38 protein-coding genes and 1 pseudogene (1 of these 39 only partly in view) are annotated in these 41,584 nt (G+C 71.5%); 18 read left to right on the forward strand and 21 right to left on the reverse strand.

Annotation, left to right across the window (positions count from 1 at the left end; genetic code table 11):
• A protein-coding gene (locus AB0I52_RS13435; protein ID WP_363071975.1) for a fused MFS/spermidine synthase crosses the window boundary here: on the forward strand, positions 1-765 show its 3' portion. The gene continues 81 nt to the left of window position 1, outside the view; the window shows 765 of its 846 coding nt (coding positions 82-846); its start codon lies off the left edge, out of view; its stop codon occupies positions 763-765.
• On the opposite strand, the gene AB0I52_RS13440 is transcribed toward AB0I52_RS13435, so the two are convergent.
• Both AB0I52_RS13440 and AB0I52_RS13445 read right to left on the reverse strand, forming a co-directional pair.
• Positions 727-2,031, reverse strand: a complete 1,305-nt coding sequence (locus tag AB0I52_RS13440; RefSeq protein WP_363071977.1) for an MFS transporter — start codon at positions 2,029-2,031, stop codon at positions 727-729. The genes AB0I52_RS13435 and AB0I52_RS13440 overlap by 39 nt on opposite strands.
• 54 nt (positions 2,032-2,085) lie before the next feature.
• Complete coding sequence (locus AB0I52_RS13445; protein WP_363071979.1) at positions 2,086-3,183, reverse strand: hypothetical protein; 1,098 nt, start codon at positions 3,181-3,183, stop codon at positions 2,086-2,088.
• Positions 3,184-3,337: 154 nt separating this feature from the next.
• Here AB0I52_RS13445 and AB0I52_RS13450 point away from each other — a divergent pair, with 154 nt between their 5' ends.
• Both AB0I52_RS13450 and AB0I52_RS13455 read left to right on the forward strand, forming a co-directional pair.
• Positions 3,338-3,775 carry a DUF4442 domain-containing protein gene (locus AB0I52_RS13450; RefSeq protein WP_363072049.1) on the forward strand — a complete coding sequence of 146 codons (438 nt, stop codon included), beginning with the start codon at positions 3,338-3,340 and terminating at the stop codon, positions 3,773-3,775.
• 151 nt (positions 3,776-3,926) lie between these two features.
• A complete protein-coding gene (locus tag AB0I52_RS13455; protein ID WP_363071981.1) occupies positions 3,927-4,586 on the forward strand; it encodes a DedA family protein in 660 nt (219 codons plus the stop codon).
• 53 nt (positions 4,587-4,639) lie between these two features.
• Here the strand turns inward: AB0I52_RS13455 and AB0I52_RS13460 are convergent, their stop codons facing one another.
• Positions 4,640-5,170, reverse strand: a complete 531-nt coding sequence (locus AB0I52_RS13460) for a gamma carbonic anhydrase family protein (protein ID WP_363071983.1) — start codon at positions 5,168-5,170, stop codon at positions 4,640-4,642.
• A gap of 166 nt (positions 5,171-5,336) precedes the next feature.
• Here AB0I52_RS13460 and AB0I52_RS13465 point away from each other — a divergent pair, with 166 nt between their 5' ends.
• Positions 5,337-6,074, forward strand: a complete 738-nt coding sequence (locus AB0I52_RS13465; RefSeq protein ID WP_363071985.1) for an acyltransferase — start codon at positions 5,337-5,339, stop codon at positions 6,072-6,074.
• Between the two features lie 28 nt (positions 6,075-6,102).
• Here AB0I52_RS13465 and AB0I52_RS13470 read toward each other — a convergent pair whose 3' ends face one another.
• On the reverse strand, positions 6,103-6,969 hold the full coding sequence (locus AB0I52_RS13470) for a DMT family transporter (RefSeq protein WP_363071987.1): 867 nt from the start codon (positions 6,967-6,969) through the stop codon (positions 6,103-6,105).
• A gap of 94 nt (positions 6,970-7,063) precedes the next feature.
• Between AB0I52_RS13470 and AB0I52_RS13475 the strand changes: the two genes are divergently transcribed.
• Both AB0I52_RS13475 and AB0I52_RS13480 read left to right on the forward strand, forming a co-directional pair.
• Positions 7,064-7,636: an XRE family transcriptional regulator gene (locus AB0I52_RS13475; RefSeq protein WP_363071989.1), complete on the forward strand. Its 573-nt coding sequence runs from the start codon at positions 7,064-7,066 to the stop codon at positions 7,634-7,636.
• A gap of 44 nt (positions 7,637-7,680) precedes the next feature.
• Complete coding sequence (locus AB0I52_RS13480) at positions 7,681-8,241, forward strand: YbaK/EbsC family protein (RefSeq protein ID WP_363071991.1); 561 nt, start codon at positions 7,681-7,683, stop codon at positions 8,239-8,241.
• Here AB0I52_RS13480 and AB0I52_RS13485 read toward each other — a convergent pair.
• Together AB0I52_RS13485 and AB0I52_RS13490 are read right to left on the reverse strand one after the other, a co-directional pair.
• Positions 8,231-9,058: an AAC(3) family N-acetyltransferase gene (locus AB0I52_RS13485; RefSeq protein ID WP_363072051.1), complete on the reverse strand. Its 828-nt coding sequence runs from the start codon at positions 9,056-9,058 to the stop codon at positions 8,231-8,233. The two genes, AB0I52_RS13480 and AB0I52_RS13485, sit on opposite strands and share 11 nt — an antisense overlap.
• Before the next feature lie 101 nt (positions 9,059-9,159).
• Complete coding sequence (locus AB0I52_RS13490; RefSeq protein WP_363071993.1) at positions 9,160-9,570, reverse strand: CoA-binding protein; 411 nt, start codon at positions 9,568-9,570, stop codon at positions 9,160-9,162.
• A 59-nt stretch (positions 9,571-9,629) separates the two neighbouring features.
• On the opposite strand from AB0I52_RS13490, the gene AB0I52_RS13495 reads away from it, so the two are divergent.
• The 3 genes from AB0I52_RS13495 to AB0I52_RS13505 all read left to right on the forward strand — a co-directional run bounded on the left by AB0I52_RS13495 (position 9,630) and on the right by AB0I52_RS13505 (position 14,614).
• Positions 9,630-10,256: a YigZ family protein gene (locus tag AB0I52_RS13495; RefSeq protein WP_363071995.1), complete on the forward strand. Its 627-nt coding sequence runs from the start codon at positions 9,630-9,632 to the stop codon at positions 10,254-10,256.
• Between the two features lie 138 nt (positions 10,257-10,394).
• Positions 10,395-11,561: an exonuclease SbcCD subunit D gene (locus tag AB0I52_RS13500; protein ID WP_363071997.1), complete on the forward strand. Its 1,167-nt coding sequence runs from the start codon at positions 10,395-10,397 to the stop codon at positions 11,559-11,561.
• Positions 11,558-14,614 (forward strand): SMC family ATPase, encoded by a 3,057-nt coding sequence (locus AB0I52_RS13505; protein ID WP_363071999.1) that lies wholly within the window; start codon positions 11,558-11,560, stop codon positions 14,612-14,614. Before AB0I52_RS13500 ends, AB0I52_RS13505 begins: the two co-directional genes overlap by 4 nt.
• 46 nt (positions 14,615-14,660) lie before the next feature.
• On the opposite strand, the gene AB0I52_RS13510 is transcribed toward AB0I52_RS13505, so the two are convergent.
• Positions 14,661-15,284, reverse strand: coding sequence for an NAD(P)-binding domain-containing protein (locus tag AB0I52_RS13510; protein ID WP_363072001.1), 624 nt, complete (start codon positions 15,282-15,284; stop codon positions 14,661-14,663).
• Between the two features lie 103 nt (positions 15,285-15,387).
• Positions 15,388-16,122, reverse strand: a complete 735-nt coding sequence (locus tag AB0I52_RS13515) for an SDR family oxidoreductase (RefSeq protein ID WP_363072003.1) — start codon at positions 16,120-16,122, stop codon at positions 15,388-15,390.
• Between the two features lie 105 nt (positions 16,123-16,227).
• Between AB0I52_RS13515 and AB0I52_RS13520 the strand changes: the two genes are divergently transcribed.
• Entirely contained in the window at positions 16,228-16,854 is a 627-nt protein-coding gene (locus AB0I52_RS13520) for a TetR/AcrR family transcriptional regulator (protein ID WP_363072005.1), read from the forward strand.
• 326 nt (positions 16,855-17,180) lie between these two features.
• Positions 17,181-17,369 (forward strand): annotated as a pseudogene (locus tag AB0I52_RS13525) (rhodanese-like domain-containing protein); the annotation flags it as partial.
• A 56-nt stretch (positions 17,370-17,425) separates the two neighbouring features.
• On the opposite strand, the gene AB0I52_RS13530 reads toward AB0I52_RS13525, so the two are convergent.
• A complete protein-coding gene (locus AB0I52_RS13530) occupies positions 17,426-19,111 on the reverse strand; it encodes a DUF885 domain-containing protein (protein WP_363072007.1) in 1,686 nt (561 codons plus the stop codon).
• A gap of 38 nt (positions 19,112-19,149) precedes the next feature.
• Entirely contained in the window at positions 19,150-19,668 is a 519-nt protein-coding gene (locus AB0I52_RS13535) for an Lrp/AsnC family transcriptional regulator (protein ID WP_363072009.1), read from the reverse strand.
• Positions 19,669-19,727: 59 nt separating this feature from the next.
• Between AB0I52_RS13535 and AB0I52_RS13540 the strand changes: the two genes are divergently transcribed.
• Positions 19,728-20,981: a PLP-dependent transferase gene (locus AB0I52_RS13540; protein ID WP_363072011.1), complete on the forward strand. Its 1,254-nt coding sequence runs from the start codon at positions 19,728-19,730 to the stop codon at positions 20,979-20,981.
• Here AB0I52_RS13540 and AB0I52_RS13545 read toward each other — a convergent pair.
• The 4 genes from AB0I52_RS13545 to AB0I52_RS13560 form a co-directional block, all read right to left on the reverse strand.
• The gene (locus tag AB0I52_RS13545; protein WP_363072053.1) at positions 20,905-22,317 is read right to left on the reverse strand and encodes a GNAT family N-acetyltransferase; all 1,413 of its coding nucleotides are present in this window, start codon (positions 22,315-22,317) and stop codon (positions 20,905-20,907) included. The two genes, AB0I52_RS13540 and AB0I52_RS13545, sit on opposite strands and share 77 nt — an antisense overlap.
• A 141-nt stretch (positions 22,318-22,458) precedes the next feature.
• Positions 22,459-25,122, reverse strand: a complete 2,664-nt coding sequence (locus tag AB0I52_RS13550) for a DUF6493 family protein (RefSeq protein WP_363072013.1) — start codon at positions 25,120-25,122, stop codon at positions 22,459-22,461.
• Entirely contained in the window at positions 25,119-26,492 is a 1,374-nt protein-coding gene (locus AB0I52_RS13555; RefSeq protein ID WP_363072015.1) for an SWIM zinc finger family protein, read from the reverse strand. The genes AB0I52_RS13550 and AB0I52_RS13555 overlap by 4 nt, the downstream gene beginning before the upstream one ends.
• Before the next feature lie 352 nt (positions 26,493-26,844).
• Positions 26,845-28,302, reverse strand: a complete 1,458-nt coding sequence (locus tag AB0I52_RS13560) for a PLP-dependent aminotransferase family protein (protein ID WP_363072017.1) — start codon at positions 28,300-28,302, stop codon at positions 26,845-26,847.
• Between the two features lie 47 nt (positions 28,303-28,349).
• Between AB0I52_RS13560 and AB0I52_RS13565 the strand changes: the two genes are divergently transcribed.
• From AB0I52_RS13565 to AB0I52_RS13575, 3 genes are all read left to right on the forward strand, one after another.
• Positions 28,350-29,555: a DMT family transporter gene (locus AB0I52_RS13565; RefSeq protein ID WP_363072019.1), complete on the forward strand. Its 1,206-nt coding sequence runs from the start codon at positions 28,350-28,352 to the stop codon at positions 29,553-29,555.
• A 239-nt stretch (positions 29,556-29,794) separates the two neighbouring features.
• Positions 29,795-30,679 (forward strand): RNA polymerase sigma-70 factor, encoded by an 885-nt coding sequence (locus tag AB0I52_RS13570; RefSeq protein WP_363072021.1) that lies wholly within the window; start codon positions 29,795-29,797, stop codon positions 30,677-30,679.
• Positions 30,680-30,983: 304 nt separating this feature from the next.
• Positions 30,984-31,751, forward strand: coding sequence for a GntR family transcriptional regulator (locus tag AB0I52_RS13575; protein WP_363072023.1), 768 nt, complete (start codon positions 30,984-30,986; stop codon positions 31,749-31,751).
• 52 nt (positions 31,752-31,803) lie between these two features.
• On the opposite strand, the gene AB0I52_RS13580 is transcribed toward AB0I52_RS13575, so the two are convergent.
• The 3 genes from AB0I52_RS13580 to AB0I52_RS13590 all read right to left on the reverse strand — a co-directional run bounded on the left by AB0I52_RS13580 (position 31,804) and on the right by AB0I52_RS13590 (position 34,899).
• Positions 31,804-32,961 carry an ROK family transcriptional regulator gene (locus tag AB0I52_RS13580; RefSeq protein WP_363072025.1) on the reverse strand — a complete coding sequence of 386 codons (1,158 nt, stop codon included), beginning with the start codon at positions 32,959-32,961 and terminating at the stop codon, positions 31,804-31,806.
• A gap of 110 nt (positions 32,962-33,071) precedes the next feature.
• Entirely contained in the window at positions 33,072-33,722 is a 651-nt protein-coding gene (locus AB0I52_RS13585) for a response regulator transcription factor (protein ID WP_363072027.1), read from the reverse strand.
• A gap of 4 nt (positions 33,723-33,726) precedes the next feature.
• On the reverse strand, positions 33,727-34,899 hold the full coding sequence (locus AB0I52_RS13590; RefSeq protein WP_363072055.1) for a histidine kinase: 1,173 nt from the start codon (positions 34,897-34,899) through the stop codon (positions 33,727-33,729).
• 108 nt (positions 34,900-35,007) lie between these two features.
• Here AB0I52_RS13590 and AB0I52_RS13595 point away from each other — a divergent pair, with 108 nt between their 5' ends.
• The 3 genes from AB0I52_RS13595 to AB0I52_RS13605 all read left to right on the forward strand — a co-directional run bounded on the left by AB0I52_RS13595 (position 35,008) and on the right by AB0I52_RS13605 (position 37,272).
• Positions 35,008-35,946, forward strand: a complete 939-nt coding sequence (locus AB0I52_RS13595; RefSeq protein WP_363072029.1) for an ATP-binding cassette domain-containing protein — start codon at positions 35,008-35,010, stop codon at positions 35,944-35,946.
• Between the two features lie 2 nt (positions 35,947-35,948).
• Positions 35,949-36,686: an ABC transporter permease gene (locus AB0I52_RS13600; RefSeq protein ID WP_363072031.1), complete on the forward strand. Its 738-nt coding sequence runs from the start codon at positions 35,949-35,951 to the stop codon at positions 36,684-36,686.
• 148 nt (positions 36,687-36,834) lie between these two features.
• Positions 36,835-37,272 carry a hypothetical protein gene (locus AB0I52_RS13605; RefSeq protein WP_363072033.1) on the forward strand — a complete coding sequence of 146 codons (438 nt, stop codon included), beginning with the start codon at positions 36,835-36,837 and terminating at the stop codon, positions 37,270-37,272.
• Positions 37,273-37,325: 53 nt separating this feature from the next.
• Here the strand turns inward: AB0I52_RS13605 and mug are convergent, their stop codons facing one another.
• The 4 genes from mug to AB0I52_RS13625 form a co-directional block, all read right to left on the reverse strand.
• Positions 37,326-37,889, reverse strand: a complete 564-nt coding sequence (gene mug, locus AB0I52_RS13610; RefSeq protein ID WP_363072035.1) for a G/U mismatch-specific DNA glycosylase — start codon at positions 37,887-37,889, stop codon at positions 37,326-37,328.
• A 19-nt stretch (positions 37,890-37,908) separates the two neighbouring features.
• Complete coding sequence (gene purB / locus AB0I52_RS13615; protein WP_363072037.1) at positions 37,909-39,351, reverse strand: adenylosuccinate lyase; 1,443 nt, start codon at positions 39,349-39,351, stop codon at positions 37,909-37,911.
• A gap of 327 nt (positions 39,352-39,678) precedes the next feature.
• Positions 39,679-40,479, reverse strand: coding sequence for an SAM-dependent methyltransferase (locus AB0I52_RS13620; RefSeq protein WP_363072039.1), 801 nt, complete (start codon positions 40,477-40,479; stop codon positions 39,679-39,681).
• 171 nt (positions 40,480-40,650) lie between these two features.
• On the reverse strand, positions 40,651-41,493 hold the full coding sequence (locus AB0I52_RS13625) for an SGNH/GDSL hydrolase family protein (protein WP_363072041.1): 843 nt from the start codon (positions 41,491-41,493) through the stop codon (positions 40,651-40,653).
• Positions 41,494-41,584 lie beyond the last annotated feature (91 nt).

A 41,584-nucleotide genomic window follows, 5' to 3' on the forward strand; every position in this document is an offset into this window, starting at 1 on the left:
TGGCTGCTGACCGTCGACGGGGCACCCCAGTCGTACGTCGACCTGGACGCGCCGGAACACCTTGAGTTCGAGTACGCGAGACGGCTCGGCCACGTCGTGGACTGCGCCGCCGGACCGGGCGCCCCGCTCGACGTGCTGCACCTCGGCGGCGGGGCCCTCACTCTGCCCCGCTACGTCGCGGCCACCCGCCCCGGATCCCGGCAGGACGTCGCCGAGGCCGACCGGAGGCTGCTCGGCCTCGTCGCCGAGCACCTTCCGCTTCCGGACGGCAGCGGGATCACCGTGCACGGCGCGGACGCCCGCGAGCATCTGGAGGCGACCGCACCCGGTTCCGTGGACGTCCTGATCGCGGATGTCTTCGGCGGCTCGCGGGTGCCCGCCCACCTGACCTCCGTCCCCTACGCGCAGGCCGCGGCACGGGCGCTGCGGGACGGCGGGATCTACGCCGCCAACCTCGCGGACGGGGCGCCCTTCGACTTCCTGCGCCCGCAAATGGCCACCTTCGGGTCCGTCTTCGCGGAGCTCGCGGTGATCGCCGAACCTGCGGTACTGCGCGGCCGTCGCTTCGGCAACGTCGTCCTCGTCGCGTCCCACGCCCCCGTCGACACGGCCACGCTGATCCGCCGTTGCGCCGCCGACGCGTTCGCGGCCCGCGTCGAGTACGGCGCCGCCGTGGCCGGGCTCGTCAAGGGCGCCAGGCCGGTCGGTGACGAGGAGGCGGTCGACTCACCCGAGCCGCCCGACGGCTCCTTCGGCATCGGCTGACGCGGGCGTACCCTGGGCCACCACCTCGGCCGGGGCGGTCCGGCGCGTGAGATTGCGAACGTCCGGCACGAACAGCACCGCCCCGGTGACCAGCACGACCAGCGCGGCGCAGCCCCACAGTGCCTGGCTGCGCCCGACCAGCGACTCCACCGGACCGGCGAGCGCGGTGGCGAGCGGCACCATGGCCACCGAGCCGAACCAGTCGTACGCCGAGACCCGCGACAGCTTCTCCTCCGGGATCTCCTGATGCAGGGCCGTCATCCAGGACACGCCGAACACCTCGATGGCGGCCCCGCTGACGAACATCACCGCGCAGAGCCCGGTCACCGGCAGCGGCACGGCGAGCCCCGCCGACGGCAGCGCCAGCGGGAAGACGCAGAGCGTCCCGGCGAGCAGCAGCCGCCGCGGCTTCCACCGCATCATCAGCACCGCCCCGCCCAACGTGCCGACGCCGAACGCGGCCAGCGCGAGGCCCCAGGGGCGGGCGCCGCCGAGCTGGTCCCGGGCGACCAGCGGCCCGTAGACCGCCTCGGCGGCCCCGACCGCGGCGACCACCACGGAGAACTGCGCCACGACGGCCCAGAGCCAGGTGCGGCCGACGAACTCCTGCCAGCCGTCCCGGAGATCGGCGAGCAGACCACCGCCGGGGGCGCGCGAGGGGATGTGGCTGACGTCGAGGAAGGAGCGCAGTCCTCCGGCCACCGCGAAGGCGGCCGCGTCGATCGCCAGCACCCAGCCCGGGTCCATCGCCGCGATCATGGCGCCGCCGAGCGCCGCTCCGCCGATGGCGGCGCCCTGCATGGACATCCGGAAGAGGGCGAAGGCGCGGCTCGCCTGTTCGCCGCTGACGGTGGACATCAGCATGCCCTCGGCCGCCGGGTTGAAGAAGGCCTGACCGGTACCGCAGAGCGCGGTGAGCACCATCATCTGCCACAGCCGGGGCTCACCGGCCAGGACCAGCCAGGCGAAGGCGGACTGCGAGAGGCAGTTGAGGGTGTTCGCCGCGACCATCACCCGGTGGCGCGGCAGCCGGTCCGCGACCGCCCCGCCGATCAGCAGGAAGAGCACCAGCGGCGCGGTCCTGGCGGCGGCGACCAGCCCGACGTCGCCCGCGTCGCCGCCCGACTCCAGAACCGCGAACGCCGCCGCGATCAGCGCGCCGTTGGTGCCCAGGCCCGTGATGATCGCGGCGGCGGTCAGCAGCCGGTAATTGCGGCCCGCCCGGGAGGGGCGGGCCGATGGGGGTGCGAGGTCGGCGGCGGTCACCAAGGGACTATCGCTGGCGTGACCCCGTGGTGCCAAATGCTTTGCGGCGGAGCGTCAGGACTCGGTGATCTTCACCAGGCGCACCGTGCTCAGAATCTTCTGGATCGTCGCGTCAGGCAGCTCGTCGGGGACACCGGCGGCGCCGTACAGCACCCAGGAGGAGAAGGCGCCGCTGCTGTTCTTGAAGGTGAAGGCGATGGTCTTGCCGTCGGTGTCGCACTTCTTCTTCTTGGTGACATTGGCTGCCGTGGCGGTGACCAGGCTGCCGGTCAGACCCGACTTGGTCGTGTACTGCTTCGCCTTGCTCATCTTGATGGTGCTCTTCGGCATGTGCTGCGCATAGGCCGCCCATGCCCAGGTGCCCGCCTCGTTCCTGGCGTTCTCGTCGGCGTCCGTGGCGCCTTCGGCGCCTCGGGTGCCGGTGCCGGCCAGACTGGTGTTCTCCTTGGTGCCGTCGTGGTCGGCGTCGTCGACGCACCACTTGCCCTTGAGGTCGGCGGGCGCGGAGAAGCCGATGAGCGGCGAGCCGTCACCCTTCTTGTCGTCCTCGAAGAACGAGGAGACGCCAGGGGGTGAGACCTCCCAGTCGCCGGGCACGTCGAACTGCGTGCCCCACTTCGGATTGGTCACCACTTTCCAGCCCGCGATGAGCGGCTTGGCGTCCCCGTCGGTACCGCGCGGGTTCTCCTCCTCCGGCGACGACGCGGACTCGGAGGGCTTGGCGGGCGCGGACGACTTCTTGTCGTCGGCGACGTTCTTGCCGTCCTTGTCGTTGTCCTTGTTCATCACGACGACACCCGTGACCACGGCGGCGGCGACGACCGCGACCGCCGCGACGATCGCGATGACGGTCGTCCGCTTCTTGTTGTCGTTGCCGGGCCGAGGCCCGCCGGGCGGACCGGTCACCGCGTACTGCGGAACGGTCGGCTGCTGGTACGGGTTGGGCTGCGGGTAGCCCGGCTGACCCTGCGGCTGCCCCGGCTGACCCTGCTGCGGGTAGCCGTAACCGGGCTGCTGCTCGGGTGTGCCCGGCTGTTGGTATCCCGGCTGCTGGTAGGGATTCGGCTGCTGGTACCCCGGCTGCTGGTACGGGTTCTGGTTCGGGTCCTGCGGGTTTTGCTCGCCCCCGGGCGGCTGCTGTCCTGGCCACATGGCGAGTAACGATAGAGGTGCCCTGCCCGGCAGGCTACGGCCGCCCCCGTGAGCGGTCGGTGAAGGACGGGATCAGGCGCGGGCCGGGTGATCGCGGAGGCATGGCCAAACCCATCTACCCGTGAGTAACATCAAGTTCATGAGCGCTGAACAGATGACCGCGGGCGAGATGCTCGCCGCGACGGTTCCGATGGTCCGGACCCTCAACCTCGAATTCCTGGAGTCCACCGCGGAACGCGCGGTGGTCCGTCTGCCGGACCAGGCGGACTTCCACAACCATGTCGGCGGACCGCACGCCGGCGCGATGTTCACGCTGGCGGAATCGGCGAGCGGCGCCATCGTCATCGCCGCGTTCGGGGACCAGCTGACGCGTGCCGTCCCACTCGCCGTGAAGGCCGAGATCGGCTACACGAAGCTGGCCATGGGCGATGTCACCGCGACCGCCACCCTCGGCCGGCCGGTGGCCGACGTCGTCGCCGAACTCGATGAGGGCAAGCGCCCCGAGTTCCCCGTGGCCATCCGGATCCAGCGCGCGGACGGCGCCGTGACCGGCGAGATGACGGTGGTCTGGACGCTGCGCCCGAACGGCTGAGCCCGGCCCGCACCGCAGCCGCCGCCCGCCCGGCAGGGGTGCGGGGCGGCCCTTCGTGCTGTCCGGGCCGACGGCACGCCGGGTAGGCTTCCCGCTGTGCGCCGAGGAGTTGTCCGGCGGGCGACAGGACATCACTACGGAGGAACCGGCGTTGCACATCCAGGAATGGCTGGAGACCGTCCCCGCGATCAGCGTCTACCTGCTGGTGGGCGTCGTCATCGGTCTGGAGAGCCTCGGCATCCCGCTGCCGGGTGAGATCGTCCTGATCAGCGCGGCGCTGCTGGCCGCGGGACACGACGGCATCAACCCGTGGATCCTGGGTGCCTGCGCAACGGCCGGGGCGGTGATCGGTGACTCGATCGGCTATGCCATCGGCCGCAGGGGCGGACGTCCGCTGCTCGCCTGGCTCGGCGGGAAATTCCCCCGGCACTTCGGCGCGGGCCAGATCGCCATGGCGGAGCGCTCGTTCCAGAAGTGGGGCATGTGGGCGGTCTTCTTCGGCCGCTTCGTCGCACTGCTGCGCATCTTCGCGGGACCGCTCGCCGGTGTCCTGCACATGCCGTACTGGAAGTTCCTGACCGCCAACGTGCTCGGCGGGATCGCCTGGGCCGGCGGGACCACGGCCGTCATCTACTCGGTGGGGGTCGTCGCCGAGGCGTGGCTCAAGCGGTTCTCGTACCTGGGGCTGGCGCTCGCGGTCCTGATCGGACTCGCCTCGATGCTGGTCCTCAAGAACCGGGCCAAGAAGGCGGCCGCGCGGTCCACGGCGGACTCCACGCCCGAGCCGGGGACCGTACCGGCGGCCGACTGACCCGTACGGATCCCGGCCGGGCGGCCGGGATCCTCCGAGTCCGGCCTCCGCGCTCAGTCCTCGAACGCCTGGCGGTGCGCCTTGGCCAGCTCCACGTAGCCGACCGCGTTGAACTTCACGCCGTCGAGCTCCTCCTGGGTCAGCTGCCGCTTGACCTTGGCGGGCACGCCCGCGACCAGTGAGCCCGGGGGCACCCGCATCCCCTGCGGGACCAGGGCCTGTGCGGCGATCAGGGAACCGGTGCCGATGTGCGCACCGTTCAGGACGGTGGCCCCCATGCCGATCAGGACGTCGTCCTCGACGGTGCAGCCGTGGAGCACCGCGTTGTGGCCGACCGAGACGCGCTCGCCGACCGTGACGGGGAAACCGGGATCGACGTGGACGCTGCAGTTGTCCTGGATGTTGGAACCGGCGCCGATGACGATGGGACCGCAGTCCGCGCGCAGTACGGCGTGATACCAGACGCTGGACCCGGCCGCCATGGTGACCTCACCGATCACGACCGACGTCGGTGCGGTGAACGCGGACGCATCGATTTCCGGTTCCTTGCCGGCCATTGCCGTGATCAACGCCTGTTCTGACATCGCGCGTTCCTCCGTGCTCCGGTGCTGTGGGCCGGCCGTCCGGCTGCGGCTGTCCGGTCCCGCCGGGAAACGGTATGCGACGGGCACGCGGGTCCGGGTCCCGGTGGGGTGAAGATCACAGGCCGGCGCGGATACCGGCCCCGGGCGTGCCGACTACCGTGTGCGAGTGCCGAAGAACAGAGACACGGTCTCCTCCCTGACCGCCTGGCGGCGGCGCGTCCTGTCGGAGGCCGTCCACCGCTGCTGGCGCTGGGTGCGGGAGACGGGTGCGGTCACCCCGGCGCACCCCGGCGGGCTGCGGTTCGGCCGGATCGGCGAGGGCACCCGGCTCGCCTTCCCGCAGGGCACGGTCTTCGGGGAGCGGTGGATCGAGCTCGGCAACCACTGCATCATCGGCGAACAGGTCACCCTCACGGCAGGCCTCATGCCCGATCTGGACCTGGGCGCCGAACCGATCCTGATCCTGGGCGACGGGGTGGTGCTCGGCCGCGGCAGCCATGTCGTCGCCGACACCACGGTGACGATCGGCTCGGACACCTACTGCGGGCCGTACGTCTACATCACCTCGACCAACCACAGCTATGACGACCCGCAGCAGCCGGTCGGCCGGCAGTGGCCGCGGATGGAGCCGGTCGCCATCGGCCCCGGCTGCTGGATCGGCACCGGAGCGGTGATCCTCCCGGGCGCCCGGCTCGGGCGCAACGTGGTGGTGGCGGCGGGTGCGGTGGTACGCGGAGAGGTGCCCGACCACGCGGTGGTGGCCGGCGCCCCGGCCCGCGTCGTACGCAGCTGGGACCCGGAGAAGGGCTGGCAGCCGCCCCTGCGCACACCGGCCCCGGTGCCGATCCCGGAGGGTGTGACCCCCGAACAGCTGCTGGCCGTCGCGGAACTCGACGAGAGCTGACCGCAGGAGCAGGGGCCGCCGGCTCCCGTCACCCGGTCGCGAGCAGCACCGTGCCCACCAGCGCGAGCCCCGCGCCAGCCGCCTGCACGCCGCGCAGCCGTTCCCCCAGGAAGCCGCGCGCGGCCAGGGCCGTGACCACCGGGTAGAGCGAGGCCAGTACGGCGGCGACGGTGACCGGTCCGTGCTGGGCGGCGATCGAGTACGTCCCGTTGGCCGCGACGTCCGCGAGACCTACGAACGCCAGGGCAGGCAGCGCGGCTCGCACCACGGCGGCCCCGCCCTCCTCGGGAAGCGCGCGGGCCCCACGGCGCACCGAGACGTACAGTGCCGTGCCGCCCACCGCGATGTTGGTGACGCGCTGCACGAAGAGGGCCAGGAAGAGGCCGGTGACCGTGGTGGACGCCTGCGCGATCAGGGACATCACGGCCCCGAAGCCGAACGCCGCCACCAGGGTCAGCAGCACCGCCCGGCGCTGCACGGGGGCGCCCCGCAGCTGCGGGCCGCCCGCCAGCACGATGCCCACCACCGCGACGGCGACCCCGGCGAACTGCAGCAGCCCCGGACGCTCGCCCGCGATCAGCCCGACGCTCACCGGCACCGCGACCCCCAGCGAACCGAGCGGGGAGACCACACCCATCGGGCCGAGCGCCAGGGCCTTGTAGAAGCTCAGCATCGCGACCGGGCCCACCACGCCGGCCGCGACGGCGAACCAGAGCTGCCCGCCCGCCTCGCCCCAGGCGCCCGTGACGGTCACGATCACCGCGAGCACGGCCGCCGCGCAGGTCTGTGAGACGACCACGACGGTGAGCGCGGGCATGCGCCGGGTCAGCAGCCCGCCGCCGAAGTCGGCCAGCCCCCACAGCAGACTGGTGGCGAGGGCGAACAGTGCGGTCATGCGGGGGCCTCGCAGTACAGTGCGGTGAACGGTTGGGTACACCACACCGTAGTGCAGTATTTTTGACCCTGTCATCCAGAATATTGGACGGAATGTGACTGATCTCGACCAGCTGACCCAGTCCCTCGCGCGCAACCTCAAGCGCTGGCGCGGGGAGCGGGGCTTCACCCTGGACGCTCTCGCCACCCGTGCCGGGGTCAGTCGCGGCATGATCATCCAGATCGAGCAGGCACGCACCAACCCGAGCGTGGGCACCACGGTCAAGCTCGCGGACGCGCTGGGTGTCAGCATCACCACGCTGCTCGACTACGAACAGGGCTCCCCGGTCCGCCTGGTGCCCGCCAGCCAGGCGGTACGCATGTGGTCCACGGAGGCGGGAAGCTCCACCACCCTGTTGGTCGGCACCGAGGCGCGGGGCCCGCTGGAACTCTGGTCCTGGCGGCTGGCGCCCGGCGACGGCAGCGCCTCCGACCCGCACCCCGAGGGCACCGTCGAACTGCTCCACGTCACCGCGGGCGATCTCACCCTGGTCGTCGACGGAACCTCGTACACCGTTCCCGCCGGCGCCTCCGCCACTTTCGAGGCGCACCATCCCCACACCTACCGGAACGAGGGCTCCGAGCCCGTCGAACTCACCATGGCCGTGTCCATCCCGCCCGTCAGATGAGACGTCCGGCCGGGCCGGTGCGCGGGGCTGTTAGCGTGACGCGCATGCGCGCACCCATCGGCTCCTTCGAGGATGCCCGTCCCGCTTCCGAACGCCTCGAACTGCTCACCGCGCCGGTGGCGGCAGCGGTCCGGGAGGGCTGGGGCGGTTTCCCCGCCGAGCAGATCATCCACGTCGACACGGACCCGGAGATCGCCGACACGGCCGCCTTCGTCGAGCATCACGGGGCCGATCTGCTGAGCCGGTCGGCCAACTGCGTCGTCGTGGCCGGAAAGCGTGGTGGTGACGTCACCCTGGCGGCCTGCCTGGTGCTGTCCCACTCCCGCGTCGATGTGAACGGGGCCGTCCGCAAGCACCTCGGCGTCCGCAAGGTGCGGTTCGCCCCGATGGAGACGGCGGTCGGTGACACGGGTATGGAGTACGGCGGCATCACCCCCGTCGGACTCCCGGACAGCTGGCCCCTGTTGATCGACCCCGCCGTCGTGGACCAGGAATGGGTCCTGATCGGAAGCGGCAGCCGCCGGGGCAAACTGATCATGCCGGGCAAGGCGCTCGCGGCGCTGCCGGGCGCGGTCGTGGTCGAAGGTCTCGGTATCACGGGCTGAAGCCGTCGCCCGCGCCGCCTTGACGGTGCGCGGGCAGCCACCGGGTGGCGAAGCCGACCGCCTCCGGGAAGCGGAACAGGCGGCTCGGGGCCGAGCCGACCGAGCCGACGGCGACGGCCGGAGGCCGGACCGACCGCTCGAAGTCCGCGCCCAGGGCCGCGAAATCACTGTCGTCCAGGGCCACGTCCTCGTACTCCCACCACCGCCGCCCGCCGCCGTCGCCCACCACACAGCGGTAGGTGCGCCGGGGCGGGGACGGGACGCGGTACTCGGCGAGATGGAACGCGGTGCAGGAGCCGAAGCCGGTTCCCAGCAGCAGGACCTGCGCCCGCAGCTCGTACAGCCGGGCCAGCGGGGAGTCCTCACCGAGATGGCAGTCGGGGCGGTGGCCGGCCACCACATGACCGGCCAGCGGGCCCGCGGCCGCGAACGACGTCTGCGGATGCGCGCTGCGTACGGAGCCCGGTGACCGGCGCACCGTTTCGGCCAGGCGGCCCATCGACGGGGCGGCCGTGGTCGGCGGGTCGAACGCGGGCATGGCCGCCCGCACGGCCTCGCGGTCCCGGTCGCCGAGACCGCGGACCCGGGCGCGGTAGTGCGGGGAGGTGTCGGAGTTCTCGGGAGTGAAGGCCGGGACGACCAGGGTGCCTCGCGGTCCCAGCACATCCCGCAGGGCGCGGGCCACGGCGCGGACCCCGCCGTCCACCGCTCCCACGGTGCGCAGCGAGGCATGCACCATCAGGACGCCGCCCCGCTCCACGCCGAGCCGGGCCAGCTGTCCGGCCAGCCGGGCACGGGTGTGGGAAGCGCTCAGCACACCGAAGGCAGGGGTAGTACTCACAGCGGGTCATTGTTCCAGCCCGGAGCGGAGTGTGACACCCCGCACATTCGGCCGACCGGCGGACCCGAAGCCGTCCCTCAGCGCCCCAGCGCGGGGATCTCGATGGCGGGGCACCGGTCCATGACCATGTCGAGCCCGGCCGCCCGGGTGCGTTCGTACGCCTTCTCGTCGATCACCCCGAGCTGGAACCAGACCGCGGAGGCGCCGATCGAGACGGCCTCGTCGGCCACCCCGCCGGCCAGCTCGCTGTTGACGAAGACGTCCACCACGTCGACCGGGAACGGGATGTCGGCCAGCGAGGCGTAACCGTCCTCGCCGTGCACCCGCTCCGCCCCGGGGTGCACCGGGACCACCCGCTTCCCGAAGCGCTGAAGGACCTCGGCCACGCCGTAGGCCGCGCGGGAGCGGTTGTTGGAGAGCCCCACCACCGCCCAGGTATCGCCCGTCCCGGTCAGGATTCTGCGGATCGTCTCCGTGTCTGCGTACATGATCCGCACAACGGACGGCCGCCCCGGACCATTCCCGTAGCTGCGCATAGGCTGGCCGGATGCAGGAGCAGTACCGGACAGTCGCCCGAGCGGGCGTGCACGAGACGGAGATCAACCGATCGCGTTTCATCTGCGCGCTCGCACCCGCCGCCACCGAACAGGAGGCGCAGGAGTTCGTCGCCCGCGTCCGCAGGGAACACCCGACCGCCTCCCACAACTGCTTCGCGTACGTGATCGGCGCCGACGCCTCCGTACAGAAGGCCGGTGACGACGGCGAGCCGGGAGGCACCGCCGGCGTACCCATGCTCCAGATGCTGACCCGCCGCGAGATGCGGTACGTCGTCGCGGTCGTCACCCGCTACTTCGGCGGGGTGAAACTCGGCGCGGGCGGGCTGATCCGCGCCTACGGCGGAGCGGTCGGCGAGGCCCTCGACGCGGTCGGCACGCTCACCCGGCAGCGGTTCCGGCTCGCCACCGTCACCGTGGACCACCAGCGGGCGGGCAGGCTGGAGAACGAACTGCGGGCCACCGGACGGACCGTGCGCGAGGTGCGCTACGCCGAGGCGGTGACCATTGAGATCGGGCTGCCGGACGCCGACGTCGCGGAATTCCGCCGCTGGCTGGCCGACGCGACGGCGGGCGAGGCGGAACTGGAACTGGGCGGCGAGTCCTACGGGGACGCCTGAGTACTGTGGTGCGCGGGGGCCGGGAGCAGGGCCGAGCGGGTGTGACGATCACCGGACGCCGGGTCCGGGCCGCTCCGGAGCACAAGGGGTGCGGCCCCACGGGTGGAGGAAGCGGAACATGCAGGTCGGAGCCGGGTCTTGAGGATTTTGCACACATCGGACTGGCACCTGGGGCGGTCGTTCCACCGGGTCTCGCTGCTCGATGCCCAGGCCGCCTACCTCGACCACCTGGTGGCGACGGTCAGTGACCACGAGGTCGATGTCGTGCTGGTGGCGGGTGATGTGTACGACAGGGCGGTGCCGCCGCTCTCCGCCGTCCAGCTCTTCGACGACGCGCTGCACCGGCTCGCCGCGGCCGGTGTGCCCACCGTGATGATCTCCGGGAACCACGACTCGGCCCGCCGGCTCGGCGTCGGCGCCGGACTCATCGGGCGGGCCGGCATCCACCTGCGTACCGATCCCGCGCACTGCGCCACCCCGGTCGTGCTCGGGGACGCGCACGGCGACGTGGCGTTCTACGGACTCCCGTATCTGGAACCCGCCCTCGTCAAGGACGTGTTCAAGGCCGAGCGGGCCGGGCACGAGGCCGTGCTGACCGCCGCCATGGACCTGGTCCGCGCCGACCTCGGAACGCGGGCGGACACCACCCGCTCCGTCGTCCTCGCCCATGCCTTCGTCGCGGGCGGCGAGCCGAGCGACAGCGAACGCGACATCACCGTCGGCGGAGTGGCCTCGGTCCCCGCCGGGGTCTTCGACGGCGTCGACTACGTGGCGCTTGGACATCTGCACGGCTGCCAGACCGTCACCGAGCGCGTCCGGTACTCCGGGTCCCCGCTCGCCTACTCCTTCTCCGAGGCCGACCACCGCAAGACGATGTGGCTGATCGACCTGGAGGCCACGGGCGCGATCGCCGCGCGAAGGATCGAGTGCCCCGTGCCCCGCCCGCTCGCCAGGCTCCGCGGCCGTCTCGACACCCTCCTCGACGACCCGGCCCTCGACCGGCACGAGCTCTCCTGGGTGGAGGCCACCCTCACCGACCCGGTCCGCCCGGCCGAGCCGATGGCCCGCCTCGCCGAGCGGTTCCCGCACACGCTCAGCCTCGCCTTCGAACCGGAACGGGCCCCCGAGGACCCGCAGACCTCCTACGCCGAGCGGCTGCGCGGACGCGACGACCAGAGCATCGCGGAGGACTTCGTGGCCCATGTCCGCGGCGGGTACGGCACCGACGAGCCGGAGCGGACGGTGCTGCGCGGCGCCTTCGACCACGTACGGGTCGACGGCAGCGTGCGCGAGGTGAACCGGTGAGGCTCCACAGGCTCGGCATCACCGCCTTCGGACCGTTCGGCGCCACTGAGGAGATCGACTTCGACGCGCTCTCCGCGGCCGGGATCTTCCTGCTGCACGGACCGACCGGCGCCGGCAAGACCTCCGTCCTGGACGCCGTCTGCTACGGGCTGTACGGCGCCGTGCCCGGCGCCCGGCAGAGCCCAGGAACCTCGTTGCGCAGCGACCACGCCCCGGCGGACCTGCTGACCGAGATCCGGCTCGAACTCACCGTCGGCGGGCGCCGCCTGGAGATCACCCGGAGCCCCGCCCAGACCCGACCCAAGAAGAAGGGCGACGGCTACACCACGGAGAAGGCGCAGAGCCGGCTCCGCGAGTACGTCCCCGACGAGGGGTGGCGGGCGCTGAGCCGCTCGAACCAGGAGATCGGCGAGGAGATCACCCAGCTCATCGGGATGAGCCGGGACCAGTTCTGCCAGGTGGTCCTCCTGCCGCAGGGCGATTTCGCCCGCTTCCTGCGCGCCGACGCCGAGGCGCGCGGCAGACTGCTCGGCCGGCTCTTCGACACCCGTCGCTTCGCCGCGGTCGAGGAGCACCTCGCCGAGCTGCGCCGGGCCGCCGGGACACAGGTGAGGGCCGGGGACGAAAGGATCCTCGCCGTCGCCCAGCGGATCGCCCAGGCGGCGGGGCCCGCCGCGAGCGAGCGCCCGTTGCCCGGCATCCAGCCGGGCGAACCGGGGCTCGTGGACGCCGTACTGGAATGGGCTGCGACGGCGCGCAGCAGCGCCCGCGAACGCCTCGACATCGCCGCGTCGGTGCTGACCGCGGCCGAGAGCCGGCAGAGGGCCGCCCGGCTGGCCCTGGACGCCGAACGCGAACTGGCCGGGCTCCAGCAGCGGTACGAGGAGACCCGGCGGCGCGCCACCGAGGTGGAAGCCGGCCGTGCCGAGCACGATCAGGCACAGGAGCAGCTGAAGAGGGCCCGCAAGGCGGATCTGGTCGCCCCCGCGCTGGAGCTTCGCGAGGAGGCCGAGTGGGCGCACCGGCGGGCGGGCGCGGCCCGCGACCGCTCCCGGGCCGGACTGCCCGGCGACCTGGCCGGCGCGGGCGCCGACCAGCTGACGGCGCTGGAACGCAGGCTCCGCGAGGAACTCGGCGGTCTGGACGCCGCACGCCGTGCCGAGCGGCGCGGCGCCGAGATCGACAGCGAACGGACCGTGCTGGAACGGCAGGCCCGCGCGGACGACGAGCTGATCCGGGACGCCGAGAGCTGGCTGGCCGGCTGGGAGGCCACCCGGAACGCTCTGCACACCCGCATCGAGGCGGCCCAGGAAGCGGCGACCCGCGCCGAACTGCTGGCAGGCCGGCTCGACCCGGCCCGCCGGCGGCTGGACGCGGCCCGGCGCCGGGACTCACTGGCCGATCAGGTGTCGGACGCAGAGGAGCGCCTCGGCACGGCCCGGGAGCGCGCCCTCGCCACCGGCGAGGCCTGGCTCGGCCTGCGCGAACGGCGGCTGCGCGACATCGCGGCGGAACTTGCCCGGGAACTGGCCGACGGCGAGGCCTGCGCGGTCTGCGGCTCGCCCGACCACCCGCGGCCCGCCCGTGCCGGCGACGGACACGTCGACCAGGCCACGGAGGACGCCGCCGAGGCCGCCCACCGGCGCGCCGAACAGGCGCGCACCGAGGCGGAGCACGCGCTCGCAGCCGTACGTGAGCGGCACGCGGCGGCTCGTGCGGAGGCCGCGGAGAACGGGAACGGGCAGGACCCGGCCGGCGGCCGGGACCGGGCGGCCGAGCCGACGGCCGCAGCGCTCGCCGGTCTCGTGGACACCCTGACCCGGGAGCACGCCGAGGCCTACCGGACCGCCACCGGGACGCACGCGGCGCGCGAAGCCCTCGCGGCCGCCGAACGCGAGCAGGAACAGCGGGCCGGGGACCGGCAGCGGGCCGAACGCCGGGCCGCGGCCCGTACCTCGAGGCGCGAAGGCCTCGACGCCGAACAGGCAGCCCTGGAAGAGGTGCTGGCACAGGCCCGCGGCGGGTCGGGCAGCGTCACCGAGCACGCCGCCCTCCTTCAGCACCGGGTCGTCCTGCTCGTAGAGGCGGCCGCGACGCTGCGCGAGGAGGAGAGCGCGGCCGCGCGGCTGAAGGAGGCCGACGACCGGCTCGCCGACGCGGCGTTCCGGGCCGGCTTCGACACCCCGCAGGACGCCGCCGGGACGATGCTCCCCGACTCCCGGCAACGAGAGCTCCAGCACCGGATCGACACCTGGCAGGCCGAGGCCGCGGCGGTCGCCGACCGGCTCGCCGAGACGGATGCCCGCGCCGCCGCCGGCCGGCCCCCGGCCGCCCCGGACGCCGCGCAGCCGGTGTCCGACACGGCCGAGCGGCTCCTGCGGGACGCGGCGGGCGCCCACGCCGCGGCGCGGGAGCGCTGCACCGAACTCGGCCGGCTGTCCCGGCGCGCGGCGGACGAGGTACGTGGACTGGGACCGGTGCGCGAGGAGTACGAGCGGATCGCACGGCTCGCCGGGCTCACCGCCGGCACCTCGGCGGACAACGAACGCAAGATGCGGCTGGAGTCCTACGTCCTGGCGGCCCGCCTCGAACAGGTGGCGGCCGCCGCCACCGCCCGGCTGCGACGGATGTCGTCCGGCCGTTACACCCTGGTCCACTCCGACGCCCGCACCGGTGGCCGCAGGGCCGGGCTCGGCCTGCATGTCATCGACGCCTGGACCGGCCGTGAACGCGACACGGCCACGCTCTCCGGCGGCGAGACGTTCTTCGCCTCGCTCGCCCTGGCACTCGGCCTCGCCGATGTGGTCACCGACGAGGCGGGCGGCGTACGGCTGGACACCCTCTTCATCGACGAGGGTTTCGGCAGCCTGGACGACCAGACCCTCGACGAGGTTCTCGACGTGCTGGACTCGCTGCGGGAGCGGGACCGCAGCGTCGGCATCGTCAGCCACGTCGCGGATCTGCGCCGGCGCATCCCGGCCCAGCTCGAAGTGGTGAAGGAACGCCACGGATCCGCGGTACGCCACCGGGCCGCGGACGGAGTCAGCGGCTGACCGCCCGCCGTGGCAGCGGCATCGCGAGTGTCTCCTCCGGTGCGGCTCAGGCGGGAAGTTCCGTGACGCCGAGGGCGAAGTCCCAGCCCCCCACCCCGTGGCGGGCGAGGCCCATCGTGAGCACACCCGCCCCTTCCAGCCAGTGCGCCATTTCCAGGCCACCGGCGTCCATCGGGCGCATCCCGAGGCTCTTGATGAACACCTCCACGTCCGCCTTGGCCTGCACGTTGTCGCCGGCGATGAAGACGTCGGGCCGGCCGTTCTCCAGGACATGACGGAACACGGTGTTGAATCCCTTCACCACGCCGGCACTGGCCGGGGCCACCTTGGCGACTTCCTGCGCGATTGAGGTGACCTCGCGGTGAGCCAGACCGTCGGACGTGGAATTGAAGGGGTTGCTGATGTCGACGATGACCTTGCCCGCGAGGGCGCTTCCGTACGCGGCGACGGTCGGCACGACACTGTCGAACAACAGGGCCACGATGACGATGTCCCCGGCCGGGACGGCGCCCCACTCTCCCGTCGTGGCGCCGCCGCCGAGAGCCTTGGCCAGGTCAGCGGCCTTGGAGTGATCGCGGCCCAGGACCTCGACGGTGTTGCCGCCCGCTACCGCCAGCGCGCCGATGGTACGGGCCATGTTCCCAGTGCCGATGATGCTGATGCTGCTCATGAGGTGTGCCCTCTTCCTTGTTCTCGAACTTTCGCTTTGTTTCGTCTGTGTTGTTTCGTCTGTGCCGAGCTGTGTGCGGGTGCCCGCACACACCGGTGTGTGTTCAGATCACCGTGGTGCCGCCGTCGGTGGTCAGTTCCAGCCCGTTCACATAGCTTGAGTCGTCCGAGGCGAGGAACAGCGCGACCGTCGCGATCTCCTCGGGGCGGCCCATCCTGCCCCGCGGGATCAGGGACTCGAACTGCCGCTTCGTCTCCTCGTCGAACAACTCCTCCTGCTTGGCGGTGGCGACCTGGCCGGGGGTCAGCACGTTCACCCGGATCCGCCTGTCCCTCAGCTCGTTCAGCCACACACGGGCCCAGGCCTGCTGCACGGCCTTGCTCCCCGCATACACACTCCACCCGGGGAAGCCCCTGAGCGAAGCGTTCGATCCGGTCATGAGGATCGAGGCACCGTCGTTGAGCAGCGGCAGCGCCTTTTGCACCGTGAACAGCGTGCCGCGCGCGTTCAGCCAGAACGCGCGATGGAACTGCTCCTCGGTGATCTCGCCGAGCTTGCCCTGCTCACCCGTCCCGGCACTCGCCCACAGCACGTCGATCGAGCCCTTTTCCCGCTTGACCGTCTCGTACAGACGGTCCAGGTCGTCCAGGTCGGCCGCGTCACCCTGCACGGCGGTCACGTTCCGGCCGATCACCTTGACGGCGTCATCCAGCGCTTCCTGCCGTCGGCCCGTGATGAAGACATGAGCCCCTTCCTCGACGAAGAGCTTCGCGCCGGCCAGCGCCATGCCGGTCGACCCGCCCGTGATCACCGCTACCTTGCCGTCGAGCTTTCCCACGATCACTCCTTTGTACACCGAGCTGTGTACTTAAACGTATCCAGCGACCGGCGGGAACGCAAGCTATGTATACCGAGCGGTACCGCACTGGGATACGATGGAGTCATGACGAAGCTGGAGAAGGGGCCCCAAGGCCGGCGCCGCGGCAGGGGTGCGCGCGAGCGCATCCTCGGCGCATCACAGCAACTGTTCCGCGCTCAGGGCATCAACCGCACCGGTATGGACCAGCTCTGCGCAGTGGCCCAGGTCTCGAAGCGCACGGCCTACCAGCACTTCACCAGCAAGGACGAACTCGTCGCCGAATACCTGCGCCGATTCGATCCGGACGTCATGGCCGGAGTGTTCGACCGCACCGACCTCACGCCCCGCGAACGACTCCTCGCCGCCTTCGAGGTCCCCGCATCCGGCCCGGAGGGACTCACACCCCTGTGCCCCTACATCGCGGCGACCGTCGAAATCCACGATCCCCAACACCCCGCGTCCCAATACGCACGCGACTACAAGCTCGCCATCGCCGCGCGGCTCGCTGAAACGGCCCGCGAAGCCGGCGCCGCCAACCCCGAACAGCTCGGCGAACAACTGGCGCTGCTCCTCGATGGCGCCTCGGCCCGCACCCGAGTCCTCAACGCCGAATCCTTCCCCACTGCCGCCGCCATCGCCGCCGTCCTCATCGACAACGCCCTCCCCGCGGCAGACCGGGACCGGGGAAGCGCAAACGCAACGGTCGGGTAGCCCGGGGGTGCGACTCCCTCGGGCTGCCCGATCGGCGTAAGGAATGTTCGGCCGCGGTTCGGTCCAGATGATCGCGGGCTTGTCGGTGGGGCTTTTAGGGCGTTTGTTCGGCCGGTAGCCGGGGCCGTTCATGATGACCTGGTAGAGGTCGTCAGCCTGTGCGGCGGTCATCCGGCGCATGGTGAAGTCGTCGAGGATCAGGACGTCGGGTCGGTTGACCGCCTGGGGCGATCCCGGCCGCCTCGGCCGGCGCCATCGCGGGGATGGGGAATTACGTGACGCTGAACCCACACGGAGTGGGGAATTGCGTGATCGCTGACAGGGACCCCGGCTGCAACGGAGCCACCCGGCCCGCGCTGGCCCTCGCCGAACTCGGCTACCGGGTCAAGGAGATGCTCGGCGGCTTCGAGTGCTGGGTGCGCGAGGGCTTCGGGTCCGAGACCCGGCAGGGGCCCGGCCGGCGTGGTGCCGACCCGCTCACCGCGCAGGGCGGCTCCGAGGAGTGCGGTCGCTGACAGCGGCGGGCCGGGCCCGGGGTGGGTCCGCCCCCGGGACCGGCCCGCCGGCCAGGTCAGAGCTTCGACAGCTCGTCGACCAGATCGTCCAGACCCAGCGGCCCCTGCGAAAGGGCGGCCATGTGCCAGGACTTGAGGTCGAAGGAGTCCCCGTGCGCCGCGCGGGCGTTCTCCCGGCCGAGCAGCCAGGCGCGTTCACCCAGCTTGTAGCCGATGGCCTGTCCCGGCATCGAGAGGTAGCGGGTCAGCTCGCTCTCCACGAAGTCGGCGGGCCGGCCGCTGTGGTTGCCGAAGAACTCCTGAGCCAGCTCGGGCGTCCACCGCTCACCGGGGTGGAACGGGGAGTCGGCCGGGATCTCCAGCTCCAGGTGCATGCCGATGTCCACGATCACCCGGCAGGCGCGCATCATCTGCGCGTCCAGGTACCCCAGGCGGCGCTCGGCGTCGGGAAGGAAGCCCAGTTCGTCCATCAGCCGCTCCGCGTACAGCGCCCAGCCCTCGGCGTTGGCGCTGACGATGCCGATGGACGCCTGGTAGCGCGAGAGGCTCTCGGCGACATGGGCCCACTGGGCAAGCTGGAGGTGATGGCCGGGGACGCCCTCGTGGTACCAGGTGGAGACCAGGTCGTACACCGGGAACCGGGTCTCGCCCATGGTCGGCAGCCAGGTGCGGCCGGGGCGGGAGAAGTCCTCGGACGGACCCGTGTAGTACGGTGCCGCGGCGCCGCCGGGCGGGGCGATCCGGGACTCCACCTTGCGGACCCGCTCGGCGAGTTCGAAGTGCGTACCGTCCAGGGCCTCGATCGCCTCGTCCATCAGCCCCTGCAGCCACGCCTGGACCTCGTCGACCCCCTCGATGTGCTTGCCGTGTACATCGAGATGGGCCAGGGCCTCCCAGGGGCCCGCGCCGGGCAGCACCTTCGCGGCCTCGGTCCGCATCTCGGCGAGCAGCCGGTGGTACTCGGACCAGCCGTACGCGTACGCCTCGTCGAGATCGAGGTCGGTGCCGTTGAAGTAGCGCGACCAGCGGGCGTACCGCTCACGGCCCACCACCTCGGGTGCGCCCTCGATGGCGGGGGCGTACACCTCGCGCATCCACTGCCGCAACTCCTCCAGCGCCTGCGCGGCCTGCCGGGCGCCGTCGTCGAGACCGGTGCGCAGGGCGGCCGGGCCCGCGGCGGCGAAGTCCTGGAAGAAACCCGTCGTACCGTCGCCGATCCAGTCGTCGAGCTGGTCGATGAAGGTGGCCGTGGCGCGCGGACTGCCGTGGAGCTTGCGCTCCAGGCCGAGTGCGAGCGACTCGCGGTAGCCGGCGAGCGCGGCGGGAACCGCACGGAGCCGGTCGACGACCGCCGCCCAGTCCTCGTCCGATTCGGTGGGTGTCACCGTGAACACCTCACGGACCGAGTGCGCCGGGGAGTGCAGGTTGGAGACGGCACGCAGCGACTCATCGGCCTCGTGGACGGCGAGTTCGGCCGTCAGCCGCTCGCGCAGGAGGCGGCCGCAACGGCGCTCGGCGTCATCGGCCGCACCGGGCAGTTGTTCCGCGCGGTCGAGCCGGGCGAGCGTGGCGCGGGCCAGTTCGGCCAGCGCTTCCTGGCCGGCGGGGGAGAAGTCGGGAAGGCGGCGCGAGCTTTCCGCGACACCGAGAAAGGTGCCGGAAATCGGGTCGAGTCGGATGAACGCGTCGACGTAGGCGTCGGCGACCTGACGGGGCAGCGCGCTGCTAGGAGTGTCTGACATGTGGACATCCTCATACGGAGAGGGGCTCCCCGTCACCATCAATCAGGCTGTGAGGCCTGACATGTGCCAGGCCCGGCCGCGGTGGCCGAGGGCGGCAGCAGCGGTCCGCACTCCCACTGCTGGAAGATCAGCCTGGTCTCCACCCGGGCCACTTCGCGGCGCGAGGTGAACTCGTCCAGCACCAGCCGCTGCAGGTCGGCGGTATCGGAAACGGCCACATGGACCAGATAGTCGTCGGGGCCGGTCAGATGGAAGAGCGCCCGGGACTCGGGCAGCGTCCTGATCCGTTCGACGAACGGGCCGATGAGCTCTCTGCGGTGCGGCCGGACCTGCACGGACAACAGGGCCTCCAGCCCGCGTCCCATTCTGGCCGGATCCAGTCGCAGCTGGTGACCGAGGATGACGCCCGTGCGGCGCATCCGGGTGACCCGGTCCAGGCATGTCGACGGGGCGACCCCGACCTCGGCCGCGAGATCGCGGTAGGTGGTCCGGGCATCGTTCTGAAGCAGGCGCAGAATGTGCAGATCCACCGTGTCCAGGGCGATGGAATCGGTCATCTGCCGAACGTAGCACGGACATCGGTGCAGATTTCCCGGTGACTGTTCAGAGTGGTGACATGGACACCGAATCCTCGATGGCGCCCTCGACCACAACCCGGACCAGGGCGCTGGCCACCGAAGCCGTGCACGCCGGGCGCGACGACCTCGCGGCTCTCGGCCTGCACGCCCCGCCGATCGACCTGTCCACCACCTACCCCTCGTACGACTCCAGGGGAGAGGCGGCGCGGATCGACTCCTTCGCCACCACCGGCGCCCGGCTCGACGGGCCACCGGTCTACGCCCGGCTCGACAACCCGACCACCGCCCGGTTCGAGACGGCCCTGGCCCGGCTCGAAGGGACCGCGAGCGCCGTGGCGTTCGCCAGCGGCATGGCGGCGCTCACCGCCGTCCTGCTGGCCCGCGCGAGCGTCGGACTGCGCCATGTGGTGGCGGTCCGCCCGCTGTACGGCTGCAGCGACCATCTGCTCGGTGCCGGGCTGCTGGGCACCGAGGTGACCTGGACCGATCCGGCGGGCATCGCCGACGCGATCCGGCCCGACACGGGTCTGGTCATCGTCGAGACCCCCGCCAATCCGACGCTCAAAGAGGTGGACATCCGGTCGGTCGCGCACTCCTGCGGCTCCGTGCCGCTGCTCGTCGACAACACCTTCGCGACACCGGTGCTCCAGCGGCCCGTCGAGCACGGCGCGCGGATCGTGCTGCACAGCGCGACGAAGTACCTGGGCGGCCACGGGGACGTGATGGGCGGAGTCGTCGCCTGCGACGAGGAGTTCGCGGCCCGGCTGCGGCAGGTGCGCTTCGCCACCGGTGGCGTGCTGCATCCGATGGCCGGATACCTGCTGCTGCGCGGTCTGTCCACGCTGCCGGTACGAGTGCGGGCCGCGTCCTCCAGCGCCGCGGAACTCTCCCGCAGGCTGGCCGCAGACCCGCGCATCGCCCGCGTCCACTACCCGGAACTGGGCGGTGCGATGGTCTCCTTCGAGGTGTTCGGGGACCCGCACCGAGTGATCGCCGCGGTACGGCTCATCACACCCGCCGTCAGCCTCGGCAGCGTGGACAGCCTGATCCAGCACCCCGCCTCCATCAGCCACCGCATTGTGGACGAAGGAGACCGGCAGGCGTCGGGAGTCGGCGACCGGCTGCTGCGCATGTCGGTCGGCCTGGAGGATGTCGAGGACCTCTGGGCCGATCTCTGCCAGGCGCTGAGCGGCGAGGAGCCCGTACGTCAGGGCTTCAGTGACGTGCCTGCTGATGTGGGGGCAGGGGCACGGGTAGGGGTCGTACCGGAGTCGCGTTCAGCCGGGCGGTGATCACCAGCGTGCCTTCCTCGATCTGGTAGTCGAGCGGCAGCGAGAGCGCGCGCATGGCGGCGACCATGCCGGTGTTGGAAGCCTGGGTGACGGCGTAGACGCTCTCGCAGCGGGCCTCGACGGCGAGTGCCACCAGGCGGGTCAGCAGCTCGGAGCCGATGCCCCGGCGCTGCCAGTCGTCCTCGACGAGCAGGGCGACCTCGGTCTCGTCGCCGTCCCAGAGCAGATGACCGAGCGCCACCAGCCGACCGGAGGCCGTCTGCACGGCGAGGGTACGGCCGAAGCGCGGGCTCAGCAGGTGGTCGAGATAGCGGTCGGCGTCGCGGACCGGGCCGTGGTAGCGCAGCCGCAGTGTCTGCTCCGAGCAGCGGTCGTGCATGGCTCGGGCCGCTTCGAGATCCGCGCGGTCCGCCCGGCGCACGGTGATCTCGTTGCCCTCGGGCAGGGTGAGCACGTGCTCGCTGCGCGGAACACGGGGGCCGAGCCGGGCGTCGAGCTCGACCAGGGCGCGCGCCCTGGCGAACTCCGTGGGCGTGAACGGGAGGTAGGGCCGCTCCACGGTGATGACACCGCCCGAAGGGTCACGCAGCCGCATCGCCGTCTCCTCCAGCACCCCTTCGACGGGCGCGGTCTCCCCGGTGGCGCGTCCCGTGATCGAGACGGCGGGCAGCGAGTGGATGGTGCACCGTCCGAGCAGCTGGCGCAGGGCGAGGGGGAGTTCGGCGGCATCCAGCGCGGTGCGGGTGGCGAGGCTGAGCACCCGGGTCGGAGCGTCCACCAGATCATGGGCGTCGGCGCGCTCGATCCAGGTGGAGCTGCCGCCCGCGGCGGAGATCGCCCGGGTCAGCTGCGCTGCCGGAAGCGTGGCGGGGGCGCGCAGCAGGAACTCGTCGACGGTGCCCTGTGCCAGCGGGTGCGTCTGAAGGGTGAGGATGTCGATCCGGTGCTGGGCCAGGACGGTGCAGAGCGCCGCCAGACTGCCGGGGGCGTCCCTGACCGTGGTACGCATCCGCCACAGCGTCGTCTCCCCGGACCCGGCACCCGGTGCCGGGGAGACGGCCGCTGCGAGCGGCTGCGCGGCGGAGTCGTGCAGGCCGGACACCCCGTCGGCATCCGGCGGTGGCGCGTGGCTGTGCCGCCGCGCCCACCAGGCGTGGAACGCGGCAGTCGCGGTCAGCGTCAGGGCCGAGGCGATAAGCAGATATGGCCCGTCCGGCTGGTGCCCGATCAGGTTGGCGATCGCGTCGGCAACGGCGACCGCGGTGAACAGGGCGGCGAGTTCGACGAGATCCCGTCGCCAGTGGTGGGGGCGGCGGGCACTCTTCGCGGATGTCACATCAGTCATGCCTTCACTGTGACGGAGCGGTGTTGCCTGATCACGAACGCCTCGTGACCGATGGGTTAAGTGTGTATCTAGTCGCCTATTAGATGTTTTCATCCGGTTTACCAGGGTGTTCGAGCCATGGCCGGTCAGGGTTCAAGCAGCCGTCCGGCCGCAGGCCGCCTCCAGCCGCGCAGCCTGTCGCACCAACTGCGTCGACCCGCCACGCGCGGCGGCCGCGCCAAGGCCGGCTATCGGCCCGCTCCTCGGCGGACCACCGTGCTCCGCGCACTCCGCGGCCACGGCGAGCAGGTCGCTCAGGCCGCGGGGAGCCGGCTCGCGGGCCAGCAGCGCGGGCAGCACCGGGACCAGAACGGAGAGTACGGTCCGGTACGCGCCGGTGGCAGCGGCGGTGGCCGCCGAGCTCGCCAGCCGTCCGGGTTTCACCAGCTCCCGGTCGATGAGCGCGGTCAGCTCCCTGCCGAGGAGCGCCGCGTCCAGCCGGCCCCGGGCGGCGAGGAGCAGCAGGGCGTCCACCGCCGACAGCCGGTCCTCGGGGTAGCGGGCCCCGAGCCCGTACGCCAGCGCGAGATGAACGGCGCCGGCAGTGGGTCCTCCGGTCTCGGCGAGAGCCGGCAGGGGCCAGGCGCCTCCGCGCTGGTCCTCGACGCACGTGGTGACGGAAGGCAGCAGCCACGCCGCCAGCGTCTCGCCGTCCTCCGGCAGTGTGGCCAGCCACTGCGGGGTACCCGTGCCCCAGTGGTAGCAGCTCCGCTGTCCGGGGGAGTGCGGGCGCCCCAGCCAGTGGAAGGCGCGGGGGAACTCCTGTTGGATGACCCGGCGTTCCCTGGTGGCCAGGAGGATGCGCCGCGCTCCCGCCGCCGACTGCTGGAACCAGCCCCGGGCCGCTGGCACTTCGGCCTCCACGTGGTGGCGGAGCACCGGTGCCACCGGTTCGTCCGCCTGGATCCACGCTGCCAGCCGGTCCCCCTCCACGGTGCCGAGCCCGGCGGCCTGGACGGCGGCCTCGTGACCGTCGCTTCGCCGGACGCGCAGCAGAGACTGGGCGAAGTCGGCGGGCCCCGGTGCGACCCCCAGCTCCCGATAGCTGCGCAGCCGGCCGACCAGCTCCACCGGGTCCAGGGACCCGGTGTGCCAGGTGGGTGCCGCCAGCAGGAAGGGCAGCTCCCCGGTCCGTATCGCGGCGGCGGCCTCCCACAGCCGTGCGTACATCACACCGTCGAGGGCGGCGTGGAAGCAGGTGCCCGTCCCCGTCCATCGGGACCGGCCCTCGGCAATCGCCCGTTCCGAGATCCGTCCGAGGAGCGACGCCGCGACGAGGTGCCGGCCGTCGCGGTTCCTGCTGAACCGACGGTCGATCTCGTCCTGCTCCCCGGACCCGGCCCACCACTGCCCGGCGAGCGCCGGGCGCAGGGCTTCGGCCAGGGCCGTCCGGTCGGTGTGGGCGCACCGGATCAGTCCGTCCAGAGTCCGTTCGAAGTGGGTGACCTCCCAGGACCCGGACCGCACCAGGGCCACCACGTCCTCGACGAGCTCGGCCGTGCTCTCCGGCGCCGGGGCGAGACGCCGTGGGACGGGGGCCGGCGGCAGGATCTCCTCGTAGGCGTCGTCGGCCGGCTCCGCGTCGAGCAGATCACCGAACACCGCGAGTGCCGCCGAACGGTGCACTGGTCCCAACTGCGCGGCCATGTCCGCCAGTGCCTGGTGTACGGCGGGTGGGGTCGAGGGGAGGTGGCGGGCGGTGAGCTTGAGTGCGCGCTCCTGGATCGCGATGTCCGGGTGCCCGAACGCCTCGGCGATCACGGGCAGCAGCTGTCCGGCCACCGACGGGTTACGGCGCAGCACGTTTCCCAGCAGCACCAGTTGGGAGCGGACCAGCTTCTTCTCCGTACGGAAGAGCACCGCACCCGAGAGGTCGGCCAGCTGAGCGACGGACAGCCCGTCGTGACCGTCCAGCCGGGCGAGTACCTCCTGTGCGTGTCCGGCCACCGGCGACGGGCCGTCCGCGGCCATGGCGATCCAGTCCGCGACCCGCTCGGCCTCCTCCTGGACCGTGGGTTCGAGACCACGCAGCAGCAGAAGGCAGAAGCGTAGGTCGGCGGTCTTCCCGCCGCGCAGCAGGCGGGTGGTGCAGCGGTCGAGGAGGAGGGTCCGGTCCAGCAGGCCCTCTGCGGCGAGGGCCGTCAGCGCGGACGGCCAGTGGGCACCCGGGTCCGCATCGCCGCTCCAGGCCACCGGCGCGGGCAGCTCCGGCATGTCCATGAGGTGTGGCGCCAGCACGTCGAGGTGCGGTTCGGTGCGCAGGATGTCGGTCAGCGGCGGGTGCGGCCGCTGCTGCCATCGCGATCTGCTGACACGCTCGGCCCAGCCACGGACGATGCCGTCGGAGGCGGGCAGCGGGCAGTCCGCCATCCGGACCAGTTCGAGCACGAGCCGGTACTCCGCCTCGGACTCGACGGAGCGGGCGGCCAGCCGTTGGGCGAGGTCGGCGAGCCAGGCCGGATCCCGGTCGGCCAGCACTTCCAGCACCCACGGGTAGGGGGAATGCGCCCAGTCGCGCAGTTCCCGGGTCCCGATCCAGGTCGCGCAGCCGGCGGCCCCGGTGTGGCAGCCCGCGCCGGCCACCAGCACGGCCTTCTGGACCCTGGTGCGCTCGCGCCATTCCTGCTCCCGCACCTCCTTGCGTACCGCCTTCAACTCGGCCAGCACCAGCCTGCGTTCGGGCCCGTCAAGCGGGGCGAGCAGGGCGGGAACGTCCCGATGACGGCCTTCGCGCACGGCGATGAGCAGCTCCTTCATCGCGTACCTGCGGTGACCGTCGCGCCCCGGCGGGTCATCCGGACGGCCAGCGCGTGTTTGCAGGGGCCACGCCGGCCCCGGTAGTCGGCCCACCACTGGCAGGTGCAGCTCAGCGCACCGGCTTTCTCGAGGACCTGGTAGCGGTGGTCGCCCGAGACCACGGCCGCCAGGTCCCCGTCGAGGACGACCGAGCCGGATTCGGCGAGCTGCCGCGCGGCCACCAGCCGCGGGTTGTGCCGTTCGGCCCGGTCCGCGTCGTACGGCAGCTCGCGATGGAAGTAGGCCGCGTCCGCGAGGTCGTAGCCCACGCGGCCCGCTGTTCCCAGCCGGACGAGCGCCGCCCGCACGCGTTCCACCGGCAGGCCCGACTGCTCGGCCAGGTCGGCCGGCTCGATCCGGGGCTCCCAGGCCAGGAGCACGGAGATCAGCTCGGCGTCGGCCGCGGCGTCATCGGTGGCGAGCGCCTCCAGCACTCCGCCCTCGCCCGAGAAGCCGCGGGAGGCCTCGGGCGACAGTGTCAGGGTGAGCCGCATTCCCGGCAGCACCACCTCCCAGGCACTCGCGGCGACGGCGCCGTCGGCCACCGGGCCGTACACCCGTAGCGCCGTCGCGTGCCGAAGAACCCGCTGAAGCGCGACCAGCCGTTGCGGCCCCGGCAGACACACGGCCCCCGCAGTCGGCCTCGTCGTCGGCCGCAGGGTCTTTCCGGCGGGAAGCACCCACTGGGCGCCTCGCGATGCGTTGCCCGAGGAGCGAGGCAGCGACCGCAGGAACCGGACGGCCTCCGCCGCCGGGAGTTCGGCCCGCAGATCGAAAGCGGCGGAGGCCACCTGCGCCTCGGCGAAGCCCCGCAGCCACCGGTCCGGCAACGGAACCTTCTTCTCCACGACGGGACCCTGCAGGGTGGTGACCGCCATCTCCTGCGGCCCCACCCGCAGATGCAGCGGATCGTCGCCCGCTATCCGTGAAAGCGCCTCGCGCAGCGGATTGTTCACATCCACATTGGTCGTGCCGTGGCCCGTCCGAGCCCCGTCCAGACCCTCCCGCAGTACGTCCAGCCGCGCGTACACCCCGCAGCAGCCGGAGAACGACTCAAAGCGCAGCCGGTCGCCGTTTCCCGTCACCACCGGGTCCAGCGAGGACAGCAGCGTCCGCTGGTAGTAGCGCGCCGCCGCCACGTCCGCCACCGCGAGCAGTCCTCGGGCCGCGACCTGGGGAGAGGTGAGAAAGCCTTCGAAGAACCGGGGATGGGGCTCGGCGCCGCGCGGCGTGAGACCGCCCGCGGTCTCCAGGCCGAGCAACTGCCCGGCCTGCGAGGACTGCAGAAGGGACGGACGTGAGTAGGCGAGCGCCTGAACGGATCGGGTCATGAAGAAAACGTTAGAACCCACCACTGACAATCGGCCCAGGACGCTTTCGGGAGGCCGGGAGTCCGGAACTCCCGGCCTCCGCCCAGCCGTCCCCCCCGCCCCGGAACCGGTCAGGCCTTCCCGCCCACTGCCCCACTCGCCCCGGTCGCCGCACTTTGCTGAACAGCCCGGCGCTGCCCTGCGCTCGCAGCCGGAGGTCAGTTCGCCGCTGTCCCGGTCGATATCGACCTCGCGGAAAGCGTCTCTGGGTCAGCGGGCGGGGCGAGAGGCTCTGATCGACCGGGCCACCCTCGCGCCCGGACGGGCACACCGACGCGAGGTGAACACCCGGCCCCCGGCGTTTCGAAGCCGATCAGTGAAGGCCCCGACGGGCATCGGCCAGCAGACGCACACCACGTGCGATGTCCACCGGCGCGAGGTGCGCGTAACCCATCACCAGGCTCACGGAACGGTCCGCGGGACGCACGGTTCCGCAGTCGCTCATCAGTCGCAGCGCGATCCCGGCACCGGCGGCACGGGCGGCGAAACCGGCCTCGGGACCGTACCGTTCGGGTAGCCGGGCGATGATGTGGAGTCCCGCGGCGATACCGCTGACCTCGGTGCCGGGAAAGTGCTCGGCCAGTGCGGTGGTCAGGGCGTCGCGGCGTTCCCGGTAGGCGCGCTGGCAGCGTCGCAGCTGACGGTCGTAGCCGCCCCGGGTGATGAAGTCGGCGAGTACCGCCTGGTCGACCGCAGGGTTGCCGAGATCCATCGTGCGCTTTCGGTCGACGATCTCGTCCGTCATCGACGCCGGTGCCAGCAGCCAGCCAAGCCGCAGACCGGGTGCCAGCGACTTGCTCACCGACCCGGTGTACGCGACGTGCTCCGGATCCAGGCCCTGCAGGGCGCCGACGGGCGCCCGGTCGTAGCGGAAGTCACCGTCGTAGTCGTCCTCCACGATCACCCCGTCGACGTCCCTCGCCCAGTCCAGGAGCAGGCTGCGGCGGGCGGCGGAGTACGCGATTCCGGTGGGGAACTGATGGGCCGGGGTGGTCATCACGGCACGGACCCCGGAGCGCACGAGCGGCTCGGTGGCCAGCCCTTCGTCATCGAGCGGCAGTCGGGAGGTGGCAAGGCCCGTCGAGGCGAAGAGAGAGGCGTGTTCGGGGCTCCCGGGATCCTCGACGCCGACCGTGCGCATCCCACGTCCCCGCAGCACGAATCCGAGCAGAGTCGTCGCCTGCGCCACGCCCGAACAGACCAGCAGCCGCTCCGGATCGGCCGCCACCCCGCGACGCCTCGTCAGCAGGGCCGCGAGGGCGATCCGCAGCTCGGGCAGCCCCCGTGGATCGGGATAGCCCAGGGCGCTGTGCGGCAGCCTGCCGAGCACCGAACGGTGCGTGGCGGCCCAAGCGCTGCGCGGAAAGAGCGAGAGGTCCGGGGTGCCGGGCCGGAAGTCGACGAGCGTGCCGGGTGCGCGCGGGGCCAGATCGCGGGCCCGGCCCGCCGCCGCCCGCACCGATCCGCTCACCCATGTTCCCGCCCCGCGTCCGCTGTGCAGATAGCTCTCGGCGGTCAGCTGCTCGTACGCCTCGGTGACCAGACCGCGTGAGAGACCGAGATCGGTGGCGAGTTCACGACTGGACGGAAGCCGTGTCCCCGGCGTCAGCCGGCCGGAACGGACCGCCTCGCGCAGGGCCGCTTGGAGGGCGCGCCCGCGCCCGCGGGCCGGGGCGGATGCTGCCGGAAGCAGCAGTTCCCAGGCGGCGGAGACCGGCTCCCGGTCGCTGCCGCCGCTGTCCGGTGCTGGATTGGTCCCCGAAGACGTCATGGAAGTGGACCTTAAACCGGGCCGCCGGGCTGCCTAGCGTCGGTGCCATGAACGTGACCTACCTGCGCGGAGCCCTTCTCGCCGCCATCGCCTGCACCCTCGTGGGTGCTTCCTTCACCGCCAACAGCATGCTCGGCGACTACCCGTACGCGGGTGGCCAGGCGCTGCGCTACGGACTGGCAGGCCTGCTGCTCCTGCCTCTTCTGCGACGGGGCGGAGCGCCTCCGCCCGCTGCCACGCTGCGCACGCTCAGCGGCCGGCAGTGGGCGCGGCTGGCACTGCTCGCGGCTGTCGGAATGGTCGGCTTCAACCTGGCCGTCCTGGCCGCCGAGCGGAGTGCGGAACCCGCTGTTCCGGGAGTCTTCGTCGGGTGCGCCCCGATCCTCGTCGCGGTGCTCGTTCCAATGCTGGACGGGCGCCGGCCGGCCCGCGCGGCGCTCTACGCGGCCGCGCTGGTCGCCACGGGTGCCTTCACGGTCCAGGGCTGGGGCCGCACCGACACCGCGGGCATTGTCTGTTCCGTCGGTGCGCTGGCCGGTGAGGTGGGCTTCGCGGTCATCGCCGTACCCGTGCTGCGTCCGCTCGGCCCGAAACTGCTGTCCGCCACGGTCTGTGTGATCGCCGCCGCGGAGTCGGCCGCGCTGGGACTGGTGCTGGACGGGGGAGGTTTCCTGCGTGTGCCGTCACCCGGTGAGACGGCGGCGCTGCTCTGGCAGGCCGCCGTGGTCACGGTCGTCGGATTCGTGTGCTGGTACATGGGCATGCAGCGCATCGGCGCCGAGCGCGCCACGCTCTTCTCCGGTCTGATCCCGGTCTCCGCCGCGCTCACCGCCCCGCTGGTCGGCACCGGTTCGTACGGTGTCGCGCAGGCCGCGGGCAGCTGTCTGGTCGGGCTGGGGGTGGCGCTGGGGTCGGGCGTTCTGCACCGGCGCCGGTCCGGGACGGACTCAGCGGCCGGTGTCGGGAATCCCCCGCGCGACGAGAGCCGGGTCGTCGTTCATCGGGACATGGCCGCAGCCCGGCGGCCGGACCAGCCGGGCGCCGGGGACGGTGTGCTCGGCCCGGATGCCCTGGCGGCGCAGGAGCAGCCGGTCGCTGCTGGACCACGCGATGGTCACCGCCGGCCCCGGTACATCGGCGGTGAACAGGACATCGCGTCCGGCGGACAGCGGCTCGTGGAACCAGGGCGCCTCGCGCGGAGCGACCGTCTCCAGGACGGTGGCCTCGGTGAACGGAGGCCGGGCCGGGCATAGACGGTGCTAGTCAGGACCGTCCGGCCCGGCCGGCGTTGCGGGAGAACCGTTCGGTGAGCGGCAGCGGCATCGAACCGGCGGCCGGCCGCATTGCACGCGACGTGCCCAACGCGAGGCGCCGCTCGCACTCGGTCCAGAACCCGGCACGTCAAGAACAATTACCGCCGGGTAGCCGGGAGTTCAGGAGGTCCGGGCGATTCGAACTGGACACCGTGCGGCGGGTCGGCTGGGATGGGACGGTGACAACCGACACCGGGACCGACGTCTTCGAAGAACACCGGCCCGTACTCACCGGGGTGGCCTACCGGATGCTCGGCCGGATCGCCGACGCGGAGGACGTGGTCCAGGAGGCATGGCTGCGGTGGTCGTCCACGGTGCGCGAGGACGTGCGCGAACCGCGTGCCTTCCTCGTGAGGATCGTCACCCGCCTCGCCATCGACCGGCTGCGACAGCTCCGGACGCGGCGTGAGGCGTACGTCGGGCCCTGGCTGCCGGAACCCCTTGTCACCGACTTCGGCCCTGCCGTGTCCGACTCCGCGGAGCAGGCAGTGCTCGCCGACTCCGTCTCCGTCGCGGTGCTCGTCGTCCTCGAATCGCTGTCCCCGCTGGAGCGCGCCGTCTTCGTCCTGCGCGAGGCTTTCGGCTTTCCGTACGGTCAGATCGCCACGACGCTCGACCGGACCGAAGCCGCCGTCCGTCAGCTCGCCGGGCGCGCCCGGCGCCATGTGGAGGAGCGTAAGCCGCGCTACGACGTCGATCCCGTCCACCGTCGTGACCTCACGGAGCGCTTTCTCGCAGCGGCCGCGGGCGGTGACATCGAGGAGCTGCTCGCGCTCCTCGCGCCGGACGTGCGGCTCGTCGGTGACAGCGGCGGGAAGTCGAAGGCGCCGCTGCGGATCCTGGAGAGTGCGGACAAGGTCGGCCGCTTCCTGCACGCCGTCGCCCACGAGCCGATCCCGGACCTGGAGGTCCGGAGCCTGGAGCTGAACGGCGGGCCTGCGCTGCTGGTTCTCATCGGCGGAAAGCCTGATTCCGTCATGCAGATCGATGTGCGGGGCGGACTTGTTCAATGTGTGTATATCGTTCGCAATCCCGACAAACTCACCAGTTTCGGCGGTGCGTAGCCGACCTGATCCGCCGGCTGCCTCAATCGGCACATCCCCGTCCGGCCGCCCCCGGCCGGCAGCTGCCCAGATCGACCCCGAAGCCCCACGGACCTGCCCGGACGTGGGGCTTTGCGCTGCGCGATGCGCACCGGTCCACGAACGTCCTGTGAACGCTCTGCGGCAGAGCCCCGTTTCACAGCGTTACCGGCTAAGGATTGGTCTTGACCAAGGGGGTGTGCCGTCCTATGGTCGCAACGTTAAGACAGGAACCTTTAATAAATAACGTCGCGGAAAAGCCGCTGGGCGATTGCGGAGGACAAGGGTGGGGACCACGCAGCTGGAATCGGTACCGGAGCCGAAGTACTGGCACCTCAAGACCGTGCTCAGTGAGGCACTCGACTCGGACTTTGCGGTGGGGGAGATCCTTCCCAACGAGCGGGAGCTCGCCGCCCGGTTCGGTGTCGCCCGTGCCACGCTCCGGCAGGCACTTGAGCAGCTCGAACTCGAAGGCAGACTGCAGCGCCGCCGGGGGGTCGGGACCACGGTCGCGCCGCCGCGCGTGGGCGTGGCCGTCTCCACCGCTCAGCACGACTGGACCGGAGGCGGCGCGGGAGAGGCGTGGCAGCCGGTGGACTGCCAGACCGCGGCCGCACCCGCGGCGGTGGCCGGTGCGCTCGACGTGGGGAGCGACGAGCCCGTCCACATCGTGCGCCGGATCCGGGCCTCCCACGGGCAGGCAGTCGCGACGGAGCTGCTGTACGTGCCGGCGTCCTCGGTCCCCGAACTGTCCGCCATAGACACTCCGTCCGGCACCGCCAGGGCCCGCAGCGTCGTGCGTGAACTGCACCGGCTCGGGCTCGACGGCCAGGACCGCTCGGTGGAACTCGGTTCGGCCCGCGCGGACGATGCCAAGGAGCTTGACCGGCTTCCCGGGGCCCCCGTCCTCGTCGTCACGACCCGGTACCTTGCCGCAGGCGGTACGGCGGCCGTTTCCGTCGCGACCTACCGGGCCGACACGTGCCGGCTCACCTTCGGCGACTCGGGCGACGTGGAGATCAGCCACCACGACCAGGAGCGCCAGGCATCCTGACCGGCTTCCTCCCGGTCGCCCGCCGGGATCCGAACTGTTCGGCCCGTCGCACTCAGCGGCGGGCCGTCACCGTTCCCTCCACCGCGAAGAGCTGCTCCTCGACGTGGTCGAGTGCCAGCCTCAGCGCTCCCGTGGCCACAGCGGCTTCGCCGAGCAGCGACAGCGCCACTCGCGGGGGCCGAAGGCAGTAGCGGGCCAGCTCACCGCGGAGCGGGTCGAGCACCCCGTCCAGTCCGGCTGCCCACCCCCCGACGACCACCAGCTCGGGATCGAGCGCCAGCACCAGCGCCGCCACATCGTGGACCAGCCGCTGAATGAACCGCTCGACCGCCGCCTGCGCCTGCTCGTCGCCGTGCCGCGCCTTCGCGAACACGGCGGCCACCGCATGCTCGTCCAGCGGGTCCAGCGGCGTGTCCGTCGTGGACAGCAGCCTCTCCGGTGTGACATCACGTCCGAGGAGGTGCAGCGCACCGATCTCGCCCGCCGCACCGCCGAAACCACGGTGCAGCCGTCCGCCGATCAGGGAACCCGCTCCCGGACTCAGCCCCGCCAGCACGAACACGATGTCGTCGGACTCCGTGGCCGCGCCCTTCCAGTGCTCCGCGACGGCTGCGGCGTTCGCATCGTTCTCCACGAGAACAGGGCAGCGGAAGGACCGTCGCAGTCGCTCACCGAGCGCCAGTCCGGTCCAGTCCGGCAACGCGGTGCCCAGCCGGACGGTGCCGTCGGCCTCCACGATGCCCGGACTGCCGACCCCGACCGCCCGCAGGCTGCTGCGGGCCACGCCCGTCCGCCGCAGGACTTCGGCGACCACGGTCCGCACCTTGTCGAGGCGGTCGTCGGCGCACGCGGTCTCCGACACATCGCGTGAGCCGGCGCCGATGATCCGGCCGTCCAGACCCGACAACAGCGCCGAGACCCGGTGCGGGCCGATCTCGATGCCCAGCAGATGTCCGGCCTCGGCACGGAACCGGAACCTGCGGGCCGGACGGCCCTGACGTCGTGCCTCGGCGCCGTCGGGCGCCGACTCGACGACCAGGCCGGCCTCGAAGAGCCCCTCGACGACACCCTCGACCGTCGGCCGCGACAGACCGGTGATCCGGGTCAGGTCCGTCAGGGTCGGGGAGCCGGCGCCCCTGAGGGCGTGCAGCACCACCGCGGAATTGATCCGACGCAGCAGCGACGGGTCCCCACCGGTCAGCCGGCCCACGGTGTTTCCTCCCAGCTCGTGCGCATGTCAGGCGGATGGTACTCGTTGCTCAGGGGCGGGGCGACTGCGGGACGCAACGCGGTCCGGGAAGAACCGGAATCAGCTGCGGTTCAGCTGGGGGTGACGAATCCCGACTCGTACGCGGCGATGACCGCCTGGGTGCGGTCCCGGGCGCCCAACTTCGCCAGCACGGCGCTGACATGGGTCTTCACCGTCTCCACACCCACCACGAGCTTCGCGGCGATCTCGGCGTTGGACAGCCCCCGGGCCATCAGCCGCAGTACCGCGGCCTCGCGCTCGGTGAGCGAAGCCCGGTCCATGGACTCCCGTGCCTTGCTCGTGCCGTATTCGGCGGCGAGCTGCCGGACGGCCGCCGGGAACAACAGGGACTCGCCCTCCGCCACCAGCCGCACCGCATGCACGATCTCCGCGGGACGGGCCCGCTTGAGGAGGAACCCGTCCGCCCCCGCGCGGAGCGCCTCGTACACGTACTCGTCGTTCTCGAACGTCGTCACCACCAGGATCTTCGGCGGATCGGGCACCGTGCGCAGCACCACCCGGGTCGCCTCGATGCCGTCCATCAGCGGCATCCGGACGTCCATCGCCACGACATCGGGGCGCAGTCGACGCACCAGCGGGATCACCGCGGCACCGTCCCCCGCCTCACCGACGACCTCGATATCGGGCTGGGCCTCCAGGACCGCACGCAGACCTGCGCGGACCAGGGGTTCGTCGTCGACCAGAAGAACGGTAACCGGCATCCGGTCAGCGTATGCGGTCCAACGGAAGGCTCGCGTGCACCATCCATTCCCCTCCGTACAGGCCGGTTTTGGCATTTCCGCCCAGCAGGGCGGCTCTCTCGCGGATCCCCCGCAGCCCGCTTCCACCCCCGGGCGTACTGGTCGAACCCGTGAACGGGTTGGTCACCTCCAACTCCAGCCTTCCCTCCGCGACGGTGATACGGACCCGGACGGGGACCGTCCCCGAGTGCCGCAGGGCATTGGTGAGGGATTCCTGAAGGATGCGGTACCCCTCGCGGGACACTGACCCCGGTACCTGTTCCAGTGGACCGGACACCTCGGCATCGACCGTGGCCCCGGCACCCCGAGCGGAGTCCAGCAATCGGTCCGCCTCACTCAGCGACGGTCGTTGCCCTGGCGGCGTACCTGACTCGCGCAGCACCCTCAGCACCCGCTCCAGGTCTTCGAGTGCGTCACGGCCGGTCTCCTCGATCGCCACCAGGGCCCGTTCGGTGAACTCCGGGTCGCCCGCCGCCCTTGCGGCACCCGCCTGCACCACGGCCACGGTCAGGGCATGCCCGATCGAGTCGTGCAGCTCCCGCGCGATCCGATTGCGTTCGAGGAGCTGCTCGGTGCGCTCCTCCAGCGCTGTCAGCCGCTGGACCGGTGTCGGGCCCAGCAGCCAACGGGCGGCCGCGGTGATCAGCTCCCCACAGCCCACGATCACGGCGAGCATGATGAGCAGGGGAACAGGAACGAGGACCGCAGCCCACCAGTGCGCGCCGAGTCCGGAGGCAAGCCATTCGTCGCTCGGTCTCGAACCCAGCGCTGAACGGACGAGGTCGACCGTTGTGGCCGGCAGCCACACCGTGGCGAGGCCGGCCAGGCCGGCGCACAGCAGCCGCACCTCCAGCCAGAGCGCGGTCCGCCAGCGCTCGGACCACGAGGTGGACGGCGCCACCGAGATGGTCGCGTCGGGGTCGCCGCGCTCCGCGGGTGTGAGCAGCAGCTGTGCCTGGATCCCCTCGGCGAGCCGCATACCGGGTATCAGACCGACGAGCGCCGCGAGGACGACGGGCACCCACGGTGTGTCCATCGAGATGAACAGCCACACGCTCACGACGGCGGACGGCATGAGCAGATGCAGCCAGCGGGTGTAGGTGACCTGTGCGGCCAACGGGTGGAGGAAGCGGAGCATGCCGCCCATCGTGCCAGCGTGCTCGGGTGCGGCGGCTCCCCCGAGCGAGGGAGACGATCCACTCCGGCGGGGGAGGATCGTCGCCGGCGGGGCCGCCAGGCTGAGGAAATGACCAGCATCGATGTCCACGAACTCACGAAGGACTACGGCGCGACCCGCGCTGTGGACCACCTCACCTTCAGCGTGCGGCCCGGCCGGGTCACCGGATTCCTCGGGCCCAACGGGGCCGGCAAGTCCACCACCCTGCGGCTGGTCCTCGGGCTGCACCGGCCCACAGAGGGCACCGCCACCATCGGCGGGCAGGCGTACGCGGCCCTGGACGAGCCGCTGCGCCGCGTCGGGGTACTCCTCGATCCGCAGGCCGCTCACGGTTCGCGGACGGCCCGCAACCACCTGCTGACGCTCGCGACGAGCAACGGCATGGGCCCGGGAAGGGTCGACGAGGTACTGGAGGAGGCAGGCCTCGCCCAGGTCGGTGGACGCCGGATCAAGACGTTCTCTCTCGGCATGCGCCAGCGGCTCGGTATAGCGGCGGCGCTGCTCGGTGACCCGGAGGTGGTCATGCTGGACGAGCCGTCGAACGGGCTGGATCCGGAGGGCATCGTCTGGATCCGGGAACTGATGAAGCGGCTCGCCCGGGAGGGCCGCACTGTGCTCGTTTCCAGTCACCTGATGAACGAGACGTCGTCGTTCGCCGACCACTTGATCGTGCTCGGGCGGGGGCGGCTCCTCATCGATCTGCCGATGCAGGAATTCCTCGACTCCCGCAGCCGGCCCAGGGTGCGGATGCGCACGGCCGAATCCTCCCGGCTCGGTGAGGCGTTGACACGCAAGGGCTACCGGGCCACGCAGGGCGAGGACGGCCGTTGGACCGTCGAGGGTGCGAAGGCGGAGGAGATCGGAGAGATGGCGGCCGGCGAGGGCATCGCGGTCCTGGAGCTCGTCGACGAGCAGGCCACGTTGGAACAGGCCTACCTGGACCTCACCGCCGGTGCCGCGGAATTCGCTTCCGCCGCTGTCCCACCCACCGCCCGTCAGGAGGCGTGATCATGTCGACAACAGCAGTCCTGCGTTCCGAGTGGATCAAGATCAGATCGGTGCGCTCCATCTCGGGATCCCTGATAGCCGTCTTCCTCGTCACCATGGTCGTGACGGTGCTCACCTTCGCCACCGTCGGTCAGGCCGAGGCGGACAACGCGGACGCCGAACTCGTCTTCGGCGCCTTCTACGCGCTGAACTTCGGTCAGATCGCGGCCATCAGCTTCGGTGCGACTGCGATTTCGTCCGAGTACCTCAATGGCGCGCTGTGCATGTCGCTCGCGGCCGTTCCACGCCGCACCCACTTCTACACGGTCAAGATGTCACTCGTCGGAGGGGCGGCGCTGACGGTAGGCCTCATCACCGCCTTCGGTTCGTTTCTGGTGGGGCAGCTGTTCATGGGGGAGTACGCCATCGGGCTGGGGGAACCAGGCGCCCTGCGGGCGGCGTTCGGAGGCGGGATATATCTGGCCCTGATGGCCCTCTTCGCGGCGGGGCTGACGGTCTTGCTGCGCAGCGCGGTTGCCGTGCTCAGTCTGCTCATCCCCTTCATCCTGATCGTCTCGTTCGTAGTAGGGGACATCGCGGGCAGTGCGGCGGATTATCTGCCCGACCGGGCCGGACAGTTGGTGTTGCACCAGCACCCGGAAGGCAGCCTCGGGCCCTGGGCAGGACTGGCCGTCACTGCGGCGTGGGCGGCGACGGCTCTGTTGGCCGGGTGGTGGGCGCTGAGACGCCGCGACGCCTGAGCGGTGCTGTCCCGCCAGGACGTCCGGACTCTTAGGTGCCGGGGACAGGGCGGTGCCGGGACATTGAGGGGCCGGGACGAGCTGGCTGAAATCGGCTCAAAGCATGGGCGAGGCTTCGGTTGTCAGTGCAGGGCGGTTTACTGACGGCATGACCACCGCACATCAGCTCCGCCTCATCGACGGGATGCGCGCCCAGGAGTTTCCCGTGGAGCGCGTCCGATCGGGCACGGGAGTCAGCGGGCCCGGCTATCACACCGCCTTCCTGCACGCGGACGACGATGCCGGGGACGAGGACGAGGCGGCGCGGCTGGAGCACCGGGCGCAGTTCCTCGCGGAGCACGACGCGCTGATCACCTTGCTCGGTGCGCGCTGGGGGGAGCCGCAGATGATCAGTCTGTGGAGCGCGCAGGAGCGCATGATGTCCGGCGAGGTGATACCCGATCCCTGGGCCGAGACAGCTGCGGGCTGCGAATACTTCCGGCTCTGGCACATCGAGGAACGGTGGATCGCCCTGGGGCTCTGTCTGGAGGAGGACGGCCCCGGGTGCGAGCTGACCGTCGTGGTGACGGAGATAGACCCGCCGTGAGGCGTGTGGATCGCTTCAGCCGGGCCCCAGCGCCGGCAGCCTCGCCTTGGACGTCAGGCCCCGGCGGTGTCGGCGAGCGCGTCCGCGGCGACGGCCGTGCGGAGCCGTCCGTACTCCTCGGCCATTGTCTGAGCGGTCCAGTGGGCGTTGAGGCCGCTGGGGTTGGGCAAGGCCCAGACGCGGGCTCCGCCGATCAACCGTTCCTGTGGTCCGATTTGGGCCCGGCGTTCACCGAATGCCGTCCGGTAGGCCGTAATGCCGACCACCGCCAGCCACTGCGGCCGCAGCCGCTCCACCTTCGTGATGAGGATCTCTCCCCCCGCGCGGAACTCCTCGGCGGACAGTTCATCGGCTCGGGCCGTGGCTCTGGCGACCACGTTGGTGATGCCGAGCCGGTACTGGAGCAGTTCGGACTGCTCGGAGGGCCTCAACTGCCGCGACGTGAAACCCGACAGATGGAGTACCGGCCAGAAGCGATTGCCGGGGAAGGCGAAGTGGTGGCCCGTGGCACCAGTCATCAGGCTCGGATTGATTCCGCAGAACAGTACGCGCAGGCCACCCGCGACCACATCGGGAACAGTGCGGTCACGGGCGGCCTGTAGCTCATCGGGTGTCATCGTCCGGTGGCGAGATCTGTCAGAGGATGGAGCCCGGCGCGTATCCGGCGGCCTCCGGGTGCTGCTTGGTGATCTCCTCGATGCGGGAGACGAGGGCTGTGACCTGGTCGCCCGCAGCGCCAGTGAACGAGAGCTTGTCGGCCATGAGTGCGTTCAGCTGGGCACGGTCCAGCGGAATGCGCTCGTCGGCGGCCAGCTTGTCCAGCAGCTCGTTGCGTTCCGTGCCCTGCTCGCGCATGGCCAGGGCGGAAGCCACCGCGTTCTCCTTGATGGCCTCGTGGGCGACCTCACGCCCGACACCCGCGCGCACCGCACCCATCAGCACCTTGGTGGTGGCGAGGAACGGCAGGTAGCGGTCCAGTTCACGGGCGGCGACGGCCGGGAAGGCGCCGAATTCGTCGAGCACCGTCAGGAAGGTCTCCACCAGACCGTCGAACGCGAAGAACGCGTCCGGCAGCGCCACCCGGCGGACCACGGAGCACGACACGTCGCCCTCGTTCCACTGGTCGCCCGCCAGCTCGCCGGTCATCGACGCGTAACCGCGCAGGATCACCATCAGGCCGTTGACGCGTTCGCAGGAGCGGGTGTTCATCTTGTGAGGCATCGCGGAGGAGCCGACCTGGCCGGGCTTGAAGCCCTCGGTCACCAGTTCGTGCCCGGCCATCAGCCGGATGGTCTTCGCGACCGAGGACGGCGCGGCGGCCAGTTGCACCAGTGCGGTGACCACGTCGTAGTCGAGCGAGCGCGGGTAGACCTGGCCGACCGAGGTGAAGGCCTGCGCGAAGCCCAGGTGGCCGGCGATGCGCTGCTCCAGGTCGGCCAGCTTCCCGGCGTCGCCGCCCAGCAGGTCGAGCATGTCCTGAGCGGTGCCGACGGGCCCCTTGATCCCGCGGAGCGGATAGCGGCCCAGCAGGTCCTCCAGGCGGCTGTAGGCGACCAGGAGCTCGTCAGCCGCTGTCGCGAAGCGCTTGCCGAGCGTCGTGGCCTGCGCGGCGACATTGTGGGAGCGGCCGGCGATGACCAGCTCGCGGTACTCGCCCGCGAGCCTGCCGAGCCGGGCCAGCACGGCGACGGTGCGGTCGCGCATCAGTTCCAGGGAGAGCCGGATCTGAAGCTGTTCGACATTCTCGGTGAGGTCCCGGGACGTCATGCCCTTGTGGACCTGCTCATGGCCGGCGAGAGCGTTGAACTCCTCGATGCGGGCCTTGACGTCGTGCCGGGTGACCTTCTCGCGCTCGGCGATCGAGGCCAGATCGACCTGGTCGAGGACGCGCTCGTAATCGGCGAGAGCGGCGTCGGGCACCTCGATCCCGAGGTCCTTCTGGGCGCGCAGCACCGCCAGCCACAGCTGACGTTCCAGCTTCACCTTCTGCTCGGGGGACCAAAGGACGGCCAGCTCCGTGGAGGCGTAGCGGCCGGCCAGGACATTGGGGATGCGAGGCTTCGCAGACACAGCAGTCACGTGTCGTGATTCTACTGGCGGTTTGTGCAGGTCGGCGCCGCGGCCTGGTTTGTGGGTTACTACGAGAGCCCGGCCACGAGTGCCGGCTGTCTCCGGCGGTCACGATTAGCAGTTGCCTCTGTCGGCCGTGAGCCCCGACGTTCCCTGCCGACCGCGGCCTCCGCCCGTGGCCGAGTGGCGATGACGGATCGGTGATGCTGGATCGGCGATGACCGGGTGGGGACGGCCGCGTGGACCGGGTGGGCTCACCGCGGCGCTGGGCGACTTCGGTGTCAGCCCGGCCGCTCCGGCCGATCCGGCTGGAGCGCCGATCGGCCGGAATGGGTGCTACCGCTTGGCGGCCACGAATCCCCACTGGTCGACCGGCTCGCCGGTCACGGGCCCTTCGGGGCGCCAGAGACTGATCGAGCCGAAGCCCGGCTCCACCAGGTCGAGTCCGTCCGCGAAGGCCGCCATGATCTCCTTGGGTCGCGAGATGTACGGCATGGCGCCCCCACTGGCGTACTCGTCGGACCCCGCCTGGGTCTCCGGCGTCTCAATGGTGTCGCACAGCATGAGCCAGCTTCCCGCCGGCAGGGCGTCCAGGTAGCTGCGGAGCAGCGCCGCGGCCTCGTCCGGGTCCGCCACGTGCCCGAGTGTCGAGAGCACCATGACGGCCACCGGGCGGTCGAGGTCCAGCGTGCGTGCGGCCTCGCGCAACACTGTCTTCGCGTCCGTGAGGTCCGCGTGCACATAGTCCGTAGCCCCCTCGGACCGGCTGGACAGCAGGGCACGGGCGTGGGCCAGGACGATCGGGTCGTTGTCGACGTACACGATGCGCGCTGCCGGGTCGACGCTCTGGGCGACCTCATGCGTCGCATTCGCCGTCGGCAGCCCGGTGCCGAGGTCCAGGAACTGCCGTACCCCCGCCTCGCCGGCCAGATAGCGCACCGCTCGCGCCTGGAATGCCCGGGAGGCGCGCGCTATCTCGATGATCTGCGGGTAGAGCTCCTCCATAGTCGCCCCGAGCCGGCGGTCCACCTCGTAGTTGTCCTTGCCGCCCAGCCAGTAATTCCACACCCGCGCCGAATGCGGCGTGCCCGTGTCGATCCCGTCCGTCACTGTCCGGGTGCCCCGCTCGTCCGCCATGCGCCATCCGCTCTCTTCGCGTCGCTCAGCCTGTGCACGGACGTGCTCCGTACCGCGCACGGCCATGCTTCCCTACCCGCCTCGTCCGCACCAGCCTGTCCGGGGAGCAACTCCCTTACGCGGAAAGGAGACAGAGCCGGGCGCTTGATGCCGGCGGAAGAGGGCGGATCGCTATTCGCCGGCGGCCACCCGGCGCCACGAGGCCACCGGGCCCGGAGCAGCGGCATCGGCGGGGGTCACCCAGAAGGCCTGGCCCCGCTCGGCGCTGAACTGCGCTCCCGTACGTCCGTCCCCGGACGAGCGGCCGGTCAGGCGCCGTCCTATCCAGGGGAACAGGTGCTCACGGGCGAAGCGCAGATCATCGACGCGCCGGGTGGCCCAGTGCGGCGGGTCGGCTGCGGGCAGCAGCGCCTGCCAGTCGTTCTCCGGGGGCAGGCCCAGCGACTGCCATACGGCCTCGGCCACCCTGCGATGTCCCTCGGCGGTCAGATGCAGCCGGTCGACATCCCACATCCGGGGGTCGCCCAGCACCGGGGCGCCGTACAGATCGACGACCTCCGCGCCATGCCGGGCGGCCAGGTCATCGACCAGGGCGAACAGCTCCTCCATCCGCGGCCGGAACCGTTCCATCACGGGTCCGTTGCGCCCAGGGCTGCGCATCAACACCAGTTTCTTGCACGACGGTGCGAGGCGCTCCACGGCCTCCTCCAGCCGTCCGCGGACGATACCCATGTCGCACTTGGGGCGCAGGGTGTCGTTGAGACCGCCGACCAGCGTCACGACGTCCGCCCGCATGTCCGCGGCGACGGCCACCTGCTCGTCGACGATCTGGCCGATGAGCTTCCCGCGCACAGCGACGTTGGCGTATCGGAATCCTGGAGTCCGGGTGGCGAGCCGGGTGGCGAGGACGTCGGCCCAGCCCCGGTACGAACCGTCGGGCAGTCGGTCCGACATGCCCTCGGTGAACGAGTCGCCGACCGCGACGAGACTGGTGTAGGTGGCATTCAATTCCATGGCGATGCGATCGTATCGCGGGGCCGCCACTCCCGGTCCTGCCCCGGGCCCGGGGCAGGTGGTTGAGAGTGATCGTGGCCAGCGCGGTGCG

Origin of the sequence: Streptomyces sp. NPDC050423 (genome assembly GCF_040655445.1) — a bacterium.
Classification (GTDB): domain Bacteria; phylum Actinomycetota; class Actinomycetes; order Streptomycetales; family Streptomycetaceae; genus Streptomyces.

Bases quoted from the DNA above. Each gene is read 5' to 3' on its own strand.
- AB0I52_RS13470 (WP_363071987.1), bottom strand. From the start codon at position 6,969: ATGACCGCACTGTTCGCCCTCGCCACCAGTCTGCTGTGGGGGCTGGCC.
- AB0I52_RS13490 (WP_363071993.1), bottom strand. From the start codon at position 9,570: ATGTACGCAGACACGGAGACGATCCGCAGAATCCTGACCGGGACGGGC.
- AB0I52_RS13565 (WP_363072019.1), top strand. From the start codon at position 28,350: ATGAACGTGACCTACCTGCGCGGAGCCCTTCTCGCCGCCATCGCCTGC.
- AB0I52_RS13450 (WP_363072049.1), top strand. From the start codon at position 3,338: ATGACCGCGGGCGAGATGCTCGCCGCGACGGTTCCGATGGTCCGGACC.
- mug (WP_363072035.1), bottom strand. From the start codon at position 37,889: ATGACACCCGATGAGCTACAGGCCGCCCGTGACCGCACTGTTCCCGAT.
- AB0I52_RS13625 (WP_363072041.1), bottom strand. From the start codon at position 41,493: ATGGAATTGAATGCCACCTACACCAGTCTCGTCGCGGTCGGCGACTCG.
- AB0I52_RS13495 (WP_363071995.1), top strand. From the start codon at position 9,630: ATGCAGGAGCAGTACCGGACAGTCGCCCGAGCGGGCGTGCACGAGACG.
- AB0I52_RS13595 (WP_363072029.1), top strand. From the start codon at position 35,008: ATGACCAGCATCGATGTCCACGAACTCACGAAGGACTACGGCGCGACC.
- AB0I52_RS13600 (WP_363072031.1), top strand. From the start codon at position 35,949: ATGTCGACAACAGCAGTCCTGCGTTCCGAGTGGATCAAGATCAGATCG.
- AB0I52_RS13530 (WP_363072007.1), bottom strand. From the start codon at position 19,111: ATGTCAGACACTCCTAGCAGCGCGCTGCCCCGTCAGGTCGCCGACGCC.
- AB0I52_RS13590 (WP_363072055.1), bottom strand. From the start codon at position 34,899: ATGCTCCGCTTCCTCCACCCGTTGGCCGCACAGGTCACCTACACCCGC.
- AB0I52_RS13540 (WP_363072011.1), top strand. From the start codon at position 19,728: ATGGACACCGAATCCTCGATGGCGCCCTCGACCACAACCCGGACCAGG.
- AB0I52_RS13585 (WP_363072027.1), bottom strand. From the start codon at position 33,722: ATGCCGGTTACCGTTCTTCTGGTCGACGACGAACCCCTGGTCCGCGCA.
- AB0I52_RS13480 (WP_363071991.1), top strand. From the start codon at position 7,681: ATGCGCGCACCCATCGGCTCCTTCGAGGATGCCCGTCCCGCTTCCGAA.
- AB0I52_RS13555 (WP_363072015.1), bottom strand. From the start codon at position 26,492: ATGACCCGATCCGTTCAGGCGCTCGCCTACTCACGTCCGTCCCTTCTG.
- AB0I52_RS13520 (WP_363072005.1), top strand. From the start codon at position 16,228: ATGACGAAGCTGGAGAAGGGGCCCCAAGGCCGGCGCCGCGGCAGGGGT.
- AB0I52_RS13550 (WP_363072013.1), bottom strand. From the start codon at position 25,122: ATGAAGGAGCTGCTCATCGCCGTGCGCGAAGGCCGTCATCGGGACGTT.
- AB0I52_RS13510 (WP_363072001.1), bottom strand. From the start codon at position 15,284: ATGAGCAGCATCAGCATCATCGGCACTGGGAACATGGCCCGTACCATC.
- AB0I52_RS13535 (WP_363072009.1), bottom strand. From the start codon at position 19,668: ATGACCGATTCCATCGCCCTGGACACGGTGGATCTGCACATTCTGCGC.
- AB0I52_RS13445 (WP_363071979.1), bottom strand. From the start codon at position 3,183: ATGTGGCCAGGACAGCAGCCGCCCGGGGGCGAGCAAAACCCGCAGGAC.
- AB0I52_RS13560 (WP_363072017.1), bottom strand. From the start codon at position 28,302: ATGACGTCTTCGGGGACCAATCCAGCACCGGACAGCGGCGGCAGCGAC.
- AB0I52_RS13605 (WP_363072033.1), top strand. From the start codon at position 36,835: ATGACCACCGCACATCAGCTCCGCCTCATCGACGGGATGCGCGCCCAG.
- AB0I52_RS13620 (WP_363072039.1), bottom strand. From the start codon at position 40,479: ATGGCGGACGAGCGGGGCACCCGGACAGTGACGGACGGGATCGACACG.
- AB0I52_RS13460 (WP_363071983.1), bottom strand. From the start codon at position 5,170: ATGTCAGAACAGGCGTTGATCACGGCAATGGCCGGCAAGGAACCGGAA.